Source organism: Agilicoccus flavus (genome assembly GCF_014857905.1).
In the GTDB taxonomy this organism is placed as follows: domain Bacteria; phylum Actinomycetota; class Actinomycetes; order Actinomycetales; family Dermatophilaceae; genus Agilicoccus; species Agilicoccus flavus.
This window is the reverse complement of sequence record NZ_JACYXE010000001.1, coordinates 455,300-509,700: the sequence shown is the minus strand read 5'-3', so window position 1 is coordinate 509,700 and position 54,401 is coordinate 455,300. Positions and strand designations below refer to the sequence as shown.

At 72.2% G+C, this 54,401-nt stretch carries 57 protein-coding genes, 5 pseudogenes and 2 other annotated features (2 of these 64 running past the window's edge); of the genes and pseudogenes, 39 read left to right on the top strand and 23 right to left on the bottom strand.

What is annotated here, in order from left to right:
* A protein-coding gene (locus ICW24_RS02320; protein ID WP_226344088.1) for an App1 family protein phosphatidate phosphatase crosses the window boundary here: on the top strand, positions 1 to 525 show its end. It extends 549 nt beyond the left edge of the window; 525 of the gene's 1,074 nt are visible here — the last part of the coding sequence; its start codon lies beyond the left edge, outside the window; the stop codon is at positions 523 to 525.
* Positions 526 to 575: 50 nt separating this feature from the next.
* Here ICW24_RS02320 and ICW24_RS02315 read toward each other — a convergent pair whose 3' ends face one another.
* Positions 576 to 1,490: a LysR family transcriptional regulator gene (locus tag ICW24_RS02315; RefSeq protein WP_226344087.1), complete on the bottom strand. Its 915-nt coding sequence runs from the start codon at positions 1,488 to 1,490 to the stop codon at positions 576 to 578.
* Positions 1,491 to 1,743: 253 nt separating this feature from the next.
* On the opposite strand from ICW24_RS02315, the gene ICW24_RS02310 reads away from it, so the two are divergent.
* The 7 genes from ICW24_RS02310 (at position 1,744) to ICW24_RS02280 (ending at position 9,176) form a co-directional block, all read left to right on the top strand.
* Complete coding sequence (locus tag ICW24_RS02310; protein ID WP_307781273.1) at positions 1,744 to 2,889, top strand: PrpF domain-containing protein; 1,146 nt, start codon at positions 1,744 to 1,746, stop codon at positions 2,887 to 2,889.
* Positions 2,882 to 4,060: a type 2 periplasmic-binding domain-containing protein gene (locus tag ICW24_RS02305; RefSeq protein WP_226344086.1), complete on the top strand. Its 1,179-nt coding sequence runs from the start codon at positions 2,882 to 2,884 to the stop codon at positions 4,058 to 4,060. Before ICW24_RS02310 ends, ICW24_RS02305 begins: the two co-directional genes overlap by 8 nt.
* Positions 4,061 to 4,070: 10 nt before the next feature.
* Entirely contained in the window at positions 4,071 to 6,056 is a 1,986-nt protein-coding gene (locus ICW24_RS02300; RefSeq protein ID WP_226344085.1) for a tripartite tricarboxylate transporter permease, read from the top strand.
* A gap of 26 nt (positions 6,057 to 6,082) precedes the next feature.
* The gene (locus ICW24_RS02295) at positions 6,083 to 6,448 is read left to right on the top strand and encodes a universal stress protein (RefSeq protein ID WP_226344084.1); all 366 of its coding nucleotides are present in this window, start codon (positions 6,083 to 6,085) and stop codon (positions 6,446 to 6,448) included.
* Between the two features lie 213 nt (positions 6,449 to 6,661).
* Positions 6,662 to 7,759: a GTP-binding protein gene (locus ICW24_RS02290; protein ID WP_226344083.1), complete on the top strand. Its 1,098-nt coding sequence runs from the start codon at positions 6,662 to 6,664 to the stop codon at positions 7,757 to 7,759.
* A gap of 134 nt (positions 7,760 to 7,893) precedes the next feature.
* Positions 7,894 to 8,754 (top strand): DNA-formamidopyrimidine glycosylase family protein, encoded by an 861-nt coding sequence (locus ICW24_RS02285; protein ID WP_226344082.1) that lies wholly within the window; start codon positions 7,894 to 7,896, stop codon positions 8,752 to 8,754.
* Positions 8,755 to 8,852: 98 nt separating this feature from the next.
* Positions 8,853 to 9,176, top strand: coding sequence for a rhodanese-like domain-containing protein (locus ICW24_RS02280; protein ID WP_226344081.1), 324 nt, complete (start codon positions 8,853 to 8,855; stop codon positions 9,174 to 9,176).
* Between the two features lie 9 nt (positions 9,177 to 9,185).
* Here ICW24_RS02280 and ICW24_RS02275 read toward each other — a convergent pair whose 3' ends face one another.
* The 3 genes from ICW24_RS02275 to ICW24_RS02265 are packed head-to-tail and all read right to left on the bottom strand — an operon-like array spanning position 9,186 to position 11,742.
* A complete protein-coding gene (locus ICW24_RS02275; RefSeq protein ID WP_226344080.1) occupies positions 9,186 to 9,980 on the bottom strand; it encodes an amino acid ABC transporter ATP-binding protein in 795 nt (264 codons plus the stop codon).
* Positions 9,977 to 10,876 carry an amino acid ABC transporter permease gene (locus tag ICW24_RS02270; RefSeq protein WP_226344079.1) on the bottom strand — a complete coding sequence of 300 codons (900 nt, stop codon included), beginning with the start codon at positions 10,874 to 10,876 and terminating at the stop codon, positions 9,977 to 9,979. The genes ICW24_RS02275 and ICW24_RS02270 overlap by 4 nt, the downstream gene beginning before the upstream one ends.
* The gene (locus ICW24_RS02265; protein ID WP_226344078.1) at positions 10,873 to 11,742 is read right to left on the bottom strand and encodes an ABC transporter substrate-binding protein; all 870 of its coding nucleotides are present in this window, start codon (positions 11,740 to 11,742) and stop codon (positions 10,873 to 10,875) included. Before ICW24_RS02265 ends, ICW24_RS02270 begins: the two co-directional genes overlap by 4 nt.
* A 208-nt stretch (positions 11,743 to 11,950) precedes the next feature.
* Between ICW24_RS02265 and ICW24_RS02260 the strand changes: the two genes are divergently transcribed.
* The 9 genes and pseudogenes from ICW24_RS02260 to ICW24_RS02220 all read left to right on the top strand — a co-directional run bounded on the left by ICW24_RS02260 (position 11,951) and on the right by ICW24_RS02220 (position 18,404).
* Complete coding sequence (locus ICW24_RS02260) at positions 11,951 to 12,598, top strand: cobalamin B12-binding domain-containing protein (protein ID WP_226344077.1); 648 nt, start codon at positions 11,951 to 11,953, stop codon at positions 12,596 to 12,598.
* Positions 12,531 to 13,742, top strand: coding sequence for an ATP-binding protein (locus tag ICW24_RS02255; protein WP_226344076.1), 1,212 nt, complete (start codon positions 12,531 to 12,533; stop codon positions 13,740 to 13,742). Before ICW24_RS02260 ends, ICW24_RS02255 begins: the two co-directional genes overlap by 68 nt.
* Before the next feature lie 350 nt (positions 13,743 to 14,092).
* Positions 14,093 to 14,725 (top strand): annotated as a pseudogene (locus ICW24_RS19855) (sensor domain-containing protein); the annotation flags it as partial.
* Between the two features lie 76 nt (positions 14,726 to 14,801).
* On the top strand, positions 14,802 to 15,389 hold the full coding sequence (locus tag ICW24_RS02245; RefSeq protein WP_226344075.1) for a sensor histidine kinase: 588 nt from the start codon (positions 14,802 to 14,804) through the stop codon (positions 15,387 to 15,389).
* Positions 15,377 to 16,021 (top strand): response regulator, encoded by a 645-nt coding sequence (locus ICW24_RS02240; RefSeq protein WP_226344335.1) that lies wholly within the window; start codon positions 15,377 to 15,379, stop codon positions 16,019 to 16,021. The genes ICW24_RS02245 and ICW24_RS02240 overlap by 13 nt, the downstream gene beginning before the upstream one ends.
* Positions 16,022 to 16,083: 62 nt before the next feature.
* Positions 16,084 to 16,314, top strand: a complete 231-nt coding sequence (locus tag ICW24_RS02235) for a ribbon-helix-helix domain-containing protein (protein WP_226344074.1) — start codon at positions 16,084 to 16,086, stop codon at positions 16,312 to 16,314.
* Entirely contained in the window at positions 16,311 to 16,739 is a 429-nt protein-coding gene (locus ICW24_RS02230) for a TA system VapC family ribonuclease toxin (protein WP_226344073.1), read from the top strand. The genes ICW24_RS02235 and ICW24_RS02230 overlap by 4 nt, the downstream gene beginning before the upstream one ends.
* Positions 16,740 to 16,864: 125 nt before the next feature.
* Complete coding sequence (locus tag ICW24_RS02225; RefSeq protein ID WP_226344072.1) at positions 16,865 to 17,848, top strand: RNA polymerase subunit sigma-70; 984 nt, start codon at positions 16,865 to 16,867, stop codon at positions 17,846 to 17,848.
* 109 nt (positions 17,849 to 17,957) lie between these two features.
* A complete protein-coding gene (locus ICW24_RS02220) occupies positions 17,958 to 18,404 on the top strand; it encodes a hypothetical protein (protein WP_226344071.1) in 447 nt (148 codons plus the stop codon).
* Positions 18,405 to 18,480: 76 nt separating this feature from the next.
* On the opposite strand, the gene ICW24_RS02215 is transcribed toward ICW24_RS02220, so the two are convergent.
* A complete protein-coding gene (locus ICW24_RS02215) occupies positions 18,481 to 19,119 on the bottom strand; it encodes a formylglycine-generating enzyme family protein (RefSeq protein ID WP_226344070.1) in 639 nt (212 codons plus the stop codon).
* 215 nt (positions 19,120 to 19,334) lie between these two features.
* On the opposite strand from ICW24_RS02215, the gene ICW24_RS02210 reads away from it, so the two are divergent.
* From ICW24_RS02210 to ICW24_RS02200, 3 genes are all read left to right on the top strand, one after another.
* Positions 19,335 to 20,219, top strand: coding sequence for a sigma-70 family RNA polymerase sigma factor (locus tag ICW24_RS02210; protein WP_226344069.1), 885 nt, complete (start codon positions 19,335 to 19,337; stop codon positions 20,217 to 20,219).
* 63 nt (positions 20,220 to 20,282) lie between these two features.
* Entirely contained in the window at positions 20,283 to 20,750 is a 468-nt protein-coding gene (locus ICW24_RS02205; RefSeq protein ID WP_226344068.1) for a carboxymuconolactone decarboxylase family protein, read from the top strand.
* 290 nt (positions 20,751 to 21,040) lie between these two features.
* A complete protein-coding gene (locus tag ICW24_RS02200) occupies positions 21,041 to 21,334 on the top strand; it encodes a transposase (RefSeq protein WP_226344067.1) in 294 nt (97 codons plus the stop codon).
* A gap of 158 nt (positions 21,335 to 21,492) precedes the next feature.
* Here the strand turns inward: ICW24_RS02200 and ICW24_RS02195 are convergent.
* Positions 21,493 to 22,071: pseudogene (locus ICW24_RS02195) on the bottom strand (IS3 family transposase); the annotation flags it as partial.
* A gap of 190 nt (positions 22,072 to 22,261) precedes the next feature.
* Between ICW24_RS02195 and ICW24_RS02190 the strand changes: the two are divergent.
* Positions 22,262 to 23,559, top strand: a protein-coding gene (locus tag ICW24_RS02190; protein WP_372360462.1) for an IS3 family transposase whose coding sequence is annotated in 2 segments (ribosomal slippage) — positions 22,262 to 22,541 and positions 22,541 to 23,559 — 1,299 coding nt in all. Because the reading frame shifts where the segments join, the coding sequence is not laid out codon by codon here.
* Positions 22,540 to 22,689: a sequence feature (AL1L pseudoknot), on the top strand. (Overlaps the previous gene by 150 nt.)
* Before the next feature lie 29 nt (positions 23,560 to 23,588).
* Here the strand turns inward: ICW24_RS02190 and ICW24_RS02185 are convergent.
* From ICW24_RS02185 to eat, 10 genes and pseudogenes are all read right to left on the bottom strand, one after another.
* A pseudogene (locus tag ICW24_RS02185) lies at positions 23,589 to 25,109 on the bottom strand (IS1634 family transposase); the annotation flags it as partial.
* A 106-nt stretch (positions 25,110 to 25,215) separates the two neighbouring features.
* Entirely contained in the window at positions 25,216 to 25,614 is a 399-nt protein-coding gene (locus ICW24_RS02180; protein WP_226344334.1) for an IS3 family transposase, read from the bottom strand.
* Positions 25,600 to 25,731: a sequence feature (AL1L pseudoknot), on the bottom strand. It overlaps the preceding gene by 15 nt.
* On the bottom strand, positions 25,695 to 26,015 hold the full coding sequence (locus ICW24_RS02175) for a transposase (protein ID WP_226344065.1): 321 nt from the start codon (positions 26,013 to 26,015) through the stop codon (positions 25,695 to 25,697). It overlaps the preceding feature by 37 nt.
* A 210-nt stretch (positions 26,016 to 26,225) precedes the next feature.
* Complete coding sequence (locus tag ICW24_RS02170) at positions 26,226 to 26,801, bottom strand: putative immunity protein (RefSeq protein ID WP_226344064.1); 576 nt, start codon at positions 26,799 to 26,801, stop codon at positions 26,226 to 26,228.
* Positions 26,798 to 27,382 carry a putative immunity protein gene (locus ICW24_RS02165; protein ID WP_226344063.1) on the bottom strand — a complete coding sequence of 195 codons (585 nt, stop codon included), beginning with the start codon at positions 27,380 to 27,382 and terminating at the stop codon, positions 26,798 to 26,800. Before ICW24_RS02165 ends, ICW24_RS02170 begins: the two co-directional genes overlap by 4 nt.
* A 120-nt stretch (positions 27,383 to 27,502) precedes the next feature.
* On the bottom strand, positions 27,503 to 27,793 hold the full coding sequence (locus ICW24_RS02160) for a hypothetical protein (protein WP_226344062.1): 291 nt from the start codon (positions 27,791 to 27,793) through the stop codon (positions 27,503 to 27,505).
* A 296-nt stretch (positions 27,794 to 28,089) separates the two neighbouring features.
* Positions 28,090 to 29,076, bottom strand: a complete 987-nt coding sequence (locus ICW24_RS02155) for an IS481 family transposase (protein ID WP_226344061.1) — start codon at positions 29,074 to 29,076, stop codon at positions 28,090 to 28,092.
* Between the two features lie 63 nt (positions 29,077 to 29,139).
* The gene (locus tag ICW24_RS02150) at positions 29,140 to 30,036 is read right to left on the bottom strand and encodes an alpha/beta fold hydrolase (protein ID WP_226344060.1); all 897 of its coding nucleotides are present in this window, start codon (positions 30,034 to 30,036) and stop codon (positions 29,140 to 29,142) included.
* Positions 30,033 to 30,713, bottom strand: coding sequence for a TetR/AcrR family transcriptional regulator (locus ICW24_RS02145; protein WP_226344059.1), 681 nt, complete (start codon positions 30,711 to 30,713; stop codon positions 30,033 to 30,035). The genes ICW24_RS02150 and ICW24_RS02145 overlap by 4 nt, the downstream gene beginning before the upstream one ends.
* 54 nt (positions 30,714 to 30,767) lie before the next feature.
* On the bottom strand, positions 30,768 to 32,195 hold the full coding sequence (gene eat / locus ICW24_RS02140; RefSeq protein WP_226344058.1) for an ethanolamine permease: 1,428 nt from the start codon (positions 32,193 to 32,195) through the stop codon (positions 30,768 to 30,770).
* A gap of 556 nt (positions 32,196 to 32,751) precedes the next feature.
* On the opposite strand from eat, the gene ICW24_RS02135 reads away from it, so the two are divergent.
* The 3 genes and pseudogenes from ICW24_RS02135 to ICW24_RS02125 all read left to right on the top strand — a co-directional run bounded on the left by ICW24_RS02135 (position 32,752) and on the right by ICW24_RS02125 (position 35,710).
* Positions 32,752 to 34,215: a peptide MFS transporter gene (locus ICW24_RS02135; protein ID WP_226344057.1), complete on the top strand. Its 1,464-nt coding sequence runs from the start codon at positions 32,752 to 32,754 to the stop codon at positions 34,213 to 34,215.
* 47 nt (positions 34,216 to 34,262) lie between these two features.
* Positions 34,263 to 34,946: pseudogene (locus ICW24_RS02130) on the top strand (dihydrofolate reductase family protein).
* Positions 34,943 to 35,710, top strand: coding sequence for an SGNH/GDSL hydrolase family protein (locus tag ICW24_RS02125; protein ID WP_226344056.1), 768 nt, complete (start codon positions 34,943 to 34,945; stop codon positions 35,708 to 35,710). Before ICW24_RS02130 ends, ICW24_RS02125 begins: the two are co-directional and overlap by 4 nt.
* Before the next feature lie 98 nt (positions 35,711 to 35,808).
* Here the strand turns inward: ICW24_RS02125 and ICW24_RS02120 are convergent, their stop codons facing one another.
* Together ICW24_RS02120 and ICW24_RS02115 are read right to left on the bottom strand one after the other, a co-directional pair.
* Positions 35,809 to 36,420 carry a LysE family translocator gene (locus ICW24_RS02120; protein ID WP_226344055.1) on the bottom strand — a complete coding sequence of 204 codons (612 nt, stop codon included), beginning with the start codon at positions 36,418 to 36,420 and terminating at the stop codon, positions 35,809 to 35,811.
* 35 nt (positions 36,421 to 36,455) lie between these two features.
* Positions 36,456 to 37,187: a dienelactone hydrolase family protein gene (locus ICW24_RS02115; protein WP_226344054.1), complete on the bottom strand. Its 732-nt coding sequence runs from the start codon at positions 37,185 to 37,187 to the stop codon at positions 36,456 to 36,458.
* 120 nt (positions 37,188 to 37,307) lie between these two features.
* Here ICW24_RS02115 and ICW24_RS02110 point away from each other — a divergent pair, with 120 nt between their 5' ends.
* The 3 genes from ICW24_RS02110 (at position 37,308) to ICW24_RS02100 (ending at position 38,434) form a co-directional block, all read left to right on the top strand.
* Positions 37,308 to 37,586, top strand: a complete 279-nt coding sequence (locus ICW24_RS02110) for a CopG family transcriptional regulator (RefSeq protein ID WP_226344053.1) — start codon at positions 37,308 to 37,310, stop codon at positions 37,584 to 37,586.
* Positions 37,583 to 38,008 (top strand): TA system VapC family ribonuclease toxin, encoded by a 426-nt coding sequence (locus tag ICW24_RS02105; protein WP_226344052.1) that lies wholly within the window; start codon positions 37,583 to 37,585, stop codon positions 38,006 to 38,008. The genes ICW24_RS02110 and ICW24_RS02105 overlap by 4 nt, the downstream gene beginning before the upstream one ends.
* Positions 38,009 to 38,182: 174 nt before the next feature.
* Positions 38,183 to 38,434 carry a hypothetical protein gene (locus ICW24_RS02100; RefSeq protein ID WP_226344051.1) on the top strand — a complete coding sequence of 84 codons (252 nt, stop codon included), beginning with the start codon at positions 38,183 to 38,185 and terminating at the stop codon, positions 38,432 to 38,434.
* A gap of 132 nt (positions 38,435 to 38,566) precedes the next feature.
* On the opposite strand, the gene ICW24_RS02095 is transcribed toward ICW24_RS02100, so the two are convergent.
* Positions 38,567 to 39,355, bottom strand: a complete 789-nt coding sequence (locus tag ICW24_RS02095) for an isocitrate lyase/PEP mutase family protein (RefSeq protein WP_226344050.1) — start codon at positions 39,353 to 39,355, stop codon at positions 38,567 to 38,569.
* A gap of 78 nt (positions 39,356 to 39,433) precedes the next feature.
* Here ICW24_RS02095 and ICW24_RS02090 point away from each other — a divergent pair, with 78 nt between their 5' ends.
* The 3 genes and pseudogenes from ICW24_RS02090 to ICW24_RS02080 all read left to right on the top strand — a co-directional run bounded on the left by ICW24_RS02090 (position 39,434) and on the right by ICW24_RS02080 (position 41,770).
* Positions 39,434 to 40,201: an ABC transporter ATP-binding protein gene (locus tag ICW24_RS02090; RefSeq protein ID WP_226344049.1), complete on the top strand. Its 768-nt coding sequence runs from the start codon at positions 39,434 to 39,436 to the stop codon at positions 40,199 to 40,201.
* A gap of 8 nt (positions 40,202 to 40,209) precedes the next feature.
* Positions 40,210 to 40,973: pseudogene (locus ICW24_RS02085) on the top strand (ABC transporter permease).
* Entirely contained in the window at positions 40,970 to 41,770 is an 801-nt protein-coding gene (locus tag ICW24_RS02080; protein ID WP_226344048.1) for a MerR family transcriptional regulator, read from the top strand. The pseudogene ICW24_RS02085 and the gene ICW24_RS02080 overlap by 4 nt, the downstream one beginning before the upstream one ends.
* A 447-nt stretch (positions 41,771 to 42,217) precedes the next feature.
* Here the strand turns inward: ICW24_RS02080 and ICW24_RS02075 are convergent, their stop codons facing one another.
* On the bottom strand, positions 42,218 to 42,919 hold the full coding sequence (locus tag ICW24_RS02075; protein WP_226344047.1) for a GntR family transcriptional regulator: 702 nt from the start codon (positions 42,917 to 42,919) through the stop codon (positions 42,218 to 42,220).
* Positions 42,920 to 43,037: 118 nt separating this feature from the next.
* Between ICW24_RS02075 and ICW24_RS02070 the strand changes: the two genes are divergently transcribed.
* Positions 43,038 to 44,204: a mandelate racemase/muconate lactonizing enzyme family protein gene (locus ICW24_RS02070; protein WP_226344046.1), complete on the top strand. Its 1,167-nt coding sequence runs from the start codon at positions 43,038 to 43,040 to the stop codon at positions 44,202 to 44,204.
* A 52-nt stretch (positions 44,205 to 44,256) separates the two neighbouring features.
* On the opposite strand, the gene ICW24_RS02065 is transcribed toward ICW24_RS02070, so the two are convergent.
* Positions 44,257 to 44,499, bottom strand: a complete 243-nt coding sequence (locus ICW24_RS02065) for a hypothetical protein (protein WP_226344045.1) — start codon at positions 44,497 to 44,499, stop codon at positions 44,257 to 44,259.
* Between the two features lie 69 nt (positions 44,500 to 44,568).
* Between ICW24_RS02065 and ICW24_RS02060 the strand changes: the two genes are divergently transcribed.
* Positions 44,569 to 45,261: a TetR/AcrR family transcriptional regulator gene (locus tag ICW24_RS02060; protein ID WP_226344044.1), complete on the top strand. Its 693-nt coding sequence runs from the start codon at positions 44,569 to 44,571 to the stop codon at positions 45,259 to 45,261.
* Here the strand turns inward: ICW24_RS02060 and ICW24_RS02055 are convergent.
* Positions 45,168 to 45,662, bottom strand: a complete 495-nt coding sequence (locus ICW24_RS02055; RefSeq protein ID WP_226344043.1) for a DUF2784 domain-containing protein — start codon at positions 45,660 to 45,662, stop codon at positions 45,168 to 45,170. The two genes, ICW24_RS02060 and ICW24_RS02055, sit on opposite strands and share 94 nt — an antisense overlap.
* Before the next feature lie 152 nt (positions 45,663 to 45,814).
* Here ICW24_RS02055 and ICW24_RS02050 point away from each other — a divergent pair, with 152 nt between their 5' ends.
* Genes ICW24_RS02050 through ICW24_RS02030 form a run of 5 tightly spaced genes read left to right on the top strand, consistent with a single transcriptional unit; the run spans position 45,815 to position 50,812 of the window.
* On the top strand, positions 45,815 to 46,666 hold the full coding sequence (locus ICW24_RS02050) for an ABC transporter ATP-binding protein (RefSeq protein WP_226344042.1): 852 nt from the start codon (positions 45,815 to 45,817) through the stop codon (positions 46,664 to 46,666).
* The gene (locus ICW24_RS02045; RefSeq protein ID WP_226344041.1) at positions 46,663 to 47,499 is read left to right on the top strand and encodes an ABC transporter permease; all 837 of its coding nucleotides are present in this window, start codon (positions 46,663 to 46,665) and stop codon (positions 47,497 to 47,499) included. The genes ICW24_RS02050 and ICW24_RS02045 overlap by 4 nt, the downstream gene beginning before the upstream one ends.
* 31 nt (positions 47,500 to 47,530) lie before the next feature.
* On the top strand, positions 47,531 to 48,595 hold the full coding sequence (locus ICW24_RS02040) for an ABC transporter substrate-binding protein (RefSeq protein WP_226344040.1): 1,065 nt from the start codon (positions 47,531 to 47,533) through the stop codon (positions 48,593 to 48,595).
* A gap of 10 nt (positions 48,596 to 48,605) precedes the next feature.
* On the top strand, positions 48,606 to 49,883 hold the full coding sequence (locus ICW24_RS02035; RefSeq protein WP_226344039.1) for a CaiB/BaiF CoA transferase family protein: 1,278 nt from the start codon (positions 48,606 to 48,608) through the stop codon (positions 49,881 to 49,883).
* Entirely contained in the window at positions 49,880 to 50,812 is a 933-nt protein-coding gene (locus tag ICW24_RS02030; protein WP_226344038.1) for a hydroxymethylglutaryl-CoA lyase-like TIM-barrel protein, read from the top strand. The genes ICW24_RS02035 and ICW24_RS02030 overlap by 4 nt, the downstream gene beginning before the upstream one ends.
* 8 nt (positions 50,813 to 50,820) lie before the next feature.
* Here ICW24_RS02030 and ICW24_RS02025 read toward each other — a convergent pair whose 3' ends face one another.
* Entirely contained in the window at positions 50,821 to 51,600 is a 780-nt protein-coding gene (locus ICW24_RS02025; protein WP_226344037.1) for an IclR family transcriptional regulator, read from the bottom strand.
* A 223-nt stretch (positions 51,601 to 51,823) separates the two neighbouring features.
* Here ICW24_RS02025 and ICW24_RS02020 point away from each other — a divergent pair, with 223 nt between their 5' ends.
* Together ICW24_RS02020 and ICW24_RS19540 are read left to right on the top strand one after the other, a co-directional pair.
* Complete coding sequence (locus ICW24_RS02020) at positions 51,824 to 52,021, top strand: hypothetical protein (protein WP_226344036.1); 198 nt, start codon at positions 51,824 to 51,826, stop codon at positions 52,019 to 52,021.
* A 56-nt stretch (positions 52,022 to 52,077) separates the two neighbouring features.
* Positions 52,078 to 54,401, top strand: the 5' portion of a protein-coding gene (locus ICW24_RS19540) for a helix-turn-helix transcriptional regulator (RefSeq protein ID WP_307781272.1). The gene runs 583 nt beyond the window's last position; the window shows 2,324 of its 2,907 coding nt (coding positions 1-2,324); its start codon is at positions 52,078 to 52,080; its stop codon lies off the right edge, out of view.

Below are 54,401 nucleotides of genomic sequence, written 5' to 3'. Positions count from 1 at the left end.
CAGGCGCGCAGCGTCGTGCCCGGCATGGCGCCGATGTACCGCGACCTGCTCGCCGACCATCCCGGGGCGCCGATCTTCTACCTCTCGACCGGAGCGTGGAACACGTGCGGCAACCTCACGCGCTTCCTGCGCCGGCACGGGTACCCCGCCGGGCCGTTGCTGCTCACCGACTGGGGCCCCACGAACACCGGCTGGTTCCGGTCGGGCCAGGACCACAAGCGCGAGAGCCTGCACCGGCTGACCCGCGAGTTCCCTCACATCCAGTGGGTGCTCGTCGGCGACGACGGCCAGCACGACCCGAAGATCTACGGCGACTTCGCCCGCGACCGCGCCGACGTCGTGCGCGCCATCGGGATCCGCGAGCTCACCCCGGCCGAGCAGGTGCTCTCGCACGGCATCCCCGTGTCGAACGAGGGCTTCGCGCCGCGCGTGGCCCGGCCGGCGCCGGCGGTCAGGGCCCCCGACGGCTACGGGCTGCTGCCCAAGCTCAAGGCGATCCTCTCGGGGGCCGAGCCGCTGGCCTGAGGCCTCCACGCGCGGCGGGACGGCGCGAAGGACGGCCGGGTCGGAGCGGGTCACATGTCGCCCGGCTCGTAGGTCTGGGCCGTCTCGACGAGCACCTCGTGGAACCCCATCTCGGCCGGCGCCCGCACCCGGTCGTGCCGGTGGGCGAGGAGGATGCGGCGCGCCGGGGCGCTCTGCCCGAGCGAGACGATCCGGACGCGGGGGTGCTTGTTGACGACCGCGGTGCGCGGGGCCAGCGCCACCCCCAGGCCGACGCTGACCATCGCCTGCGCCTCCTGGTAGTCGTTGGCCTCGAACGAGATCCGCGGCTCGAAGCCCGCGGCCACGGCGCTGCGGCGCAACACCTCGACGACCGGGTGGTCGTTGGAGCGGATGATCCACGCCTCGGACGCCAGCTCCCGGAGGGTGACCTCCCGGCGCCGGGCCATGGGGTGGTCGGCGGCGACGACGAGTGCGGTGGGGTCCTGGAAGAGGGGGGTCAGGGCGAAGCGGGCGGCGTCGAGCCGCGCCCACTCGTAGTCCCAGAGCAGCGAGAGGCCGATGCGGCCGTCCTCCAACATCGCGACGAGCGCGTTCTCGCGTTCGCTGCGGATCGTCAGGGTCACCGACGGGTGGAGCTCGCGGAAGCGGCGGACGGCGATGGGCACGAACGAGCTGCCGACCGTCGGGAAGGTCCCGAACTCGAGGTGTCCGCGCCGCAGGCCGGCGATCTCGCGCAGGTCGGCCTCGGCGGCGGAGAGCTGCCGGACGACGCGCCGCGCGTGGGCGGCGAGGACCGTTCCCGCGTCGGTGGGGGCCATGCCCCGGGCGTTCCGCTGCAGGAGCGGTTGCCCGACCTCGCGCTCGAGGCGGCGGAGCTGCTGCGACACCGCGGAGGGGGAGTAGGACAGGAGATCGGCGGCGCCGGTCACCGATCCGGACTCGACGACGGCGAGCAGGATGCGCAGTCGGGTGACGTCCAGCACGTCGTCTCACCTCGTGGACGGTTGTCGGAGAATCGGATGAAGCTTTGCTTCACCTTACGGCGCATGTGCTGAATCTACTTCACGAACTGCGACCCGGCGTCGCTGCGGGAGGCGTGACGCGCCGGTCGGGAGCGCCCTCGGCGGGGGTTCCACGTCGCCAATGAAGTGATGCTTCACCCCGGTGCAGCTGTTGCACCTGGCGCTTCAGGCGCGGTGGCGACACAGTGGCGCTCACCCGATGAAAGGAGTGGGCGTGATCGCGATTCCGGCCACGTGGATGCGTGGCGGCACCAGCAAGTGTTGGGTCTTCCGCCGCGACGACCTCGACGTCCCCGGCCGCACCGTCGACGAGGTCCTGCTGGGCCTGTACGGCAGCCCGGATGCCCGCCAGGTGGACGGTGTGGGCGGCGGCACCTCGACGACGAGCAAGGCCGTCATCCTGTCCCCGTCCGACCGCCCCGACATCGACGTGGACTACACGTTCGCCCAGGTCGGCATCGACGAGGCCGTCGTCGACTGGGGCAGCAACTGCGGCAACTGCTCCGCCGTCGTCGCCGCGTTCGCGGTGTACTCCGGCTGGGTCGAGCCCGACCCCTCCGGTGAGACGACCGTGCGCGTGCTCAACACGAACACCGACCAGGTCATCGTCCAGCACCTGCCGACCCCCGGCGGACGGCTCCTCGACACCCCGAGCGTGGCGATCCCCGGCGTTCCGGGCCTCGGCGCCCCCGTGCGGATGGGCTTTGTCGACCCCGCCGGGCGCAGCACCGGCACCCTGCTCCCCACGGGACGGGCCACGGACGAGCTGGCCGCCCCCGCGGGGACCTACGCCGTGAGCATGGTCGACGCGGGCGCGCCCGTCGTCGTCGTCGACGTGACGGCCCTCGGATACCCGGCCGACCAGGACCCGCACTCCATCGACCTCGGGGCGCAGACCCTCGCCACGCTCGACGGGATCCGCCGGGCGGGCGCCGTCGCGATGGGGCTCGCGCCCTCGCCCGAGGCGGCCGCCCGCGCCGTGCCGAAGCTCGCCGTCGTCGGCGCCCCCACCGCTGAGGGCGGGCAGCTCGGGATCCAGATGCTGTCGATGGGCACCCCCCACCCGGCGGTCCCGATCACCGGCAGCGTCGCGCTGACGCTCGCCGCCCGCACCCCGGGCACCGTCGTCTCCGACCGCGTGGGCGCGCTCCCCGAACCGGCCGGCGGCCTGCGCCTCGACACCCCGGCGGGGTTGGTCGAGACCTTCGCCGAGCGGGACGGCGACGTCGACGTCGTCGGCGCCGTCCGCACCTACCGGCGGCTGGCCGAGGGCGTCGCCTATCTGTCCGCCGACCCCGCCGACACCCCGCCGTCCCACCACGTCACCGACGACGTCGACACGGAGGCCCGCGATGCCTGAACGCCTCGATCCCGCCGAGCCCGCGCAGCTGATCACCCATCCCACCGACCCGCCCCCGCCGTCCCGGCGCACCGCGCTCGGCATCATGGGCGGCTTCGCGGTCCTGGCCGGCCTCGGCACCGTCTTCGGTGGCGACCTGCTCAACCCGCCCTCCTCCACCGAGGACGGCGACTACGAGGGGGAGACCCTCGAGTTCCTCATCCCCATCGCCGAGGGCGGCGGCACCGACACGTGGGCCCGCTTCGTCGGGACCGAGCTCGTCAAGATCGTCCCCGGCCACCCGGGGTTCGCGCCGATCAACGAAGCCGGCGGCGAGGGCATCACGGGCACGAACCACTTCGCCCTCTCGGCTCGCCCCGACGGCACCGAGGTGCTCGTCAGCACCGCGACGACCGTCGTGCCCTACCTGCTGAAGAAGCACGCGGTGAAGTACGACTACACGCAGATGCAGCCCATCGTCGCCAACGGCACCGGCGCGGTCGTCTACGCCCGCGCCGCGGCCGGCGTCAAGGGACTGCGCGACCTCGTCGGCCGCAGCACGCCCCTGCGCTTCGGCGGCATCACCGCGACCGGGCTGGACCTGACGACGCTGCTCGCCTTCGACCTGCTCGAGATGGACGTCGAGGCGATCTTCGGCTTCGAGGGCCGCGGCCCCGTCAACCTCGCGCTGCAGCGCGGCGAGATCGACATCGACTACGCGACGACCTCGGCCTACCCGGCGGCGGTCGGCGGGCTCGTCAAGGACAAGTCGGCGGTGGCGCTCTTCAGCCTCGGCCAGGTCGACGAGGCCGGGAACGTCGTGCGCGACCCGAACTTCGAGGACCTGCCGACCGTGGTCGAGGCGTACACCCAGCTCCACGGGGGCGCGCCCGACCCGCAGAAGCTCGCGGCCTACCGCACCGTGCTCGGGGTCACCTACACCTACCAGAAGGCGCTCTGGGTGCCCGGCGCGACGCCGACCGCCGCCGTCGAGCTCCTGCGGACGAGCGCCGAGAAGCTCGGCGCCGACGCGGGCTTCGTCAAGGCCGCCAAGAAGGTCCTCGGCGGCTACCCGCTCGACGCCGCCGGCGACCTGCGCGCCCGGATGCAGAAGGCGTACACGGTCGACGACGCCCTGCGGGAGCGCATCGTCACCTTCCTGAAGTCCACCTACAACGTCGCGATCGACTGAGGAGCCCACGATGCTCGATGCTGCGCTCGCCGCGCTCCAATCCCTGGCCCAACCCTCCCTGCTGCTCATGCTGTTCGCCGGGGTCGTCGCGGGTCTCGTCATGGGTCTCATCCCCGGTCTCGGCGGGACCGGGGCGGTCGCGATCCTCCTGCCGATCACGTTCGGCATGGACCCCTCCCAGGCGTTCGCCCTGCTCATCGGTGCCCTGGCCGTCGTGCACACCTCCGACACCGTCTCGGCCGTCCTCCTCGGGGCGCCCGGCTCGGCGTCGGCGAGCGTGACGATGCTCGACGGCTATTCGATGGCGAAGAAGGGGCAGGCCAAACGCGCGCTGTCGCTGGCCTTCCTCTCCTCGATGGCCGGCGGTCTCATCGGCGCGCTCGGCCTCACCCTGGCCGTGCCGCTGGCCCGGCCGCTCGTGCTGTCCTTCGCCAGCCCCGAGCTGTTCATGCTCACCGTCCTCGGCGTCGCGCTGGCCGCCGTGCTCTCCCGCGGCAACGTCGCCAAGGGCCTCGCCACCGGCTTCCTCGGCCTGCTCCTCGGGCTCGTCGGGATGTCGCCGACGACCGCCGAGGAGCGCTTCACCTTCGGCTCGCTGTTCCTCGGCGACGGGCTCTCGCTCGTCGCGGTGGCCCTCGGCATCTTCGGCCTCGCCGAGATCGCCACCCGCGTCAACCAGCGGGTCGTCGACCGCGACATGGTCACCCTCGGCGGTGCCGGTTGGGGCGCCGGCATCCGCGAGTGGCTCACCCACTGGACGCAGGTCATCCGCGGCGCGCTCATCGGCATCTGGGCCGGTGTGCTGCCCGGCGTCGGCGCCACCGCCGGCACCTGGCTCGCGTACGGCCAGGCCGTCGCGACCGCGAAGGACAAGCGCAACTTCGGCAAGGGCGACCCGCGCGGCATCGTCGGCCCCGAGAGCGCGAACAACTCCGTCGAGGCGGGCGACCTCATCCCCACGCTGCTCTTCGGCATCCCCGGCGGCGTCCCGTCGGCCATGCTGCTCGGGATGCTGCTGACCTACGGCATCCAGCCGGGGCCGTCGATCGTCAGCGAGCACCTCGACCTCATGTACCTCATCATCTGGTGCTTCGCGATCGCCTCGGTCGTCGGTGCGTTCTTCTGCTTCCTCGCCACGCCGGCGCTGGCCAAGCTGACGAAGGTCCCCTTCGCCGTCCTCGCCCCCGGGCTGCTCGCCATCATGCTGCTCGGCGCCTTCCAGGAGGGCGGCCAGATCGGCGACCTGTGGATCATGATCGTGCTCGGCGCCGTCGGCTGGCTCTTCAAGGCGACCGACTTCCCGCGCGCGCCGTTCCTCATCGGCTTCGTCCTCGCGATTCCGATGGAGCGCTACTACTACCTCACCGAGAGCCTGTACGACGGCCTCGGCTGGATGGCCCGTCCCGGGGTGCTCGTCTTCCTCGCGATCCTCATCGGGCCGGCGCTCTGGGCGCTGTTCAAGGCGATCCGCGCCCGCCGCAAGGTCTCGGCCGACGACGGCCATCGTCTCGGCGACGACCTGCGGCACGACGACGACGAGGAGGAGGGCGAGGGCTACCTGTCCGACTCGCCCTGGTCGCTCGCGGCCAGCGTCGGGATGGCGGCGATCTTCGTCGCCGCGCTCGTCGCCGCGCAGTCGTTCTCGTCCGGGGCCCAGCTCATGCCGCGGCTCGTCGCCGTCGGCGGGTTGCTCGTCTGCCTCGTGCGGATCGTGCAGGAACTCCGGGCCCGACGCGCCCGGACCACTCCGGCCCCCGGGTGGCGCCCCGAGGTGGGGGTGGCGCTCGTGACCTTCGTCGGCATGGCGTTCTTCCTCGCGCTCGTCATGCTCACCGGGTACCTGGCCGCAGTCCTGCTCTTCGTGCCCGGGGTCCTGCTCTACGTGGCGCGGGCCCGGCCCAAGACCGTCGTCATCTACGGCGTCGTCTTCGCCCTCGTCGTCCTCGCCCTCCCCACGCTGCTCCCGGTGGACCTGCCGCGCAGCATCTTCGGCTGACCCGCACCTCGAGAAAGGAACTCCCCATGACCATCGTCGTGGCCTTCGCCGACACCCCGCCCGGGCACGCCGCCCTCCGTTACGCCGCCCAGATGTCCCGGAACGGGGGCGGGCCGATCGTGCTCGCCGCCGCCGAGCACAAGGGCGGCGCCACCGTCGAGCGCGCCCTCGAGATCCTCGACGGGGCGGACGACCTGCCGATCTCGGTGAGCGACACCGAGCTGCACGACCCGAGCGACCGGGTCATCCAGACCGCGCAGGCGGTGGACGCCGATCACATCGTCGTCGGGCTGCGGCAGCGGTCCCCGGTGGGCAAGCTGCTGCTCGGCAGCACGGCCCAGCGGATCCTGCTCGAGGCCACGTGCCCCGTCGTGGCGGTCAAGGCGACCTGACGCGGCACCCCACGCGACAACGGGCCCGGGGACAGCAGTCCCCGGGCCCGTCTGCCCGTCAGCACCGGTCGGACGGTGTGGCGACGCGTCCCACCGGAGCCATCTGGAGGGGGCGAACCCGGCCGACCTGAGGATTACGTTAGGTATGCCTTGCCTTGGTGTCAAGCGCCCTATCGGGTTAGGCTCGCCTCACCCGATCAGGAGGCCGCCCCGATGCCCTCACCGATACCCGTCGTCGTCCTCGCCGGCACCGACGCGGTCGACCTCGACGTCGCCGCGAGCGGGATCCTCTGCGACGTCGAGGGGTTCGTCGCGCTTCGGCTCGAGCTCGACCGGGGGGCCGGGCCGGGGGAGCCCGCCGACGTCGACACGTTGTCCTGGGCCGCGGCCGACCTCGCCGGCCTCGTCGCCCGCGGCGGCGGCTCCGTGCGGCGTGACTGCACCGCCTGCTGCGTCCGGGAGAGCGTCACCGACCTCCTCGAGCAGCTCCACGCGGCCGGCCGGTGGCGCGGGTGCGTCGTCGCTCTGCCGCCCGGGGTCGAGCCGCTCTCGCTCGCGCTGCGGCTGAGCCGGGGATGCTCGGCCGACGGGCCGCTGCCGGACCGGTTCGCGCTGCGCCACGTCGTGGCCGTCGTCAGCGACGACCCCACGGCCCGGCTCCTGGAGGGCGGGCCCGAGGAGGAGGGCGGGCCGCGGACCCGCTCCGAGATCCTCGCCGCCCAGGTCGAGAGCTCCGACACGGTCGTGCTCGCCCGCGACGCGACGCCCACCGACGAGTCCCTGCTGCGCCACCTCGCCCGCCACGACGCCGGCCTCGTCCGGGGCCTTTCCCACCTCGACGGGCGGGAGCTGTTCCGCCGCGGCCACGACATCACCCGCACGCTCGCGCACGCCGACCCGCGCACGTGCCGGGCCTCGGGGGCGCTGGACGTCGCCGACGTCGTCACCGTCGAGGTCGCCACCTGGAAACCGTTCCACCCCGACCGGCTGCTCGCCCGCCTCGAACACCTCGCGATGAGCCGGGCCCGGTGCCGCGGCGCGTTCTGGCTGCCCGGGCGGCCCGACGTCACGCTCGTCCTCGACGCCACCGGCGGATCGATCTCCATCGGCTCCGGGGGCGACTGGCGCGGGCGCGCCCGGTGCTCCCGCCTCGTGGTCACGTGCCACGCGGCGTGGGCCCAGGAGCTGCGCTCCGTGCTCGAGGCGGCCGTGATGACCGACGCCGAGCTGGTCCACGGCCTCGACGCGTGGGCCGACCGGTCCGACGGGTTCGAGGCGTGGGTCGGCCGGCGGGCCGGCGACCGCGGCTGAGGGCGGACCCGTGCGCGGCGAGGCCGTGCCGCCGTGAATCGTCGTGCGCCTTCGTGGCCCGCCGTGAATCGTCGTGAGCCCCAGCGGGCCGCCGAGGGCGGACCCCGGGCCGGGTGCTGCGGCACAATGGCGCCATGCCCGAGCTTCCGCAGGTGCAGGCGCTCGCCGACTTCCTCACCGCCCGGCTCGACGGGCTCGCGGTGACGGGGGTGGAGTGCGGGTCCATCGCGGTGTTGAAGACGTACGACCCGCCCCCGCAGGCCCTCGCCGGGCTGCTCGTCGCGGGCGTGAGCCGGCACGGCAAGTTCATCGACCTCGACTGCGACGGCCTGCACCTCGTGTTCCACCTCGCCCGGGCGGGGTGGCTGCGCTGGTCCGAGGCGATCCCGGCGACGACGATCCGCCCCGGCAAGTCGCCCATCGCGCTGCGGGTGCGCTTCAGCGACGACAGCGGCTTCGACCTCACGGAAGCGGGCACGAAGAAGGGCCTCGCCGCCTACCTCGTCACCGACCCGGCGCAGGTGCCGGGCATCTCGACGCTCGGGCCCGACCCGCTCGCGGCCGACTTCGACCGGGCGGCGTTCGCAGGGATCCTCGGGGAGCGCAAGAAGCAGATCAAGGGCCTCCTGCGGGACCAGAGCGTCATCGCCGGCGTCGGGAACGCCTACTCCGACGAGATCCTCCACGTGGCCAGGCTGTCGCCGTTCGCCCTCGCCGGGTCTCTCGACGAGGCCGAGGTGGAGCGCCTGTACGTCGCGCTGCGCGAGACCCTCGCCGACGCCGTGGCGCAGGCCGCGGGCAAGCCCGCGAAGGACCTCAAGGACGCGAAGCGGGCGGGGATGCGCGTGCACGGGCGGACGGGGGAGGCGTGCCCGGTGTGCGGGGACGTCGTGCGGGAGGTGTCGTTCGCCGATTCCTCGCTGCAGTACTGCGCCGCGTGCCAGACGGGCGGCAAACCCCTCGCGGACCGGCGGATGTCGCGGCTGCTCCGGTAGCGCGCCCTCCGTGGGCGCGTCGACAGCTCGGACGGCGCCCGGCCTGTGGGTGCGAGACGAGGTGAGCGCGACCGCGGGGGCGGTGCGAGGATTCACGCATGGACATCCGTGAGACACATCACACCGAGGTCGCCGACAACGCCGTCCTCCTCGACGTGCGCGAGCCGGACGAGTGGGCGCGCGGGCACGCCCCCGACGCCGTGCTCATCCCGCTCGGCGAGCTGCCGACCCGCCTGAACGAGGTGCCGCAGGGCAGCCCGCTCGTCGTCACCTGCCGCAGCGGCGGCCGGTCCGCGCGGGCGGTCGCGTTCCTCAACGCGAACGGCATCGACGCGGTCAACCTCTCCGGCGGCATGCTCGAGTGGCATCGGTCGGGGCGGCCCATGACGCACGACGGGCCCGGATGCCCCGAGGTCCACTGACCTTGCGCCTCAGACGTGCAGCCGGGAGAGGAAGCGGCGGGTCCGCTCGTGCTCGGGGTGGTCGAGGACCTGCGCGGGCGCACCGCGCTCGATGATGCGTCCACCGTCGAGGACGCAGACCGTGTCGGCGACCTGGCGGGCGAAACCCATCTCGTGGGTGTTGAGGATCATCGTCATGCCCTCGTCCTTGAGGGAGCGCAGCAGGTCGAGCACCTCGCCGACGAGCTCGGGGTCGAGGGCCGAGGTCACCTCGTCGAGCAGCATGAGCGCGGGCCGGTTGACCAGGGCCCGCGCGATGGCGACCCGCTGCTGCTGGCCCCCGGACAGCTCGTCGGGGCGCGCGGCCGCCTTGTCGGCCAGCCCGACCCGCTCGAGCATCGACATCGCCCGTTCGCGCGCCTGCGCCCGGGGCACGCGGTGGACGCGGACCGGCGCGAGCGTCACGTTGTCGAGGACGCTCATGTGGGGGAAGAGGTTGTAGCTCTGGAAGACGACGCCCATGCGGGCCCGGACGGCGTCGACGCGGACGCGGGGATCGGCGATGTCGTCGCCCTGCAGTTCGAGGAGGCCGTCGTCGATGCGTTCGAGGAGATTGACGCACCGCAGCACCGTCGACTTGCCCGACCCCGAGGCGCCGATGAGGACGACGCACTCGCCGGCATGCACGTCGAGGTCGACGTCGGCCAGGACCACGTGATCGCCGAACGCCTTGCGCAGGCCGCGCGCCCGCAGGACCGGGGTGTCGGCGGGGGAGGCCGCGGCAGGCGTGTCGGGAGCGGCGGCGCGGTCGTCGCGGCGGGTCATACGACGCCTCCCGGTCCGTGGTGGCCGGCCCGGCGCGCGACGCGGTCGGCGATCCGGGCCATGGGGATCGTCAGGGCGACGAAGACGAGGCCGGCGACGACGTACGGGGTGTAGTTGAAGTCGTCGGCGGTGGCGATCTGGGCGGCGCGGATCGCGTCGATGACGCCGAGGACGGCGACGAGCCCGGAGTCCTTCTGGAGCGAGACGAGGTCGTTCATCAGCGGCGGCAGGACGCGTCGGATCGCCTGGGGGAGGACGACGAACCGCAGGGTCTGAGCGTGGCTCAGCCCGAGGGAGCGGGCGGCCGCCCGTTGCGACGGGTGGATCGACTCGATGCCCGCGCGGAACACCTCGGCCACGAACGACGAGTAGGACAGGACGAGCGCGACGCAGCCCCAGAAGAGGAGCGAGTCGGGCAGGCCCTGGAGCTGCAGGGCGGGCACGCCGAACCCGAGCAGGTAGATGAGCAGGAGCAGCGGCAGGCCCCGGAACACGTCGGTGTAGACGGTGGCGGCGATCCGCAGCGGGAACGCGACCGGCCCGGTCAGGGTCCGCAGGATCGCGACGGTGAGCCCGAGGATCGCGATGGTCACGCCGCAGCCGACCATGATGCGGACGTTGAGCCACAGGCCCTCGAGGATCGAGGGCAGGGCCCGGGCCGCGTGCTCGGCGCTGAAGAACGTCTCCTGCACGCGCGGCCAGCCGGGTGACGTCGTCAGCGCGACGACCGCCGCGGTGGCCACGATCGCCGTACTCGCCGCCGCGACGAGGCGGGACCGCCGCGCCCGGGCCCGGCGCACGGCCTCCCGCTCGAGCTGGCGCTCCGAGGGGCGCCACGCCTCGGCCGGGGCGGCGGCGCCCGGCCCGGGGGCCGGGGTGGGGCCCGCGCTCGTCACGACAGCTCGGGGGCGCCTGCCCCCGTGAGGTACTGCTTCGCGAGGCGGTCGAGGGTGCCGTCGGTGCGGAGGCCGTTGACGGCCTGGCTCACGCACGAGGTGAGGGGCGAGCCCTTGGCGAGGACAGCGCCGAACTGCTCGGTCGCGCCCCCGGAGGCCGGGAGTTGGCCGACGATGACGCCGTCGTCGAGCTGCGCCGCGGTCATGTAGAACGCGGTGGGCAGGTCGACGACGAGACCGTCGATCTGCTTGTTCTTCAGCGCCTGTACGGCGGCGTCGTTGGAGTCGAACACGGCGGGCGCCGCGCTCGCGCCGATGACGTCGCCGATGGCCTTGAGCGAGGTCGTGCCCACCTGGGCCCCGAGCTTGGCGGGCTTGAGATCGGCGATCTTCGTCGTGCCGGCGATCTTGCTCCCCTTCGTCGTGATGACGGTCTGGCGCACGTCGTAGTACCCGCTGGAGAAGTCGACGGCCTTCTTGCGCTGGTCGCTGATGGACACCTGGTTGAGGTCGAGGTCGAAGGTCTTCGTCCCGGGCGCGTAGGCGGAGTTGAACGGCACGACGGCCCAGGCGACCTCGTTCTTCGCGTAGCCGAGCTTCTCGGCGAGGGCGTAGGCGACGGCCGACTCGTAGCCCTGTCCGTTGCTCGGGTCGTTCTTCGCGAACCACGGCTCGTAGGCGGGCTTGTCGGTGCCCACGGTGAGCGTCCCCGGCTTCAGGGTCTGCAGCGAGTCCTTCGTGCAGGAGGCCGAGGTCGCCGGGGCCGAGGAGGCGCCGCCGGCCTGGTCCTTCGGCGCCGCGCAGCCGGCGAGACCGATCGCGGCGATCAGCGCCGACGTGAACAGGGCGGGGCGGAGCAGGCGCATGGGGACTCCCGGTGGGGACTGGGGCTGCCGAGGCGGGGCGGGCCGCGGGCGGGCTGGGCGTGGACGACGACAGGCTAGCGGCCCGTCCGTGGACCACCGCCCGTCGTCTCTGCAGGTGGGGCGGGGAACGTCGTCCGTGGGTGCGGGCGCTCGCCTAAACTGGAGCCTCCGCCGCGGCCGTGCCCGCGTCGTGGGCGAGGGGTCGAGGATGAGTGTGCAGGTGGCGGAGCGTGACGCCCGGGTCGAGGCGGTGGGGGACGCCTTCTTCGACGCCGCGTCCCGGCTCGACAGCAACGGGATGCGCGAGGCGCTCGTCGAATGCAGCGCCGTGCACGGCGTCGACGTCGTGGTGGCCGACGTCATCGTCCCCGCGCTGCGTCGCATCGGGGACCTGTGGGAGGAAGGCCGGCTCAGCGTGCTCCACGAGCACGTCGCCTCCCAGGTGATCCGGTCCGTCGTCGACGACTTCGGTCAGTCAGCCGACCGGGAGGGGCGCCCCGCCGTCGTCCTCGCCTGCCCGCCGGGTGAACTGCACGAACTCCCGTCGCACCTGTTCGCCGCGATGCTCCGGGTCCGGGGGTGGGTGCCCATCGTGCTCGGCGCGAACACGCCGTGGCGGGCCACGGTACGGTCGCTGAGCTCGTTCCGGGCGCAGGCCTGCCTCATCTCGGGGATCCGCGCCGGGAGCCTCGCGTCCCGCGGCGCCGGCCTGAGCCGGATGGCGCGCTCGGTGTGCGTTCTCTGCGTGTCTCTGTCGAGTCGGCTAGATCCGCGGATAGTTTTCTCGCGTGGATCCCATTCGCAACCCCTACGCGCCCGGGGCCGGGCAGCGTCCTCCGGAGCTCGCCGGCCGTGACGAGCAGCTGAAGACCTTCGAGGTCGTGCTCGAGCGCATCGCCCGCGGGCGGCCCGAGCGCTCGATCCTGCTGACCGGTCTGCGCGGCGTCGGCAAGACGGTCCTGCTCAACGCGCTGCGGGGCGCCGCCGTGCGGGCCGGGTGGGGCAGCGGCAAGTTCGAGGCGCGCCCCGAGCAGGGGTTGCGGCGCCCGATGAGCGCGGCGCTGCACGTGGCCGTCCGCGAGCTGGGTCACCCGCAGGGCGACGACGTCGACCAGGTGCTCGGCGTCATCAAGGCGTTCGCGCTGCGCGACGCCCCCGCCAACGCGAAGCTGCGCGAGAAGTGGCAGCCCGGTATCGACGCCCCCGCCCAGACGGGGCGCGCCGACTCCGGCGACATCGAGATCGACCTCGTCGAGCTGCTCACGGACGTGGGCGGGCTCGCGGCCGACGTCGGCAAGGGCGTGGCGATCTTCATCGACGAGATGCAGGACCTCGGCAGCGACGACATCTCGGCGCTGTGCGCCGCCTGCCACGAGATCAGCCAGAACGGGCTGCCGGTCATCGTCGTCGGCGCCGGCCTGCCGCACCTGCCGGCGGTGCTGTCGGCGAGCAAGTCGTACTCGGAGCGACTGTTCCGCTACACCCGCATCGACCGTCTCGACCGGGAGGCCGCCGAGTTCGCGCTGCAGTCGCCGGCGCGGGACGAGGAGTCGGAGTGGGGCGCGGACGCGCTCGAGGCGATGTACGTCGCCACCGGCGGGTATCCGTACTTCATCCAGGCGTACGGGAAGGTCGCGTGGGACGTGGCGCCCCGGTCGCCGATCACCGCCGAGGACGTGACGGTCGCCGGCCCCGAGGCGGAGGAAGAACTCGGGGTCGGGTTCTTCGGGTCGCGGTTCGAGCGGGCGACGCCCGGGGAGCGGGAGTACCTGCGCGCCATGGCCGACGTCGCCGCCGAGCTGTTCGCCGCCGGCGAGGAGCTCGACGAGTCGGAGTCCGTGCCGACCGCCGCCGTGGCCAAGCACCTCGACCGCAAGCCGCAGTCGCTCTCGCCCGCCCGCGACGGGTTGCTCAAGAAGGGCCTCATCTACTCCGGCGAGCGCGGCCGCATCGCCTTCACCGTGCCGCACTTCGGGAAGTACCTGCGCAACTCGGCGTGAGGTGAGGGCCTCGTCGGGTGGCGAGGCCTTGCCCAGGGCGTCGGTGAGCGCCGGGGACTCGGCGTCGCGGCGCTCACGCGAGAGGTCACGCAGTTTCGACGATGTCGCGACGACGCCGTTGACGCGTCGTGTGAGCCGGGCCGAGCGCAGGAATCGCCGCGCGGTCGAGGCGGCATGCGAGGGATGATCGAGGTGGGCGCCTCGCGCCTCGGCCTCTCGGGCACCGCCGCCGTCCTCGACGGCTCCCCGGCGTGCCGGGCCCGGCGGTGCCCGACGTCGGGCCAGCCCGACACATCGCACGCCAGGCAGCGGGATGGGCTTCTGACCAGGGGGTTCGTAGCGTGGACGACATGACCACAGACACCGCTCCAGCCCGCCGGCAGACGACCGCAGCCACGATGTCGTGGTCTCCGTCCCGCGTGATCGCCGACAGCGCGTACGTGCTCGTCGGGTTCCCGCTCTTCCTCACCGCGTTCGTCCCCGTCGTGGTCCTGATGACGGTCGGCGGCGCGACCATCATCCTGTGGGTCGGGGTGCCGCTGGCGATGGCCGGCCTCGTGCTGGCCCGCGGCACGGCGGCCGCTGAACGGGCGCTCCAACGCTCACTGCTCGCACGGACCCTGCCCGACCCCGTCCCCGCAGCACCACCGCCGTCCGGTCGGGGCGTCGTCGGCCAGGTGAGCTCGCTGTTCCGCGACCGGCAGCGGTGGGGGGACGCGGTCTTCGCGCTCCTCGCCTGGGTGCCCGGCCTCGCCTTCTGGTCGATCGCGATCTGCTGGTGGGTGACGATCCTCGCCGGGCTGTCCTATCCCGCCTGGCAGCGCTACCTGCCCGACGGCGAGCTGGGCGAGGGCATGGCCACCTGGCTGCACCTGCCGGACACGTTCGCGGCGCACGCCGTGTCCAACGTCGCGCTCGCCCTGATGCTCCTGGTGCTCGCACCACCCGTCATGCGTGGCCTGGCCGTGGCCCAGGCGGGGGTCAACGCCTGGCTGATGGACGCGCCGACCCGGACTCTGCGGCTCGAGGAGGCGCACCGCCGGCAGCTCGCCGACACCCGTGAGGCCGAGCTGGGCTCGCTGCAGCGGCTCGAGCGCGACATCCACGACGGCGCAGCAGCGGCTCGTCCGGCTGCAGATGGACCTCGCCCGGGCCGAGCGGCAGTGGGACCGCGACCCCGAGGCCGCTCGCGGCCTGCTCGCCTCCGCCACCGATCAGGCGCACGGCGCCCTCGACGACCTGCGGGCCGCCACCCGGGGCATCGCGCCGCCCGTCCTGCTCGACCGCGGTCTCGCCGCCGCCCTGGACGAGCTCGCCGGCCGCGCCGCCATCCTCACGCGCCTCAGCGTGGACGTGCCGCGGGTCAACCTCGGCTACGAGACCGCGCTCTACTTCTGCGTCACCGAGGCCCTCGCCAACGCCGCGAAGCACGCGCGCGCCAGCCGCGTCGACGTCCGCGTCCACGTGGACGGCCCCTGGGTCGTGGCGGAGGTCGAGGACGACGGCGTCGGGGGTGCGCACCTCGGCAAGGGCACCGGCCTCGCGGGCCTGGACCGGCGCCTGGCAGGTCTCGGGGGCCACCTGACGGTGACCTCGCCGCAGGGCGGGCCCACCGTCATCCGGGCGGAGGTGCCGTGCGTGTCGTGATCGGAGACGACTCCGTGCTGCTGCGCGAGGGTCTGCAGCTCCTGCTCGCCGACGACGGCCACGAGGTGGTGGCCGCCGTCGGCGACGGTCCGTCGTGGGTCGCGGCCATGCACGAGCACCGGCCCGACCTGGGGATCGTCGACGTCCGGATGCCGCCGAGCCACACCGACGAAGGGCTGCGCGCGGCGGTCGAGGTGCGACGGTCCTGGCCCGGTGCGGCCGTGCTCGTCCTGTCGCAGTACGTCGAGCGGTCCTACGCCGACGACCTGCTCGCGAGCGGGACCGGAGGGGTCGGTTACCTGCTCAAGGACCGGGTCAGCGACATCGATGGCTTCCTCGGGGCCCTCGACCAGGTGCGGGCCGGCTCCACGGTCATCGATCCGCAGGTGGTGAGGCAGCTCATGGCCCGACCCGGTGGACCCGGCCCCCTCCAGCAGCTGACGCCGCGCGAGCGCGAGGTGCTGGGCCTGATGGCGCAGGGCTGCACCAACGCCGCCATCGCGGCACGGCTCGTCGTGACGGAGGGGGCCGTCGAGAAGCACACGCAGCGGATCTTCGCCAAGCTCGGGCTCGGCCCGGGCGACGGCCAGCACCGTCGGGTCACCGCGGTCCTGACCTTCCTGCGGGGCTGACACGCATGGGCCTTGGTCGGGGACCGGGACCCAGGTGCATGAGATGCAGTAACATCACGTGCATGCGGACCACGATGAGCATCGACGACGACGTTCTGGAGGTCGTCAAAGAGCGAGCACGCGACGAGGGTCGTACAGCAGGCGAAGTGCTGTCCGAGCTGGCGCGACAGGCCCTGACCAGGACGTCCCGTCCCACGACCGGGCGCCGCAACGGATTCCCCCTACTCCCCGCACGCGGCACGCCGGTGTCGGATGGTCTGGTCGACCGCATCCGCGACGAGGAGGGCGTGTGAGGCGGGCACTCCTCGACGTGAACGTCCTCATCGCGCTGATGGACCCCGACCACGCCGCTCACGAGCGCGTACATGCGTGGGCCGACGAGGGGTTGGTCGGGGGGTGGGCCACCTGTGCGCTCACGCAGAACGGGTTCGTCCGGGTCATCAGTCAGCCGCGCTACCCCAGCCCTCTTCCCGTCGGTGCCGCGATCGGCCTCCTCGGCGAGGCGACCGCGGACTCGCGGCACACCTTCTGGTCCTGCGAGCTGTCGCTGACCGATCCCTCGATCGTGTCGTCCCGTCTCCTGGGGCACCGCCAGATCACCGACACCTACCTCCTGGCCCTCGCCGTCTCGAACGACGGCGCTGTGGTGACGCTCGACGCGAACATCGACCCCACCACCGTCGCCGGAGCGAGCCGCGAGCATCTCGTCGTCGTGTGAGTCGTGAGTCGGACCCGGCCCAGGGAACCGGACGTCCGCAGCCGCAGCGCCCGGCAGTGATGACTTCTCGCGCCCGCATCCGTCATACGAGCGACAGCAGGTGATCGCGACGGAAGGATGGCGCCATGAGCACGGACACGTGGGCGGCGGAGCCGGGCACGGTGGACGAACGGAGCTTCTCGGGCCTGGCGGCACGGCATCGGCGGGAGCTGCACGTGCACTGCTACCGGATGCTCGGGTCGTTCGAGGACGCCGAGGACACCGTGCAGGAGACGTATCTGCGCGCCTGGCGCCGACGGGAGACCTTCGACGCTCGATCGACCGTGCGGGCCTGGCTGTATCGCATCGCCACGAACGCCTGCCTCGACCTTCTCGTGAAGCGCCGGCCGGCGCCCGCGACCGGCGGCGAGGTGCCTTGGTTGCAGCCGTATCCCGACCACCTCCTCGACGAGGTGCCCGCCGGGGATGAGGGCGAGCCGGAGGCACGGGCCGTTGCCCGGGAGACGATCGAGTTGGCGTTCCTCGTCGCGGTGCAGCATCTCGCGCCCCGTCCGCGGGCCGTGCTCATCCTGCGGGACGTGGTGGGGTGGCCGGCGAAGGACGTCGGTGAGCTCCTCGGGGACTCCGTCCACTCCGTCAACAGCGCCCTGCAGCGCGCCCGGGCGGGTATGCGGGAGCACCTGCCCGCCGAGCGAGCGGACTGGAGCGGCGTCGAGGACGACGCCGGGACCCGTGAGCTGGTGCGTCGGTTCACCGAGGCCAGCGTGGCCACGGACATCGACGCCCTCGCCGCGATGCTGCGTGACGACGTCCGCTGCTCGATGCCGCCCACGCCGGGTCTGGTGGTCGGTCGGGACGCGGTCGTGGCGGACTGGGCCGCGGACGGGTTTGCCGAGCTCGGGCCCCTGCGCGCCGTTCCCACCTCGGCGAACCGGCAGCCCGCCGTCGGCTTCTACCTGTGGCGCGAGAGCGACAGCGCCTATCTGCCGCTGACGGTCGACGTCCTGGGCGTCGCCGACGGGGCGATCGCCGAGATCACGACGTTCCACGCGGACCGGTTCGCCCGCTTGGGACTCCCGGAACGGCTCCCGGCCGACGCCGCCCGATAGTCCCGGCCTCACCCGTCGGGGTCTCGACCTCGGCTCGTCGCACGCGCGCCCCACGCGCGCATGTCCCACCCGCCGCTCTTGCGCGTCGCCATGCCCCGAAGGAGTTCCGATGACCGCGTCCATACCCACCCGCGCCCCCACGCGTCACGAGGAGGTGCCCCTGTCCACGGCGCTCGAGGCCGGCGCCGCCGCCGCCGTGGCGGCTGCCGTCGTGAACGTCCTGATCTCGGCGCTCGCCCGCGCCATGCTCGGCATCGGCGAGGAGTTCGTCCCGCTCACCCCCGGGCCCATCGTCCTGTGGACCACGATCGGCGCCGTCGTCGGCGCCCTGGGCTGGCGCCGGGTCGTCACGCACTCCGCGCGCGCCGGTGCCCTGCTCAGGGTGCTCGTCCCGACCGTCCTCGTCCTCTCGTTCGCCCCAGACCTCGCCCTGCTCGTCGACGACTCGACGCCGGGGCAGACGACCGCGGGTGTCGTGATCCTCATGGTCCTGCACGTCGTGACGGCCACGGTCGTCGTGCTGACCCTCCGCTGGACGATGCCCTACCGGTGCTGAGCGCGGCTGCGGGGCGAGGCCATGTGGTGGCCCGCCCCGGCCTCGACCCCGGCCGACCGAGTATGCGGACCGCGACTCACGCGTGACGGGTCCGGGCCAGTCGGAAGCCCAGGTCGTCGAAGGCGGCCTGCGGGTTGGTCTTGCGCCGGACGCCGACCCGGCAGCTCCAGCGGGGGTCGTTCCAGCCGCCGCCGCGGATGATGCGATACGGACCGTAGACGGCCTCGTCGTACAGGTCCCAGCACCACTCCCATACCCCGCCGAGAGTGTCGTACAGGCCCCACGCGTTCGGCGTCTTGCGGGCGACCGGCGGCAGGGCCCCCGCCGAGTTCGCCTCGTACCAGCCCGCCGCGTCGAGGTCGGCGTACCGGGGCCCGGTCGTCCCGGCGCGGCACGCGACCTGCCACTCCGCCTCGGTCGGGAGTCGGTACCCGTCGGCCGTCTCGTCCCAGGCGACGTGCCGGTCGTCGGGCGCGGGCTCGTCGTGGGGCGTCCACGTCGTCGTCGAGGGCGCCGCCGGCACGGGGGTGATCGTGTAGACGGGCGTCAGGCCGTCCCGGCGGGAGAGGTCGTTGCAGAAGGTGATCGCCTGCCGCCAACTGACCTCGACCCGTGGCCGGTCCGCGACGGCCGGCGGCGTGGGGTCCCCGCGGACGGCGTTCCACTGCGCGACGGTCACGACGGTGGGCGCGATCTCGAAGGGCCGGACCGTCACCGTCCAGGATCGTCCGGTCCGGCGGTCCGTCACCGTCTCGGCCGTCGGTCCGTCCGGGGGGGACGCGGAGCAGGTCGACGGGCACACGTCATTGTCGCCGGGGCGCGATCCGGCGACCACCCCTCGTCAGCACGGTCCGCGGCCCCGGTGACCTTTCGCCCGCCCGATCCGTCATCCCCGTGACGAGAACCGACCGACGGAGGAGGGTGGCCACCATGGTGAGTCCGGCGTCAGGCACCGACGACCTCGTCGCGGCCTTCGAGGAGCAGCGCGGCCGGTTGGAGGGTGTCGCCGTGCGGATGCTCGGGTCGCGCGCCGACGCGCAGGACGCGCTGCAGGAGGCGTGGCTGCGGCTCTCCCGCCAGGACCCGGACGGCATCGACAACCTCGCGGGCTGGCTAACGACGGTCGTCGGACGGGTCTGCATCGACGTGTTGCGCTCCCGCAGGAGCCGGAGCGCGACGCCGTTCGACGAGCTCCCGGAGCTGGTCGTGGTCGAGGGCGAGGCCCAGGCGCCCGAGGACGAGGCGGTGCTCGCGGAGTCCGTCGGGCTGGCGATGCTCGTCGTCCTGCAGACCCTCACCCCGGCCGAGCGGCTGGCGTTCGTGCTGCACGACGTGTTCGCGGTGCCGTTCGCCGAGATCGGGCAGATCCTCGGCCGGTCGAGCGACGCCACGAAGATGCTGGCGAGCCGGGCCCGGAGCAAGGTCCGGGGGACGGAGCCGCCGGGCCACGGCCGGGCCGAGCGGGCCGTCGTGACGGCGTTCCTCGCGGCGGCGCGGGAGGGTGACTTCGAGGGGTTGCTCGCGGTCCTCGACCCCGACGTGACCCTGCGCATCGACACCCCGCGCGGCTCGAGCGTGCGCCTCGGCGCGACGGAGGTGGCGACCGTCGCCGAGCGGGGTGCCCGCGGCGGGGCGATGGGCCGGCCGGCGATCGTCGACGGGGTTCCCGGCGTCGTGTTCCGGAGCAAGGACGGTCGGGCGTTCGGCGTCATGGGGTGCACCGTCGTCGACGGGCGGATCGTGGCGATCGTCTCGGTCAACGACCGCGCCCGGGTGCTGGCGGCCGGCGTGCGGGATCGTCCTCCGGCGCGGTGACGGTGTGACGTCTGCGGGCGGCACCCGTCATACGGGTATCAGCACACACCAAGGAGAACCGTGATGGAAGCCCGACTCGACCCGTTCGCCCACGACACCCTCAAGCGCATCCTCCCGCACGTCATCTCGGCCGGCCGGGCCGCGAGCGGCGCGCTGCCCGAGCGCATCGCCGAGCTGGTCAACCTCCGCGCCAGCCAGATCAACGGCTGCGGTGCCTGCCTCGACATGCACGTCAAGGAGGCCCTGCACGCCGGCGAGACGTCGCTACGCACCACCCTCGTGGGGGCCTGGCGCGAGACGACCGTCTTCACCGACCAGGAGCGGGCCGCGCTCGCGCTGACCGAGGAGGGCACCCGCCTCGCCGACAGCACCGGTGTCAGCGACGAGACCTGGTCGGACGCCGCGCGTCACTTCGACGAGTCCGAGCTGGGTGCCCTTGTCGCCCAGGTCGCCCTCATCAACACCTTCAACCGGTTCAACGTCATGACCCGGCAGCAGGGCGGCCACTACGAGGTGGGCCAGTTCGCCTGATGTGGCCTGCCGTGCCGCCACCCCCGACGTCCTCCGGATGCCGGGGGTGCGGCGCGCTCGCCCGTGGAGGCAAAGTCAGCGCCAGGCGCCGATGCGGTACGACGACGGGATCGCCCCGATGGGCCTCGTCGTACTCCTCGTGCGCCGCCCCGACCGAGTGTCGGACGGTTGTCAGAGCCAGTCATGCTCCCGCGCGTAGCGAGCGGCCTCGTGGCGCGTTCGGGACTGCTGCACGAACGGGTGACATCTGATCTGTGGTGCTGAGAGGTGCCGCTGGAAGGATGTAGACCGTGCCGAAGCCCTATCCCCGAGAGTTCCGCGACGACGTCGTGCGTGTCGCGAGGAACCGTGAACCGGGTGCCCACCTGAAGCAGGTCGCTGCCGATTTCGGCATCAGCGAGTCGTGCCTGACGAACTGGATGAAGACCGCTGACGTCGAGGACGGCACCAAGCCGGACAGGAGCGCCACGCAGTCGGCGACTGAGCGGGAGCTACGTAAGCGTGTCCGGCTCCTTGAGCAGGAGAACGAGGTCCTGCGCCGCGCGGCCGCCTATCTCTCGCAGGCGAACCTGCCGGGAAAATGATGTACCCGCTCGTCCGCGAGCTGGCCGCCAAGGACGCCCCGTTGCGGGTGCCCGTTGCGGTGACGTGTCGGGTGCTGAAGATCGCTCGCCAGCCCTGCTACCGCTGGCTCACCTCGCCGGCCACGGCGGCCGAGCTCAAGGAGTGGATCGCCCCGGGTTCAGTGGAGAGCGGGTTCTGCCGGGCTGGCTGTTGCCGGCGCGGTGGTCAGTTCAGCGTAGTAGGCGTGCTCGGACTCGGTGGGCGTGATGTCGCCGCAGTAGGAGTGCAGGCGGGTGTTGTTGTACCAGTCGACCCACTCAAGAGTGGCGAGTTCGACGGCGTCCAGGCCACTCCAGGGTCCGCGTCGCCAGATGAGTTCTTTCTTGTACAGCTTGTTGAGGGCTTCGGCGGCAGCGTTGTCGTAGGAATCACCGACTGACCCGACCGAGGCTTCGATACCGGCCTCGGCGAGGCGGTCGGTGTAGCGAATGGATACGTATTGACAGCCCTTGTCTGAATGGTGAACGAGTTAAGACAGGTCGCGGTTCTCTCGGGATCGATTCCACAGGCCGTGTTCGAGAGCATCCAGGGCAAGGTCGGTTCGCAGGGATGTCGATACCCGCCATCCGACAATTCTCCTGGAAAACAAGTCCATGACGAACGCGACGTACACGAAGCCGGTCCACGTCGACACGTAGGTGATGTCGGCGACCCAGCGTCGATCCGGGGCCGGGGCGGTGAAGTCGCGCTCCAACCTGAGTTGGTTCAAACGGTTTAGTGCCTTGGATCGGGTTGTTGCAGGGCGTGGAGGATGGCTTCGACCTCGGTGTTGATCTCGGGTGGGAACGTGGCGATGAGGCCGTTGATCTCGATGGTCGCGGACCGCAGCGGTTGAATGGCCCCGGGTCTGATGGAGGCTCTCAATCCTGGGAAGGATGATGAGAGTCATGGCAGCACCGAGGAAGTACAGCGTCGAGCTCCAGCAGCGCGCGACGCGGATGGCGATGGACGCTCGGAAGGACGCCGAGTCAGCTCGTGGGGCGATCAAGCGGGTCGCCGACCAGCTCGGCGTTCACCCCGAAGCGCTTCGGACCTGGGTACGCCAGGCCGAGATCGACGGCGGCGTTCGACCGGGTACGACGACCGACGACGCGCAGCGACTGGCCGAGCTCGAGCGTGAGGTCCGCGAGCTGCGCCGTGCCAATGAGATCTTGAAGACGTCCGCGGCTTTTTTCGCAGCGGCGGAGCTCGACCGCAAGATCAGGTAGAGGTGCCCACCGCGGTGCTGGTCGACTACATCGACGAGTACCGCGACCGGTTCGGGGTCGAGCCGATCTGTGCCGTGCTGAAGAACGCCGGCGTGCAGATCGCCCCAAGCACTTACTACGCCGCCAAGAAGCGGCCGCCCTCGGCACGCAGGGTGCGGGACGCGGAGCTGGTCGAGGACATCCGGACCGCGCACAAGGTCAACCTCGGTGTCTACGGCGCCCGTAAGATCCACGCTGAGCTCAACCGTGAGGGTGTCACGGTGGCCCGCTGCACCGTGGAGCGGCTGATGCGGGCCGAGGGCTTGCGGGGGATCGCGCGGGAGAAGACTCGCAAGACCACGATCGGTGACGGCGCTGAGACCGAGCGGCCTGAGGACAAGGTCAAGCGACAGTTCGTCGCGACCGCGCCGAACCAGCTGTGGGTGGCCGATCTGACCTACGTCCGCACCCACGCGGGCTGGACCTACGTGGCGTTCGTCCTGGACGTCTTCAGCCGGATGATCGTGGGCTGGCAGGTGTCCACTTCGCTGCGCACCGACCTCGCACTCGATGCCCTCGACATGGGGCTGTGGTCCAGGCGGCGGACCGGCCAGGACGTCACCGGTCTGATCCACCACTCGGATAGGGGCGTTCAGTATCGAGCGATTCGCTACGCCGAGCGGCTCGCCGAGGCAGAGGCCGTCGCGTCGGTGGGCTCGAAGGGCGACAGCTACGACAACGCCATGGCCGAGGCGCTGAACTCGCTGTTCAAGGCCGAGTGCATCCGCAACCCGGTGATGCGACCGAAGGGCGGCTGGAAGAACGTCGGCGACGTCGAGATCGCCGTCGCCGAATACGTCGACTGGTTCAACCACAGGCGACTTCACGGCGAGATCGGACTCGTTCCGCCCGCCGAGCTCGAGGCCAACCACTGGGCACCCCAGCCCACGAAGCACTACCGTGAGAACCCGGTCCTCACCGAGGGCGGGTCCAACTAACCGAGCCTCCACGAAACCCGGGGCGATTCAGGTGCCAGTAGGCGTAGGAACCTGCGTATGGACAGGCCGGTTCGGTTCTGGATGGTGCGGGACAGGGCGAGTGCGGTGAACACGATGGTCAGGTGGGCCTCGATGGCGTCGCGGGTGCGGGCGAAGATGGGCCTGGCCGCGAGGTCGGTTTTGGACATGCGGAAGGACTGCTCGACGTGCCACAGGTCGTGGTAGCTGGCGATCACTTCGGCTGCGGGCATGAGCGTGGCGTCGATGTTGGTGACGTAGCCCTTCAATCCGACGAGGGCGCGGGCCCGGGTGAGTGAGGCTTCGTCGATCTCGGTCGCACCGTTGCGGGTCTTGACGAACCGTGGTGTTCGAGCGGTCTTTTCTCCGGCCACGACGGATCGGGCCTTGTTCTCCTGCAGAGTCAGTGTCTTGTTGTCGCGCGCCGCTCTCTTGGTCGAGTACGCCCATACCGCCCGCCAGGACTTTGTGTGCGTGACCGGGTCCCAGACGGGTTCGGCGCGCTTCCTCGGATCGCTGGCCTTTACGGCGGTGCCGCGATGATCCCGGGGGGTGATCGTGTCGATGACCTGACCGTCGCTGAATGCGGTGCCGTGCCAGCGGAAGTGAGACTCCAGGTCTTGCGGCGCCTTCGTCACTCGGGAGCCGACGATGAACCGCAAACCGGCCGCGTCCAGCTCGCGCAGGTTCGACGACGACAGCATCCCGGCGTCGGCCACGACGACCATGTCGGCGATGGCGTGCCGGGCTTGGAACGCTTTCACGAGGGGCACGATCGTCAGCGTCTCGGCCTTGTTGCCCTCGAAGCAGCCGATCTCGAGGGGGAATCCGTGTCGGTCCACCAGTAGCCCGACCACGATCTGCGGGTCGACCCGTCGTTCCTTGCTGTAGCCGACCTTGCGGAGCTCGTCTTCCTTTTCTGCCTCGAAGTAGAGCGTGGTCACGTCGTACAGGACCAGACTGACGTCCCCGTGGGTGGCGGCGTGGGTGAAGCACGCGGCCGCGATGGTGTCGCGGTAGCCGCCCGCGTGAGCGCGCCGCAAGGTCCGCTTACGGGTCGAGTGCGACGCCGACACTCGACCCATCCCGGCGAGGACCCGATCGATATCGAGCAGGCTGGTCGGCTCCACGACCCGCGCGATCACCAGGTCCCGAAACACGTCATCACCCACGGCATCGAACCCGAGGACGCCATACACCTGCGCCAGGGTCTCGTACAGCAACCCCGAGCTGGTCTTCAGCACGCGCGGGCGACGCACCAACTGCCGACCCGCCGGCTCGTCAGGGATCAACGCCTCGGCGGGCGCGGGGACCAACACCGCTTTCGGCACCGACGGGGTCAGCCCCAGATCGAGTTCGCGCTGCGTGTCGTCGGCCAGCAGACGGTGGGCCTCAGCGATCAACACACCCAGTTCGGCCTCGTCGCGCGCCGAGCCGACGTGCCGCACGATCCTGCGCTGACCGCCCACGGACTCAGCGATCTGCACCGCCGTAGCACCCGACGCCGTACGCACCCGCCGGACCCACGCCATCGACCGATCCTAGCCACAGTCTTAGTGCCTCAACCACACACTCCGACCACCCATCACCGCAGCTCAGCAACCCGCGGACCACGGGACGTGACACGAGTGACCCAAGTCAGGCCATGACGAACGCGACGTACACGAAGCCGGTCCACGTCGACACGTAGGTGATGTCGGCGACCCAGCGTCGATCCGGGGCCGGGGCGGTGAAGTCGCGCTCCAACCGGTCGCCTGGGGTGGCGTGCGCCGGCGCAGGCCTGGTGGTCCTGACCGTGCGGGCGTTCGGGACGCCGGCCAGGCCCAGGACCCGCATCCGCCGCTCGATGGTGCATCTGGCGACCGGCTCCTGGGGCCAGGCCCGGTTATAGGCCTTCCATGATTTGCGTGCGCCGTACACGCCAAGATTATCCGCATGCAGAGCCTGCAAGCGCTCATCGAGGCGTGCATCGTTGAGAGAACGAGCCGATGGCGGGCGCTTCTTGCGCGCGTAGTATGCGCTCGGGGCGACCTTGATGCCGGACTCGGAGAGTTCGGTACAGATCGGCTCGACCCCGCGCTCCTGCCGGTGCGCGTCGATGAACCCATCGATATCGCTCAGCGGCGGTCGAGCTCCGCCTGCGCGAAATACGCACTCGCTTGCCGCAGAATCGTGTTCGCCCGGCGAAGCTCACGATTCTCCTTTTCCAATTCAGCAATCCGGGCTGCGTCCGAGCTGGTCACGCCTGGGACCTCTCCGGCATCGACACGCTCGCGTTTGACCCAGTTCCGCAGCGAGTCGCCGTTGACGCCCAGCTGCTCACCGACCAGGCGACACGCCCTGGAGACCGGCAGGCCCGGCTCAGTGGCGATGCGATCTCGAACCAGCCGGATCGCACGCTCACGCAACTCCTCGGGATACTTCTTCGGTGCAGGCATGACTCCATCCTCCAAGGGACATCAAGCCCTCCACGCCTCCCGGGGCGATCCAACGAGCGGCAGCGCAGGGCCACGCCGCGTCCAGCCCCACCGCCGCGTCTCGGAAGGCCGTCCGCTGCGGCTCGTCGAAGATCTCCCACGCCGGATGCAGGTCCGACGCGGATCGCCGACCACCTCCTCCCGATGTCGATCAGCCCGCTCGGCCGTCGGTCACGGTCCCGTGCCCCACGACCGACCGTGCGGCCCCCGTTCTCCCGCCGTCGTTCGACGTCCGCCGGGCTCAGAGAAGACCCACCAGCAGATGTCGTCGCGGCGGGCCTGGTCGGCCAGGACGAGCTCTCGAACGGCCGGTGGAAGCTGGTCGCGCTGCCAGTCCCGCTCGGCGCGGGCCGCGTCCGGGTCGTGCGACTCCGCCGCGCGTACGGCCTTGATCGCGTAGGCCGCCGCGCCGAGGTCGTGCTCCGCGACGTGGCCCACGCAGGCCGCCTGGCCCGCGGCGTAGGCCGCGAAGCGGGCGGCGCCGGCGAGGGGGCGGGCGGCCCCCATCGCGTGCCCCCCGAGGGCGCGGGCCCGCATCATGGGCAGCTCGCCGCGCGCCCAGGCGCGGGCCGCCTCGATCGCCTCCCGTGGCCGAGGGTCGTCGGGGCACTCCGTCTCGACGTGGCGCAGGACGTGCTTGGCGCAGGTCGCCGCCCACAGCGCGAGCAGCCGGTGGTGCTCGTCGGTCAGGGTGCCGCCGCGACGGACCGTGACCATGCGGGGGTCGCGGACGCGGGGGAGGATCACCGCGCCTCACCCCCGACGGCGCCGCGCAGCGCCACGTCCAGCTCGTGCACGAGCCGGGTGACCGGCCGGGCGCCCGGCGCGGTCGCGGGGTAGCGGCGCAGGATCTCGACGAGCAGCGGTGTGGCGGTGCGGGCGACGGTCTCGACCGTCAGGGGCTCGAACGTCCCCGCGGCGTCGTCGCTTCGCTGCACGGCGAGGATCGCGTGCACCGGCGCGCGCAGGATGTGCCCCACCTGCGCCCGGTCGGCGAGGGGATGCAGAAAGGCCGAGGCGGCGGCGTCGCCGGCCGCCATGGCCGCGTGGAACGCCGGCGGTGAGACGCACTCCTTGGCGGCGCGGTGCGCGCCGGGCCCGGTCACGCGCTGGGGCCGGGAGCGAGGCCCGCCCCGGGCGAAGGCCCAGGCCGCGTCGAGCGCCTCGCGGGGGCGCGGGTCGTCGGGCCGATCCGCCTCGAAGAACGGCAACACCCGCGCCGCGGCCGACGCCGCGAACGTGGTGACCTCGCGCAGCTCCGCCAGGGTGAGCGAGACGTCGGCGGCGCGCGCCGGAGTGCCGGCGCGGTCGCGTGGCGTGGCACTCACGGCTTGCTCCTCATGGCGTCAGCGTGGCGTCGGTCCGGCGCCCGAGCTCCGCTGGTTTGGGGTGCCCCTTGTGGCCGATGCTCACGACGGGCTTCTCGCTCCGTGCCTGCGGCCGGGTGATCAGGCGTCGATGCGACGGCCGAAGTACTGCTGGGCCTGCTGTTTCGAGGTCCCGAGCTGCTCACCGATAGCCTGCCACGACAGGTGATTCCGACGAGCCACGGCAACACTCTCGATCAATTCCTTCTCAGCCCGGTCACGGGCCAGGTGGGCCTGGCGGATCCCGGTCAGGACATCCCCATCCAGCACCGTGGCCTTCGCCAGCAGGTGGTCGACTGCCTCGTCGGTAGCCAGCCAGTCGGCCAACTCCTCGTTGCTCATCCGTCCGATGTCGGGGGTGTGATCTGTCATGAAATCCTTCTCAGCTTGTCCAGTAGTGGCTTCCGCGCGATCATCGCATGGACGGCCTCGCCTCGATCGTTGACGCCCACCTCCAGGATTCGCAGACCGTCCCGAGTCGGGCCGAAGTACATCCGGAGACTCTTGATGTCCACGCTCCGATCGGATAGGCCAGAGCGTGTTCGATGTCAGCGCGGGACTCCTCATGGTTGAACGCGCTCCAGACGATCTCCACGATCTACTCTCCTCTGCCGAAGACCGGACGTCAACGTTCCTTGACCCCGCTGGCCGGGGCCGTCGGACCGGGCCTAGGTGTACTGACCGGGGACGTTGATCAACCGTGAGAATGGTGGCTTGTTCCCGCACGCGCTGTGGGGACGGTGATGGTTGTACCGGTGCAGCCATCCGGGAAGGGCGTCTCGGCGTTCTTGCTCGCTGGTGTAGCAGCGGGCGTAGGCCCACCCGTCAGCCATGGTCCGGTGGAAGCGCTCGACCTTCCCATTGGTCTGCGGCCGGTACGGTCGCGTCCGCTTCGGGGTGATCGATAGGGCTTCGCAGGTGTCGCGCCACAGGTGCGACCGGTACGCGCCGCCGTTGTCCGACAACACCCGCTCGATCGTGACGCCGCGGTCGGCGAACCATTCGACGGCTCGGTGCAGGACGGCGACTGCGGTGACGGCGGTCTCGTCGTCGTGGACCTCGGTGTATGCGACGCGGGAGTGGTCGTCGATGACGGTGTGGACGTAGGCGTAGCCGAGCCTGGGGTTGTGCCACTTGTTCTTCGGCTTCCCGGGGGTCGCGGCCCGATTCCGTTCGCCTTGGAGCCGGCCGACGTAGCGCCAGCCGCCGCCGTCGGGGATGTTCCCGAGCTTCTTCACGTCCACGTGCACCAGCGACCCGGGGTGGGAGTGCTCGTACCGGCGGACGGGTTCACCCGTGGCCCGGTCGACGTACGACAGCCGGTTCAGGCGCGCCGTCGACAGGATGCGATGCACCGTCGAAGGGGCGATGTCGAGTCGGGCAGCGAGCTGAACAGGACCCTCCCGCAACCGCATTCTCAGACTCACACACCGCTTCGTCACCTGCTTCGGGGTCTTGTTCGGGGACGTCCTCGGGCGCGAGGAGCGGTCCTGCATCGACTCGCCGGCCAGGTAGCGGTCGACCCAGCGCTTCACCGTCGGCCAGGAGACCTGGAACCGGGCGGCGACCTCGCTGATCGGGCACCCGAAGTCGACGACCAAGCGGGCGACCTTCAAGCGGTGGCGTGGGGTCAGAGCGGCATTTCGATGCGACATTCGTGTCCTTGCGTACAGCGAGGGGCCCATCCGGCGCGGATGGGCCCCTCGAAGGTGGGTGGTTCAGGGCTGATGCTGGGCGCGTCGCGCGAGGTTCTCGATAAAGTCGGCGATCTCGTCGGGGTTCTCCTCGGCCATGAAGTGGCCGCTGGCCGTGGCCTGGTAAGTGAAGTCGGGCGCCCACGCGCGCCAGAGGGCCGCGGCGTCGAAGCCGAGCTGTGCGCCCCAGTCCTGAGAGATGGCGGCCGTGGGCATGGCCAGTTGGGCGCCGCGTTCGCGGTCGGAGGCGTCCATGTCGAGGTCGATCCCCGCGGTGGCGCGGTAGTCGGCGACGATCGAGTCGGTGGACGTGATCGAGCTCTGGACGTAGTGGTCCCGTTCTTGCGGGGTGAAGGTGGTGCCGGTCGGGTCCCACGCGTCGAGGAAGGAGCCGTAGAACTCGGGCGCGACTGCGGCGATCATCTTCTCGGGCAGCCCGGCGGGCTGCGCCATGAGATAGAGGTGCCAGGCGACCTTGGCGTCCACGCCGTGCAGGACTGACCAGGTGTCGAGGGTGGGCAAGACATCGAGAATGCCGAGGAAGGACACCGTGTCAGGGTGATCGAGGCCGGCGCGCACGGCGACCAAGGCCCCGCGGTCATGGCCCACCAGCCCGAAGCGATCGAAGCCGAGCTCGTGGGCAACAGCGACGATGTCGTTGCCCATCGTGCGCTTGGAGTATGTGTCGGGGCTGTTTGCGGCAGGCTTGTCGCTGTCGCCGTAACCGCGCAGGTCCGGGACGATCACGGTGAACTGCGCGGCGAGCCGACGGGCGACATGTCGCCACATGTAGTGCGTTTGAGGGAACCCGTGGAGCAGGACCACGGCCGGGCCCTGACCACCGACGGCGACGTTGAGGCGGACTCCGTCGCTGCCCGCGACGGAGCGATAGCTGAAGTCTTCGATCGTGAGGTTTGTCATGAGGTCTCCTGGGACGGGTTAGCAGTGGTCGAGGGGTGGCCAGAGAAGATGCCGGCGGGCAGCCCGACGCGGACGGGCGAAGCGGTCAGGGCGGGGATGACTACGGCGTCAACGAGCGAGTGCAAGTAGTCGTCGGTGATGGCGAGACCGTTTGCGCGACGCAGCAACAGGACCGCGCCCACGACTTCCTCGTATGCGAAGGGATCAACACCGAGGGGCAGCTCACCGCGGGCGACGGCAGCGTCGATCACCGGTTGTGGCAGCCGGGCCCCCGTGGGGCCAACGGCCTCCTCGATGGCGTCGCACAGGTCTGGGTCTTCTAGCCCGGCCTGCAACAACATAAGCGCCGTGCCGGTGTCCGCCGTGCTCATCGTCTGCGCCAGCCGCCGAACAAGTGCCAGGAGGTCGTCACGCAGGCACGACCCGGGTTCGAGGGGTTCGGATGTTTCCCGCGCGGGCCCGTCCTTCACCGCGGCCAACACCATGTCTCGCTTGCTGGGCCAGCGGCGATACAGCGACGCTTTGGAGGCCTTGCTGCGGCGCGCGACCGCTTCGAATGTCAGGCCTTCGAAGCCTTCCTCGCCGAGTACCTCAAGGACCGCCGACGTAAGCCGGCGATCGAGCTCTACGTCACGAGGGCGACCGCGCGAAACAACACCATCCTTTTGATACGACACGTCTCGTATTGTATATCCCCGACGCGCGTTGATCAACGTGCCCGGTCAGTACACCTAGGTCAGGTCCGACTCCGCGGTGTCGAGCATCGCGAACTCCTCGTCGGGACTGGCCGCCACGAGGTGGTGGCGGCTGTGGATCGCGAAGTAGGCGAGGAACGCGAGGAACACCGCGAAGGTCCACCCGGCCGCGACGGGGTCGACGAGGAAGGTGCCGACGACGGCGATCGACGCGACGACCAGGGCGAACGACGTCGTCCACACCCCGCACGGCGTGCGGTAGGGGCGGCGCATCTCCGGGGCGCGCCGCCGCAGGACGATGTGGCTGACCATCATGAGGACGTAGCTGACGGCGGCCCCGAACACGGCCATGTTGAGCAGCATCGCGCCCTGGCCGGTCAGGGAGAGGGCGAAGCCGATGAGGCCGGGCACGACGAGCGCGAGGGTCGGGGTCTTCCGCCGGTTGACGACGCTGAGCGACGTGGGGAGGTACCCGGCCCGTGAGAGCGCAAACGTCTGGCGCGAGTAGGCGTACATGATCGAGAAGAAGCTCGCCACGAGGCCGGCCAGGCCGATGTAGTTGACGGCCGTGGCCGCCGGGCCGGATCCGAGCGCCTCGACGAGCGGGTTGCCCGACCCCGCGAGGCTGTTGGCGCCGGCCGCGCCGGTGGCGAGGACGAGCACCGCGGCGCCGGTGACGACCAGCACCGCCATGCTCGCGATGATGCCGCGCGGCACGTCCCGCTCCGGGTCGGTGGCCTCCTCGGCCGCGAGGGGGACGCCCTCGATGGCGAGGAAGAACCAGATCGCGAACGGCAGCGCCGACCACACGCCGAGCCAGCCGTGGGGGAGCCACGGCGACGCGCCGGCGGCCGCCTCGACGGGGATGTCGGTGAGGTTGGCCGGGTCGAACATCCCGATCGCCGCGACGGCGAAGACGATCAGCCCGATGAGCGCGACGACGGTGATGGCCGCCATCAGCTTGAGCGCCTCACCCGCCCCCGACAGGTGCACGGCGATGAACAGGGCGTAGGTGGCGAGGTAGACGGGCCAGCCGTCGGTGATGCCGAACAGGCCGAGCGACTCGACGTAGGCGCCGATGAACGTGGCGATGGCGGCCGGCGCGATCGTGTACTCGATGAGGATCGCGGTCCCGGTGGCGAACCCGCCCCACGTGCCGAGCGCGCGCCGCGCGAACGTGTACCCGCCGCCCGCGGCCGGGAGCGCCGAGCTCAGCTCGGCCATGCCGAGCACCATCGCGAGGTACATGCAGGCCACGACGACGAACGCGATGGCGAGCCCACCGAACCCGCCCTCGCCGAGGCCGCCGTTCCACCCGGCGTAGTCCCCGGAGATGACGTAGCTGACCCCGAGCCCGGCGAGCAGGAGCCATCCGGCGGCCCCCTTTCGGAGGGTCCGACGCTCGAGGTAGTCGGAGGTGGCGTCGCCCCCAGGGGCGGCGGGAGTGTCGTCCGTGCTGGACATGGGGCGCCTCGCTGGGGATCGATCGCCCGGGGTGGGGCCCGGGCGAGGTCGGGAACGGCTCCGCCCACAGTAGGCAGACCCGGTGTCGTGACCGTGGCACGAGCGTGTCGCGTCTGCGCGCCGGGGGATCCGAGTGTCGGCCCCGGCCTTTCCGCGCCGGACTCGGACCGTCGGCACGCCTGCTCGAGGGATCGAAGAACCATTCGGGCCGGGTCGATGGCGCGCCCAGGGCGGCGTTTCTGCGAAGGTGCAGGTCAGAGAGTTGGGGCCGGCGCTGTGGTCGGGTCGACCCGGCCCGAATGGTTCTTCGCCGCCGCTTCCGGCGGTATGGCGGGAGGCGATGAACTCGGACAGAAGGGCCGCGACGGCGTCCCGGCCGCCTGCTCCTCGGACGCCGCCCGCGCACTCCTCGACCGGATGAGCACCGACGCCGAATTCTCGTTCGACGAGGGTCGAGGCGGGTCGAGGCGGTCCGGCGCGAGCCGGGCGGTCTCGATGCGGTTGCGGATCCTTGGAGCCGTTGTGGCCGTGCGTCGTTCGCTGCGAGACTCACGTGATGAGCCGCGCCGACACGGAAGAGACCGACACCCGACACACGTTCTTCGGCCACCCCCGGATGCTGGCGAACCTCTTCAGCGTCGAGCTGTGGGAGCGCTTCTCCTTCTACGGCATGCAGGGGATCCTGCTCTATTACATGTACTTCGCCGCCGCCGAAGGTGGGCTCGGCATCGACCAGGGCGTGGCCACCGGCCTCGTCGGCGCGTACGGCGGCGGGGTGTATCTCTCGACGATCCTCGGAGCGTGGCTGGCCGACCGGGTGCTCGGGTCGGAGCGGGTGCTCTTCTTCTCGGCGGCCATCATCATGCTCGGCCACATCTGCCTGGCAGTACTGCCCGGCGCGCTCGGGCTCGCCGCCGGCCTCATCCTCGTCGGCGTCGGCTCGGGTGGCCTCAAGGCGAACGCGACCTCTCTCGTGGGCACGCTCTACGCCGAGAAGGACGAGCGCCGCGACGCCGGCTTCTCGATCTTCTACATGGGCATCAACCTGGGCGCCCTCGTCGGCCCGCTCATCACGGGATGGCTGCAGCAGTCGTGGGGCTTCCACGTCGGGTTCGGCGCCGCCGCGGTCGGCATGGCCGTCGGTCTGACGCAGTACGCGCTGACCCGGAAGAACCTCCCGGCCGAGGCCCACCATGTGACGAACCCGCTGCCGCGCTCGCAGGCCGGGCGGTGGGTCGGCATCGCCGTGGCCGCCCTCGTCGTCGTCGTGATCCTCCTCGTGACGGGCCTGCTCGACGCCGGGAACCTCGACACGGTGATGGCGGCGGCCGCCATCGTCGCGTCGATCGCCTACTTCGCGCTGCTCCTGACCAGCTCCCGCGTCACCGAGATCGAGCGCAGCCGCGTGCGGTCGTTCATCCCGCTGTTCCTCGCCTCCGTCGTCTTCTGGGCGCTCTTCCAGCAGCAGTTCACGGTGGTGGCCATCTACGCGGAGCAGAGCCTCGACCGCAGCCTCTTGGGCTGGACGATGCCGCCGAGCTGGGTGCAGTCCATCAACCCGGTGTTCATCATCGTGTTCGCGGGCGTCTTCGCCGCGCTCTGGACGAAGCTCGGCTCGCGACAGCCCAGCTCCCCGCTGAAGTTCGCCGTCGGTCTCGTCGTCATGGGCCTCGCGTTCCTCGCGTTCATCCCGTTCTCGGGGGGCGGTCCCAACGCCACCCCGCTGCTCGCGCTCGTGGGGATCCTCTTCCTCTTCACCTGCGCCGAGCTCTTCCTGTCGCCCATCGGTCTGTCGATCGCGACGAAGCTCGCCCCCGAGCGGTTCCGCACCCAGATGGTCGCCCTGTTCTTCCTGTCCATCTCGCTCGGCACGACGTTCGCGGGCATCCTCGCCGGCTACTACGACCCCGCGACCGAGGTCACGTACTTCTCGTGGATCGGCCTCACCGCGATCGTCGCCGGCATCCTGCTCGCCCTGCTCGTGCCCACCCTGAAAAAGTCGATGCGCGGAGTGCACTGAGCGGCTCCCCGGCACCGACCCCGCCGCACCGTCGAAGGACACCAGACATGACCCGCGTGCGCATCGACCTCAACCTCTCGCTCGACGGCGTCGCGTCGCCGGCGGGCAAGACCCCCGAGAATCCGATGGGCGAGGACTGACAGCGGCTCACCGCCGCCTATGCCGCGACGCGCACGTTCCGCGAGCGCGTCCTCGGTGACACGAGCGGGGGCGGCACGACCGGCGTCGACGATTCGTACGCCGCCGCCTACTTCGAGGGGGTCGGCGCCGAGATCATGGGCGCCGGGATGTTCGGCCTCCACTCCTTCCCCGACGACCCGGACTGGCGGGGCTGGTGGGGTGACGAGCCCCCGTTCCGGGCCCCCGTCTACGTCCTCACCCACACGGCGCCGCGGCCGCCGATGCCGATGCAGGGCGGCACGACCTTCCACTTCCGCGACGCCGCCATCGAGGACGTGCTCGCCGAGGCGGTCGAGGCCGCCGCAGGTCAGGACGTCCGCATCGGCGGCGGCCTCGGCACCGCTCGCGCGTTCCTGCGCGCCGGCCTGGTCGACCACCTGCACGTCTCGATCGCCCCGATCGTCCTGGGCCGGGGCGACCGGCTGTGGGACGACCTGCACGGCCTCGACCTCACCCACGAGGTGACGACGGAGGTCGCCGAGAGCGGCACGATGCACGTCACCTTCGAACGGCCGGGCGACGCCGAACCCACGCGCCGGAGGACGTCATGACCGGCCCGCTGTCCGCAGGTGACCACTACGTCGCGCTCGGCAGTTCCTTCGCCGCCGGGCCCGGCATCCGACCGCACGACAGATCCGCACCACGTCGGGCCATGCGTTCGCGGGGCAACTACCCCCACCTGGTGGCCCAGGCGTGGGGGCTGCGCCTCACCGACATGACCTTCTCGGGGGCGACCGCGGACGGGATCGCCGGGGCCGACGGCCGGCCCTGCCAGCTCGACGCGGTGACGGCGCAGACCCGGCTCGTCACCGTCACGTGCGGCGGGAACGACGTCGGCTACATCGGCGGCCTCACCCTCGGCGCGGTGCCGGGTTCGTCCTGGGTGCCGCCCCTGCGCCGCGGGCTGTCGGACGTCATGACGGCGGCGGACGCCCGGTTCGCGGTGCTCCCCGAGACCTTCGATCGCCTCTTCGGCCGGGTCCGCGAGCGCGCTCCCCAGGCCAGGCTCGTCGTCGTGGACTACCTCACCATTCTCCCGCCGCCGGGGCAGCCCGTCCGCGGGGTGAGCCGTGCGGTGGCCGACTGGGGGCGGGAGACCGCCCAGCGGCTCGCCAGGACCACCGGTGAGGCCGCTGCGCGCGCCGGTGCGACGCTCGTCCCCGCGTCGGAACGGAGCGTGGACCATCACGCCTGGTCCGCGGCGCCGTGGACCAGCGGACGGACGCTCAGGATGGGGTCGGGTTCCCCCTTCCACCCCAACCGCGCCGGGATGGCCGCCGCGGCGGACCTCGTCACCGCTGCGCTCGGGCGGTGAGGTCCCGCCCCTGCCGACGAGGTCGGCGGACGTCTGCGGGCCGTCGTGGCGGAGGTCGGCCGCAACGAGCCGTCACCCCCTGCGTCGGGACGCCGGCCTCAGGCGCGTGACGTCGCCAGTCGGGCCCCGAAACCGAGCAGGGCCACCCCCGAGACGGCGTCGATGGTCCGCCGCACGACCGGTCGCAGCAGGCGGTCCCGGAGGGCGCCGGCGAGAACCGCGAGGACGATCAGGTAGGCGGTGCCCAGGGCCGGGAGCACCCAGGCGTGCACGAGCCACTGCCAGACCGGGGCCGTGACGCCGACGAACTGCGGCAGCAGCGACAGGTAGAACACGAACATCTTCGGGTTGGTGATGTTGGTGAGGAATCCCTGCCGCAGCCCCTTCGCCCGCTCGCCCGGGCCACCGGTCTGCGGGTCCGTCTCGTACCTCCCGCGCCAGGCGGAGCGCAGCGCCTGGACGGCCAGGTAGAAGAGGTAGGCGATGCCCAGCCAGCGCAGCGTCGTGAACAGCACCTGGGACCGCACGATGACGGCCCCCAGACCGACGGAGACCAACGTTCCCTGGATCACCGACGCCGCGCCGACCCCGAGGGCCGTCGCCGCTCCGGCCGAGCGCCCGTGCATCACCGTGTTGCGCAGGGTCACGATGAAATCGGCGCCGGGCACGAGCACGACTACCAGGACCACGACAACGAACTCGATGCTCATGGCGTCTTCCCCTCCGTAGCCGCGACCTCGCCAGGCTAGCCCGCGCGAGGGGTGGGGAGGTGCTCTTCCAGCCACTGCTGCGTCACGGCCCAGGCCTGCGCCGACGCCTCCGGGTGGTGCAGGGGCAGGTCGCCGTTGTCGAAGGCGTGATCGGCGCCCTCGTAGGTGAGGAACGTCGTGCCCGCCTGGGCGGTGAGGACGGCCTCGAGCCGGTGCACCGTCTCGTCGTCGATGTACTGGTCGGCGAGCCCGAAGTGGTGCAGGCTCGGCGCGGTGACCGTCCTCGTGTCGACGAGGCCGGGCAGCGCCGACCCGTAGAAGCTGACGAACGCGTCGACGCCCCGGCCGCCGCCCTCGGGCGACTCGAGGTGGGCGGCGACGTCGAAGCCCAGGCCGCCCCCGAAGCAGAAGCCGATGAGGCCCACGCCCCCGGTGACGTCGTCCAGGCTGCGCAGATGCCGGACGGCGCAGGCTCCGTCGAGGACCGCGGACTGCCAGTCGATCGACGACATCGCGGCGAGGCCCCGGTCCATCGCGTCGGGCCCCTCGAACGGGCCGACGTCGCCCATGCGCCAGTAGATCTCGGGCGCCAGCACGACGTAGCCGAGGTCGGCCAGGTCCTGCGCCCGCCGCCGGACGTAGCCGCTGATGCCGAAGATCTCCTGCAAGAACACGAGCCCCGGGCCCGTGCCCGACGCGGGCAGCCAGAGGTGCGCCGGCATCCGCAGACCGTCATCGGTGGGCAGGCTCATCGTCGCGGGCGTCACGACCCCGACGATAGCGCTCGGCGCCGAGGTCGCGCCCTGTCCCGGCGGGCGCCGCTGTCCCGCGGACGCCGTGGGAGTCTACTCGAAGCAGCAGCAGCATCATGATGCTAGCTTTGGCGCATGAGGACGACGATCACGGTGGCTGACGACGTCGCCGCCGAGATGGACCGCCTGCGTCGGGTGGAGGGGCTCGGCCCCAGCGAGGCACTCAACCTGCTCGCGCGGCGGGGGATGGCCGGCGGGACGACCCGGCCCGCGCCGTACCGACATCACACGGCCGACGTGGGGGTGCGGATCGACGTGAGCAACATCGGGGAGGTCCTGGACCTGCTCGACGACGAGCCCAGCGGCACAGCCGACGGCGACGTACGTGACCGGCAGGGTTCCTCGGCCGGATGATCCTCGACGCCAACCTCCTCATCTACGCCGTCGACACCCGGTCACCGCACCACGCGGCGGCCGCGGCCTGGCTCACCGAGGCATTGAACGGCGACCGCCGCGTCGGCCTGCCCTGGCAGACCATCGGGGCATTCCTGCGCATCATCACGCACCCTCGCATCACGGCCGGCCCCCTGTCGGCCGCGCAGGCCCAGCAGCACGTGGACGGTTGGCTCGCGGCCGGCCCCGCGTGGGTGCCCCCGGCGAGCGAGCGCACCGCGGCCGTCTACGCGCAGATCGCCCGCCGGCACCACGTCACCGGCAACCTCGTGCCGGACGCCCAGCTCGCCGCCCTGGCCGTGGAGTTCGGGGTGGCGGTCGTCTCGGCCGACAGCGACTTCGCTCGCTTCCCCGAGGCGCGCTGGGTCAACCCGCTCGGTTGAGCTGGGTCACCTGCTCTCACCGGTGGACGCGTCGGCGGCGCCGCCGATGGCGTGGTGGATCCGCCGGTCGCAGGGTGGGATCAGGGCTGGTGCGCCGAGCGGGTGCCCCCCGCCCGACGAAGGGCCGGGTCCTTCGGTCTGGGCAGCGGCATCGTCGCGCACTATTATGCCTTCATGCGCACCACGGTCGATCTTCGCGATCCGCTCATGCGCGCGGCCAAGGCCCGCGCGGCCGAGGCGGGGGAGTCGCTCAAGACGTTCTTCGAGCGGGCCGTCACCCGCGAGCTGGGTGCAGCTCCGGGCGGGGCGGGCAAGGGCGGCGTCGACTACCCGCTCGTCCCGTCGTCTCGAAGGGGCATCGACCTCACGAACGAGCAGGTGGAGGAGATGCTCGCCGACGACGAGGTCGAGCACTACGCGCGATGATCCTCATGGACGTCGCGTCTCGGTATCCGTTCGTTCGGGTCCTCACCATCGCCTGATCAGGGGACCTCGGCCCGCCGCGCCTGCCGACGTCGTCGACCGGTGGCAGGTGTCGCCGCGCCCGGTCAAGCGGTCTCACGGAGCCAGCGCTCGGGCGGTGAGATCCCGCCCCGTGCCGACCTGGTCGAAGAAGGTCTGGCGGCCGTCGTGGCGTAGGTCGGCGGCCAGCGCGGTCAAGGTGCCGTAGGCGGCATAGGTGAACGCCGCGCCGACGGAGACGCGGGCGACGCCGAGGTCGGCGAGCTCGCGGACGCTCGGTCCGTCGGGGCGCAGCAGCGCGTTGAGGGGAGCCTCGATGCTCGCAAGGATCGCGCGCAGGTCGTCCGGGCTCGTGACGAACGGCGCGTAGAGGACGTCGGCCCCCGCCTCCTGGTAGGCGACGAGCCGCGCGATCGTGTCGTCGAGGTCGGGCCGGCCGCGCAGGTAGTTCTCCGCGCGCGCCACGAGGGCGACCTCCTCGCCGAGGGCCTCGCGCGCCGCCCGCACGCGCTCGACCGCCAACGGCGTCTCGAGGATCGCGTCGCCGCTCCAGTCCTCGAGCGAGCAGCCCGCGACGCCGGTGGCCGGCACGAGGCGCATCGTCGCGGCGACCTCCTCCGGCGAGCGTCCGAAGCCGTCCTCGAGGTCGGCGTTGACCGGCACCGGCACCGCCGCGGCGACGGCCGCGCTGTGCGCCAACGCCTCCTCCCGGCTCACCTGCCCGTCGTCGCGGCCCAGCGTCAGCGCGAACCCGCCGCTCGTCGTCGCCAGCGCCTCGAAGCCGAGCGCGACGAGGCATTTCGCGGACCCACCGTCCCGCGGGTTCGGCATGAGGAGCGGGTCGCCGGGGCGGTGCAGGGCGAGGAACTCGGCGGCGCGGGTCATGCCCCGATCGTGGCACCGCCCGGCGTCCGCGGCCAGGGGCTTGACCCTGACGCACGGTCAACCCCGCACGCTCGGGTCATGACCACGACACACGCCATCGACGTCGCCGGACTGACCAAGTCCTACGGCGACCACGCGGTCCTCCGGGGCGTCGACCTGCGCATCCCGGCGGGCACGATCTGCGCGCTCCTCGGCTCCAACGGGGCCGGCAAGACGACCGCCGTGAAGATCCTCTCGACCCTGCTCGGCGCCGACGCGGGGAGCGCGACGGTCCACGGGTTCGACGTGGCGACGCAGGCCGCCGACGTCCGCGCCTCGATCAGCCTGACGGGCCAGTTCGCCGCCGTCGACGAGATCCTCACCGGCCGCGAGAACCTCGCCCTCGTCGCCCGCCTGCGCCGCCTGCCCGGGCCGGGCCGGATCGCCGACGATCTCCTGCGCCGGTTCGACCTCACCGACGCGGGCCGGCGCCGGGTCGCGACGTACTCCGGGGGGATGCGCCGCCGCCTCGACATCGCGATGAGCCTCGTCGGCGACCCGCCCGTCCTCTTCCTCGACGAACCGACGACGGGCCTCGACCCGCAGTCCCGACAGGAGGTCTGGGCGACGGTCCGGGCCCTCGCCGGAGCCGGCACGACCGTCCTGCTCACGACGCAGTACCTCGAGGAGGCCGAGCGCCTCGCCGACGGGATCGCCATCCTCCACGAGGGCCGGATCATCGCCGCGGGCACTCTCGCCGAGCTCACGGCGCGCCTGCCCGCACCCCACGTCGACGACGTCGAGAAGCAACCGAGCCTGGAGGACGTCTTCCTCGCGCTCGTCTCCCCCACCGGCTCCGAGCACTGAGGATCACCATGCGCACGCACGCCGTCCACGACACGACGACCCTCTTCTCGCGGTCGCTGCGCCACATCCTGCGCAGCCCCGACACGATCCTCACGACGGCGATCACGCCGGTCGCCATGCTGCTGCTCTTCGTCTACGTCTTCGGCGGCGCGATCGACGTCGGCGGCGGGAGCTACGTCGACTACCTCCTGCCCGGGATCCTGCTCGTCACCGTCGCCTCGGGCATCGCCTACACGGCGTTCCGGCTGTTCACCGACGTGTCGAGCGGCATGTTCGAGCGGTTGCGGTCGATGCCGATCAGCCGGTCCGCGCTCCTGTGGAGCCACGTGCTCACCTCGCTCGTCGCGAACCTCGCCGCCCTCGTCCTCGTCGTGCTCGTCGCCCTCGCCATGGGCTTCCGCACCGGCGCCGGCCCGGTGGCCTGGCTCACCGTCGCCGGGATCCTCGCGCTCTTCACGCTGGCGCTGACGTGGCTCGCGGTGACCCCCGGGCTGACGGCGACGTCGGTCGACGGCGTCTCGGGTTCTCCTACCCGCTGATCTTCCTGCCCTTCGTCAGCTCGGCGTTCGTCCCCACCGGGGGCATGCCGGCGCCGGTGCGCTGGTTCGCCGAGCACCAGCCGGTCACCGCGATCGTCGACACGCTGCGACGCCTCTTCGCGCAGCAGCCGGTCGGCGCGCAGGGGTGGATCGCCGTCGCCTGGTGCCTCGGCATCCTCGCGGTCGCCTACCTCCTCGCGATGCGCACCTATCACCGCAAGGTCGCCGGATGACGGTCGCGAGCGCGCACACTGGCGCCATGCTGACGATCGGGCGGCTCGCCGCGTACGCCGGCGTGACGGTCCGCGCGGTGCGGCACTACCACCGGATCGGCCTGCTGCCGGAGCCGGAGCGCGACCACTCCGACTACCGGACGTACGACGCGGCCGCCGTCGTGCGGCTCATCCGGATCCGCACGCTCGCCGAGGCGGGCGTGCCGCTGGCCCGGGTCCGTGAGCTGCTCGACGCCGACCCGGCGACCTTCGCCGCGGGGGCGCACGAGATCGATCGCCGGCTGCGCGCCCAGATCCGCACCCTGCAGGAGCACCGAGCGAGCATCGCCCGGCTCGGCTCGAGCGAGACGCTCGCCCTGCCGCCCGAGGTGCTCGACTACCTCGATCGACTGCGCGCCATCGGCGCCCCGGAGGAGATGATCGCGCCGGAGCGGGAGGCCTGGATCCTCATGGCGGCGCGCTGGCCCGAGCAGATCCCCGCGATGATGGCCGACAAGGTCGCCCAGCTCGAGGACCCCGAGGTCGTCCGGCTCTACCGCCTGCTCGGCCGGCTCGCGCAGGACTGGCAGGACGAGGCGCTGCTCGCCGAGACCGCCGACCTGCTCTGCGACCTCTTCGCGCAGGCCGACGCGAGCGGCGCCCTCGACCGGCAGGACGACAGCACCCCCGACCCCGCCTTCGTCGGGCTCGTCGACGCCCTCGCCGACAGCGCCCACCCCGTCGTCGGGCGCCTACGGGAGCTCATCGAACAGCGCGGCTGGAGCGGGTGGACCCGCGTCGAGAAGAGCGACCCGTGACCGTCGGGGGGTCGGATCGGCGAGCGCCTCACGGGCGGTGGATGCGCCCCCACGGGATCCCCACCCGGACGGGACCGTTGAGGGCGTCGGTCAGCCGGTCGCGGGTGCGTTCGGGACGGGGGGCGACTCCTCCACCCCATCAAGCAGGATGTCGGCGTCGAGCAGCATTAGCGCGCGTCCGCCCCCTCGAGGACCTTGAGGGCGTCGGCGAGTTGGACACGTCGCCCCGCACGCCCAGGGCCCGGGTGCGCTGCCGGAACGGGCGCCGCGGCACGGCCTCGACCGTCAGGCCACGCCGCATGCGGTCGTCGACCGCCTCGCTCACGCCTCGACCATGCTCACGGCGCAACTGCTCCACCGCCGCGGCGGTGTCGAGTTCCACCGTGGTGCGCATGGCTCCGGCCTGGCGAGCGCATGCGCCACTTGGCACGTCGATGTGAACGAGCGTCATCGGCGATGCGCGCGAGAGTCCCCGCGCTGGATGTCGCCCTCCTCGAGGGCGTCGATGGAGGTCGCGGGGAGGCTGCGCTCGACGTGGGCGTGCATGAGGTCGCGGGCGCCGTCGGCGTCGCCGGCCGCGACGAGGTCGAGCAGCTCGTGGTGTTCGCGGTGGTCGCGGGTGCGGGGCCCCTCGCCCTGGGGGAGAGCGAGCCCGAGGCGCCGGTAGCGGTCGGACTTGTCCCACAGGTCGTCGAGCCGGCGGGCGAGCACGTCGTTGTGGGAGGCGAGGGAGAGCGCCCGGTGGAAGTCGCGGTGCGCACCCAGCGCCTCCTCGCCCCACTCGCGGGTCACCGGTCGCAGCCGCGTGGCCGCCGCCCGCAGCGCCGCCAGGTCGGCGTCGGTGCGGCGCTGCGCCGCCAGCGCCGCGGCGCCGGGCTCCAGCAGGAGCCGCACCTCGAACAGGTCGCGCGCCTCGGCGGCGCTCATGCCGGCGATGCGCGCGTTGCGGTGATGGCCGAGCTCGATGAGCCCCTCGCTGCTGAGCCGGCGGATCGCCTCGCGCAGCGGGGTGATGCTCATCCCCATCGCGTCGGCGAGCTCGTACTGATCGAGTCGCGTCCCCGCCTGCAGGGCCCCGGTGAGGATCCGATGGCGCAGCTCGGCGTAGGCGACGTCGCTCTTGCTCGAGAAGACGTGCGCGGTGCTCATGGGGCCTCCCTGATCCGTCGTCGTCGATGCTACCGCCGTCTCATAAGACCGCCTTGCGCGCCGGAGGGGCTGGTGGCTAGGGCTCTCATATCTTATAAGTGACCCGAGAGGCCGCCCGATGAAGATCGTCTCCGTCCACGAGGGCGTCGTCCCGATCAGCTCCTCGATCCGCAACGCGTGGATCGACTTCAGCACGATGGACTGCTCGATCTTCGCCGTCGTCTCCGACGTCGTCCGCGACGGCAGGCCGGTCGTCGGCTACGGCTTCAACTCCAACGGGCGCTACAGCGCCGGCGAGATCCTGCACCGCCGGATCGTCCCGCGCCTACTCGCCGCCGACCCCGACGCCCTCCTCGCCGAAGACGGCCGGCTCGACCCGACCCGCGCGTGGGACGTCGTCATGACGAACGAGAAGCCCGGCGGCCACGGCGAGCGCTCGGTCGCGGTCGGCGTCGTCGACATGGCGCTCTTCGACCTCGCCGCCAAGCTCGCCGAGCAGCCGCTCTACCGCTGGCTCTCGGACCGGTACGGCGACGGCGAGCCCGACGACCAGGTCTTCGTCTACGCCGCGGGCGGCTACTACGCGCCGGGCAAGACCCTGACCGACCTGCAGGAGGAGATGCGGCGCTTCCTCGACTCCGGCTACCGCGTCGTCAAGATGAAGATCGGGGGCGCGGATCTCGCGGAGGACCTCGAGCGCATCGAGGCCGTCCTCGACGTGCTCGACGGCGAAGGTTCGCGCCTCATGGTCGACGTCAACGGCCGCTTCGACCTCGACACGGCGCTGGCCTACGGCAGGGCCATCGAGCCGTACGGCCTGTTCTGGTACGAGGAGGTCGGGGACCCGCTGGACTATCGGCTCAACGCCACCCTGAGCGAGCACTACCGCGGCCCGATCGCGACGGGCGAGAACCTCTTCTCGCTGCAGGACGCGCGCAACCTCATCCGCTACGGCGGGATGCGCCCCGACCGCGACTTCATCCAGGTCGACCCCGCGCTGAGCTACGGCCTCACCGAATACCTGCGCATCCAGGACATGCTCGCCCAGCACGGCTGGTCCTCCCGGCGGTGCATCCCGCACGGCGGGCACCAGTTCTCGCTGCACATCGCCGCGGCCCTCAAGCTCGGCGGCAACGAGTCCTACCCCGGGGAGTTCCAGCCGACCGGCGGCTTCGCCGACGACGCCGTCGTGCGCGACGGCTACGTGGGGCTCACCCAGACCCCCGGCATCGGCTTCGAGGGCAAGGCCGCCTTCTACGAGGTGCTGCGCGAGCTGCACGACTGAGCCGCGACGGCTCGGCCCGGCGCGCGAGGGTACGGCCGGGCCGTCGGACGCGTCAGGCCGGGTCGTCGGGGAGGGCCGCGAAGGCCTTCTTCGCGTCCGTGTACCAGCCGAGCGACTTCTTCGGGTGCTTCCAGCGCCCGCGCATGTCGGCGTTCGCGGCCTCGTGCGCCGCGTCGCCGGCGGCCACCGCGTCCTTGAGGTGCTGGTCCTGGGCCTTGATGACGTCGTCGGCGCTCTCGCCGCGGTGCCCCAGGTCGCACGGGCCGCCGAGCTGGCGGCAGGTCATGGTCTTCATGGTCCGACTCCTTCGTCGAAATGAGAGTTGTACTCTCGATATGAGAGAGCGTGTCCTAGGATCGGGGGCATGTCAAGGGACGACGGGCGGGCGGCGTCACCCGCCGCGGGGCGCGGGCAGGCGCGCACCCGGCTGGCGCGGGCGGCGGTGATCGGCGCGGCGCGGCGCGAGTTCGTCGAGCGCGGCTACGGCGCGACGACGGTCGAGGCGATCAGCGCCGCCTCGGACGTGCCGGCGGCGACCGTCTACCGGCTGTTCTCCTCAAAGCTCGGCATCCTCAAGGCCCTGCTCGACACCTCCATCGCGGGGGACGACGCGGCCGTCCCGGTGGGGGACCGGCCCGCCGTGCGCGCCGCGCTCGCCGACCCCGACCCGCGTCGCCGCCTCGCCGGCTTCGCCGCGGTGGCCGCCGGCATCAACGCGCGCACGCAGCCGGTCCATCGCGTGCTCACCTCGGCCGCGGACGCCGACCCGGCCGCCCGGGAATTGCTCGCCGACCTCGACGCGCAACGCGGCCGCGGCCAGGGGGAGGTCGTGCGCTCGCTCGCGCGCAGCGGTGCCCTCGCGCCCGGCGTGCGGCCGCGCGCCGCCGCCGACGTCGTGCACGCGCTCATGTCACCGGAGGTGTACCGACTGCTCGTCGTGGAGCGAGGGTGGTCGCCGGCGCGCTACGAGCGCTGGCTCGCGGCGACCCTCGCCGCACAGCTGCTCGCCGACACCACCGCCGCACCGCCCGAGGGGGACGCCCCCGACCCTGCCTGAGGGGTCGGCTCACCCGGGCCGGGCGGCGAGCGGCGGCGGCGACGTCGCCAGGCCGCGACCGCCGCCCCCAGCCACGACGCGAGCACGACCGTCGCGACGACGCCGAGCACCTGCGTGTTGAGCTCGGCGGGGTACATGACGCCCTGGATGTAGGTGTCGATGAATCCGGTCGGCGCGAGTCCGCGCATCCCGGCGCCGTGGCGGGCCCAGTTCTCGAGCAGCGTGAGCGGGCAGACCCAGTGCCACGCCTCGATCCCGAAGGCCCACACGGCCGTGGCCAGGTGCGGCCACGCGACCCAGGGGTGGCGCCAGGCCACGAACCCGCCGCCGATGAGGAACACGAGGAAGGCGAAATGGGCCAGCATCGCGACGTTGGCGATGACGAGAAGGACCCAGATCATGCGTCTCAGGGTAGGGGCGCGGACGGCGCCGGACCGGACGCCGCGCCCGCCCCTGTGGACTCACCGCGGCCTTGTGCCCCGCGGTGACGGAGGACTAGGGTCGAGGCCACTTCGTGGTGGACAGCTCACGATGTGAACCCCTGGAGGACTCTGTGTCGACGACGACACCGCCCGATCGGCGTGGCGACGCCGCGCCCGAACCGGCCCTCGTGTGGCGAGGGTGCACCAAGACGTTCGAGACCCCGGGCGGCGGCTCCTACGACGCGGTCCGCGACATCGACCTCGTCGTGCCCGCCGGGAGGTTCGTGTCGATCGTCGGCCCGACCGGGTCGGGCAAGTCGACGATCCTCAACATGGCCGCCGGCCTGCTCGAGGCCTCCAGCGGGGAGGTCGAGAGCTTCGGCGCCCCCGTGCGCGGCGTCAACCGGCGCGCGTCGTACATGTTCCAGCAGGATGCGCTCCTGCCGTGGAAGACGGTGCTCGACAACGTGGCCCTCGGGTTGACCTTCGCCGGCGTCGACACGCGGGAGGCGCACGACCGCGCCCGCGTCTGGCTCGAGCGCGTCGGCCTCAAGGCCTTCACCGACCGCTACCCGCACCAGCTCTCCGGCGGGATGCGCAAGCGCACGGCCATCGCGCAGGCGTGGATCGTCGACCCCGACATCCTGCTCATGGACGAACCCTTCTCGGCGCTCGACGTGCAGACCCGCCAGATCATGGAGAACGAGCTGCTCAACCTGTGGAGCGGGTCGGGCAAGGCCGCCGTCTTCATCACCCACGACCTCGACGAGGCGATCGCCCTCTCCGACGAGGTCGTCATCCTCGGCGCCGGCCCGGGCAGCACCGTCGTCGCGACCTACGAGATCGACATCCCCCGGCCGCGCGACCTCCTCGAGATCCGCGACGACCCGGCCTTCATCGACCTGCACCGCGAGATCTGGGGGCGGCTCAAGCAGGAGGTCGAACGCACCTACGCGGCCCAGAACGAGCGGGAGTCGGCATGAGTGCGCAGGGCGGGACGACCCGGGACGACACCGCGCTGCAGGCGGCGGGGGTGCGGCGCCGCCAAGGACGAGGCGTCTCGAACCTGGCCATGCGCGGGTTGCAGCTGCTCCTCGCGCTCGTCGTGCTCGGGCTCTGGGAGCTGGGGGGCCGCGCGGGCCTCATCGACCAGTTCTTCTTCCCGCTGCCGTCGGACATCTTCGCGACGGTCTGGACGTGGGTGTCGTCGGGCTACGTCTTCCCGCACCTGTGGGTGACGATGCAGGAGTCGGTGCTCGCCTTCGTCATCGGCGCGGCGCTCGGGCTCTTCCTCGGCTTCCTCCTGGCCCGGGTGCGCTTCCTCGACCGGCTGTTCGACCCGTTCCTGCAGATGTTCAACGCGCTGCCCCGCGTCGTGCTCGCGCCGATCTTCCTGCTGTGGTTCGGCCTCGGGATCTGGAGCAAGGTCGCGTTCGGCGTGACCCTCGTCTTCTTCATCGTCTTCTTCAACACGCTCGAGGGCGTCAAGGGCGTCGACCGGGTGCTCGTCGACAACGCGCGCATGCTCGGCGCGAAGGAGAGCCACCTGCTGCGGCACGTGTTCGTGCCGAGCGCGCTGACGTGGATCTTCTCGAGCCTGCACATCAGCGTCGGGTTCGCCATCACCGGCGCCGTCGTCGGCGAGTACCTCGGCGCCTCCGCCGGCGTCGGCTACGCCATCGCGCAGGCCCAGGGCGTCTTCGACACCCGCGGCGTCTTCGCCGGCATGTTCATCCTCATGGTCGTCGTCCTCGTCGTCGACGTCCTTGTCAACCGACTCGAGCGCTACCTGCTGCGCTGGCGTCCCGCTCGCTGATCCCCCTCCGCCGCTCGAAAGGTCGCCCGTCATGCGCACTCCCCACCGTCTCGTCGCCGTCGTCGCCGTGCCGCTGCTCGCGGTCGTGGCGGCCTGTGGATCACCCCAGTCCGCGCCGCCCGGGCAGGGAGGGGGCGGCGCGACCGGCGGCGGCGGGAACGCCGACACGAAGGTGACGATCGGGATCGGCGGTCAGACGCTGCTCACGTACCTGCCGACGACGCTGGCCCAGGAACTCGGCTACTACAAGGAGGCCGGGCTCGACGTCTCGCTGCAGGACCTGCAGGGCGGGTCCAAGGCGTTGACCGCCATGATCGGCGGCTCGACCGACGTCACGAGCGGCTACTACGAGCACACCATCCAGATGCAGGCCAAGAACCAGCAGGTCAAGGCCTTCGCCAACCTCAACCAGTCGCCGGGGGTCGTGCTCGTCGTCGCCCCGAAGAACAAGGATGCCGTCAGCAAGGTCGGCGATCTCCAGGGCAAGAACATCGGGGTGACCGCGCCCGGTTCCTCGACGGACATGTTCGTCAAGTACCTGCTCAACAAGAACGGGCTGCCCCTCGACGCCGCGTCCGTCTCGGGCATCGGGGCGGGGTCGTCCGCCGTCGCCGCCGTCGAGAAGGGGCAGGTCGACGCGGCGGTCATGCTCGAGCCCGACATCACCGTCCTCGCCAAGCGCATCGGCAGCGCGCCCAAGGTGCTCGCCGACACCCGGACCCACCAGCAGGTGCAGGCCCTCTACGGGACGCAGACGTGGCCGTCCTCCTCGTTCTACGCGAAGTCCGACTGGCTGCAGCAGAACCCCGAGAAGGCGAAGAAGCTCGCGAACGCCATGACGAAGACGCTGACGTGGATCCAGCAGCACTCCGGGGAGGAGATCGCGGCCAAGATGCCGGCGAACTTCAACGGCGGGGACGCGGCCCAGTACGCGAAGGTCGTCGGCGAGCTCAAGGAGACCCTGAGCAAGGACGGGAAGTTCACCGACGCCGGCGCCCAGGCCGTCCTCAAGACGCAGCAGCTCGCGAACCCCGAGGTCAAGGGGAAGACCATCGACCTGGCCACGACGTACACGAACGAGTTCGTCGGCGGCTGAGGCGGACCCCATGACGGCACCATCGCCCGAGCCCCCCGCCCCGCTGGCCGGGGTGCGGGTCCTCGAACTCGGCAACTACATCGCGGCCCCCACGGCCGGCCGGCTGCTCGCCGACTTCGGCGCCGACGTCGTCAAGGTCGAGCGACCGGGCCGGGGCGACGAGCTGCGCGGGTGGCGCCTGCACGGCGGCGACACGTCGATGCTCTTCCGCACCATCAACCGCAACAAGCGCTCCATCGTCATGGACCTGCGCAGCGAGGTGGGGCGGCGCACCGTCCTGTCCATGCTGCCCCGGGTCGACGTGCTCATCGAGAACTTCCGCCCCGGCACCCTCGAGCGGTGGGGCCTGGGGCCCGAGGTCCTCGACGAGGTGAACCCGCGGCTCGTGCTCGTGCGGGTGTCGGCGTTCGGGCAGACCGGCCCGCTGTCGCCGCGTCCGGGCTTCGCGGCGGTCGCGGAGGCGTACGGCGGGTTCCGCGAGCTCGTCGGCGAGCCGGACCGCGCGCCCGTCCGGGTGGGGGTGTCGATCGGCGACACGATCGCCGGGATCTACGCCGCCTTCGGGGCCGTGATGTCGCTGTTCGAGCAGGGCCGCGTGGCCGCGGTGCCGCTCGAGCGCCGCATCATCGACGTGGCCCTCAACGAGGCGATGTTCTCGGTGACGGAGTCGCTCGTGCCCGAATACTCCGCGTACGGCGTCGAGCGCACGCGCACCGGCGGCCGGATGGAGGGGATCGCTCCGAGCAACGCGTACGTGTGCGCCGACGGCGCGAGCATCGTCGTCGCGGGCAACGGCGACGGCATCTTCGCGCGGTACATGCGGGTCATCGAGCGCCCCGACCTCGCCGCCGACCCCGCTCTGGCCACGAACGAGGGCCGCTGGGCGCGCCGCGACGAGCTCGACGACGCCATCGGGCGATGGACGGCGGCGCGGCCGGCGCAGGAGGCGCTCACGCTGCTCGACGCGGAGGGCATCCCGGCCGGCCCCATCCTGCGGGCGAGCGAACTCGTGACCGACCCGCATTACGCGGCGCGCGACATGATCCAGCGCTTCGACGTCAGCGACGGCGCGCGGACGATGAGCGACGTCGCCTTCCCCGGTATCACGCCGGTCATCGGCGGTCGCTCGCTGCCGGTGCGCAACCTCGGCCCCGACCTCGGGGCGGACGGCGCCGCCGTGCTCGCCGACTACCTCGACCTCGACCCCGCCGAGGCCGGCCGGCTCGCCGAGCGCCTCGCCGGCGGGGACGCGGCGTCGGGCCCGGACGCCGGGGAGGTCGCGTCGTGACCGGGGCGATCCGCGACGTCACGCTGCGCGACGGGCTGCAGCTCGCCGGGGGGCGACTGCCGCTGGAGCGCAAGGTCGCCCTCGTGCGCGAGCTGCTGGAGCTGGGTGTCGAGCATCTGGAGATCGGGTCCATGGCCCGGCCGGACCTCGTGCCCGCGACGGCGGACACCCTGGACCTCGTCGCCGCGCTGGAGCCCGACGAACTGGAGCGGTGCTGGGTGTGGGTCGCGACCCCCGGCCACGTGCGGCGGGCGGTCGACGCCGGGGTCCGGCGCCTCCAGTACTGCCTCTCGGTCTCCGACGCCCACAACCGCGCCAACGTGGGGCGGGACGCGGAGACGAGCATGGCCGCGCTGCCCGAGGCCCTCGAGGTGGCCGCGCGCGTGGGCGCCGACGTGCAACTGTGTCTCGCGACGTCCTTCACCTGCCCGTTCGAGGGCCCGGTCGACCCGGACGCCGTCCTCGACCTCGTCCGCGACCCCCGTGCCCGCGGCTGCAGCGACGTCGTCGTCTGCGACACCCTCGGTCAGGCCCACCCGGGCGAGGTCGCCTCGCTGGTGGGGCGGGTGCGCGAGGCCGTCGAGGCGATGCCCGGCGAGATCGGGGTCGTCTTCCACGGCCACGACACGTGGGGGATGGGCGTGGCGAACGCCCTCGCGGCCGTCGAGGCCGGCGCCGACGTCGTCGACGGGGCCCTCGGCGGACTCGGCGGCTGCCCGTTCGCGCCCGGCGCCTCGGGCAACACGGCCACGGAGGACCTCGCGTTCGCGCTGCGACCCGGGTGGCTCGAGCCGGCGGTGCTCCGCCGGCTCGTCGAGCTGGGCGAGGGCGTGACCGCCGCGGTCGACGAGCCGGACCGGTCGCGGGCTGCGAGCGGGGCCCGGTCGCGCGCGACCGCCTTCCCGTGGACCTTCGGCCACGCGGGCTGACCGGCGGGTCAGCCAGAGATCGGCCGGCGCCCGCCGAGCATCCGCGTGACGCGCTCGGCGGCGCCGACGACGTGGTCGATCCAGCCGAGACACACGTCGGCGGGCATGCGCAGGGACGGACCCATGACCGTGATCGCGCCCACGACCTGGCGGTGCGGGTCGAAGACGGGGGCGGACAGGCCGCTGGCGCCCGACTCCCGCTCCCCGGTCGTGATGGCGAACCCGTCGGCCCGGGCCTGGCCCAGCACCTCCCGCAGGCGCGCGCGGTCGGTGATCGTCGCGTCGGTGAGGCTGGGAAGGTCGGCGGCGAGCACGCGGCGGGCGAGCGCGTCGTCCCAGGCGAGGATGACGCGGCCGGCGGACCCGACGTGGATCGGCATCGCCTGGCCGACCCGCATCGGCCGGCGCAGGGAGTGCCGGGTCTCCGCGACGGCCGTGCACACGCGCAGGTCCATCGAGGTCTGGTAGAGGCACGCCGTCTCGCCGGTGATGTCCCGGAGGTCCGCCAGGACCGGGCGGGTGACGTCGAGGATCTCGGCGCCGACCGACCCGGCGGCGGCCCAGTACGCCACGCGGACGCCGATCCGGTAGCCGCGCTCCGTCCGGTCGAGGAAGCCCTCGTCGACGAGGTTGGCGACGAGCCGTTGGACCGTCGAGGCCGGCAGCCCCGAGGCCTCCCGCAGCTCGGCCGCGCTCAGGACCGGGCGCTCGAGGGTGAAGGCGTCGAGCAGCGTGGTGATCTTGCGGAGCACGAGCAAGGGCGTGCCGCCGCGCTCGGAGGGCGCCATCCGCTCAGCCTACGGACGGACTCCTGATCGGCCTTCTCGGAGCGGCCCCGGAGCGGCGCCGGACGGCCCCCGGACGGCCCCTGAGCAGCCCGGTCGTGGTGCGCGGAGATCTGAGGTGGTCGAGGGCCTCGCGTAGGTCATTCGTCCGATGTGGCGGGGTACCTCAGGCGCCCAACGTGGAGGTGTCGGCACCCGCCGACGACACCACCGAAGGAGGCACGCCGTGAGCTGGTACGGAGACGAATACTTCATCGCCGCGGAGGTCGCGTACCGCCGCGAACGCGCGGGCGCGGGACGGGCAGGCCCGGGCGCGGGCGCGCGGGGGGTGCTGCGCGGCATCCGCTCGGACTTCCTCGTCCGCCGGCGCGAGCACCACGACGCCCTGGCCGCCCGGCCGCGCCCCGTCACCGGCGTCGGGTGACCCCGGCGCGCACGATCCCCGAGCCCGGGAGCGGGGGCGCTGCCATGCTGAGGAGCGTGACCCTGGCCCCGCGCCACCACCCGCTCGTCGGACGCGACCGCGAACTGGACGCCGCGTGTCGCCTCCTCGGCCTGGGCCCGACGGCGCCGTCGCGCGTGTCGGGCCTGGTGGTCGGCGGCGACGCGGGGATCGGGAAGTCCCGGTTCATCGCGGAACTCGCGCACCGGGCGGGCGAGGCCGGCCGGCTCGTCGCCGCCGGGCACTGCGTCGGAGCGGCGGGATCGGGCACGGCGTGGCTGCCGTTCGTCGAGCTCGTCGGCGCGCTGGTCGCCGCGGAACCGGACGCGTCGGAGGAGGTCCTCGAACGCCACCCGGCGCTCGCGTCCCTCGTCGCCGGTCGGGACGTCGACGCGCCCGCGGGAGTGTCCCCGGGGGCGGTGGGCGAGGCCGTGCAGGCCCTGCTCGTCGCGGTGGGTCGTCGGCGGCCCCTGCTCGCCGTCGTCGAGGACGTCCACTGGAGCGACCGGAGCTCTCGGGAGCTGCTGACCCTGCTGCTGACGCGCGGCTTCGACGGCGACGTCACTCTCGTCGTGAGCTACCGCAGCGACGACCTGCACCGGCAGCATCCGCTGTACGACACCCTCCCCCAGTGGACGAGGTTGCCCCTCGTCGGGCGGATCTCGTTGGGGCCGCTGCCGGCCGGCGCGATCCGCGAGCTGGTGGCCGGGCAGCCGGGCCCACCGCTCGACCCCGCCACGGTCGATCGGGTCGTGACGCGGTCGGAGGGCAACGCGTTCTTCGCCGAGGAGCTGGCCACCAACCCGGGGGACGAGGGGAAGCCGACCGAGGACCTCACCTCGGTGCTGGAACGCCGGCTGGACCGCCTCAGCGACGACGCCGGCGCGGTGGTGCGCGCCGCGGCCGTCGCCGGCCGGACCGTGCGGCACGACCTGCTCGCCCGGGTCGTGGGGCTGGACGACGACGCCCTCGACCGGGCCCTGGCCGAGGCGATCGAGCACCACGTCCTCGAGCGGGTGCCCCCGGGCGGTCACGCGCTCGGCGAGCTCGGGGCCGGCACGCCCACCTGGTCGTTCCGGCACGCGCTGCTCGGCGAGACCCTCGCGCTGGGGATCCTGCCCGGAGCCGCCCGTCGGCTCCACCAGGCCTGGATCGAGGCGCTGCTGGCGGACCCGCGGTCGTGCTCCGACGCGGCGGTCGCGGCCCACGCCGCGGCCATCGGCGACGCGGCCACCGCGGCGCGGGCCAGCGTCGCCGCGGGGCATGCCGCGATGCGGGTCGGCGGCGCGCGGGACGCCCTCGGGCACTACGAGGCCGCCCTGGGCTGGATCGACGACGACGTGACCAGGGCCGAGGTCGCGCTGTCGGCGGCGCAGGCCGCCGGCGCCACGGGCGACCACGTGCGCGCCCTCGGCCTCCTGCGTGAGGTCCTCGAGTCGATGCCCGCGGGTCGGCACCCCCGGCAGCGGGCTGCGCTCCTGGCCGAGCTGGCGTCCTGGCACAACATCCTCGACCTCCCCGGATCGCCCCTCGACCTGTCGGCGCAGGCGGTGGCCCTGCTCCCGCAGACCCGGGACGCGTTGCGCGCCCGGGTGCTGGGCGTGCGCGTGCACGTGATCCTCGGCGCCGGTAAGCACCGGGAGGAGGCCGAGGCGCTGGCGGACGAGCTCGCCGGTCTCGCCGACGAGCTCGGGGCCCCGGAGGTGGTGGCCGAGGTGAGGATGCTCCGCGCCCGGCTGCTCGAGGACACCGACCCCGCCCGTCAGCGGGACACGGTGGTCGCCGTGGTCGCCGCCCCCGAGACGCCCGACGAGATCCGGTTGCAGGGCCTGTTCCGGCTGGGGATGTCGAGCTACAACGCGGGCGAGATCGAGGCGGCGCACGACGACTTCGTCCGGGGCGCGGACGTCGCCGAGCGACTGCGGCGACCCTGGGGTCTCTACGGGTTCGACTGTCGGCTGCACGCGGGCCGGACTGCGTACCTGCTGGGCCGGTGGGAGGAGGCGGCCGACCGGCTCAGCGCCCCCGCCGACCTGCCCTACCCGGCCCGCGGGCTGCTCGACGGTTCGCTCGTCGAGCTGGCGCAGGCCCGGCGGGCGGACGTGGACCCGGCCCCCCTGCTGCGCGCCCGCGCCTGGTGGGAGGTGGACGCTCTCCTCGTCCTGTGCACGATGGGGCCCGCGGTCGAGCACTACGCCCGGCAGGCGCAGCACGAGACCGTGCTCGAGTGGATCGAGTCGGGCGTGGCGCTGCTGCGTCGGGTCTGGTCGCCGCGCTTCCAGGGCTGGTACCGCCTGGCCGCCCTTCTCGCGGGCCGGGCGGCCGACCTACCGCGCGACATCGACCCGGCTCTGCAGACGCG

Bases quoted from the DNA above. Each gene is read 5' to 3' on its own strand.
- ICW24_RS02260 (WP_226344077.1), top strand. From the start codon at position 11,951: ATGAGTGTGCAGGTGGCGGAGCGTGACGCCCGGGTCGAGGCGGTGGGG.
- ICW24_RS02070 (WP_226344046.1), top strand. From the start codon at position 43,038: ATGAAGATCGTCTCCGTCCACGAGGGCGTCGTCCCGATCAGCTCCTCG.
- ICW24_RS02205 (WP_226344068.1), top strand. From the start codon at position 20,283: ATGGAAGCCCGACTCGACCCGTTCGCCCACGACACCCTCAAGCGCATC.
- ICW24_RS02160 (WP_226344062.1), bottom strand. From the start codon at position 27,793: ATGACAGATCACACCCCCGACATCGGACGGATGAGCAACGAGGAGTTG.
- ICW24_RS02040 (WP_226344040.1), top strand. From the start codon at position 47,531: ATGCGCACTCCCCACCGTCTCGTCGCCGTCGTCGCCGTGCCGCTGCTC.
- ICW24_RS02080 (WP_226344048.1), top strand. From the start codon at position 40,970: ATGACGGTCGCGAGCGCGCACACTGGCGCCATGCTGACGATCGGGCGG.
- ICW24_RS02035 (WP_226344039.1), top strand. From the start codon at position 48,606: ATGACGGCACCATCGCCCGAGCCCCCCGCCCCGCTGGCCGGGGTGCGG.
- ICW24_RS02105 (WP_226344052.1), top strand. From the start codon at position 37,583: ATGATCCTCGACGCCAACCTCCTCATCTACGCCGTCGACACCCGGTCA.
- ICW24_RS02220 (WP_226344071.1), top strand. From the start codon at position 17,958: ATGACCGCGTCCATACCCACCCGCGCCCCCACGCGTCACGAGGAGGTG.
- ICW24_RS02305 (WP_226344086.1), top strand. From the start codon at position 2,882: ATGCCTGAACGCCTCGATCCCGCCGAGCCCGCGCAGCTGATCACCCAT.
- ICW24_RS02120 (WP_226344055.1), bottom strand. From the start codon at position 36,420: ATGAGCATCGAGTTCGTTGTCGTGGTCCTGGTAGTCGTGCTCGTGCCC.
- ICW24_RS02095 (WP_226344050.1), bottom strand. From the start codon at position 39,355: ATGACCCGCGCCGCCGAGTTCCTCGCCCTGCACCGCCCCGGCGACCCG.
- ICW24_RS02265 (WP_226344078.1), bottom strand. From the start codon at position 11,742: ATGCGCCTGCTCCGCCCCGCCCTGTTCACGTCGGCGCTGATCGCCGCG.
- ICW24_RS02100 (WP_226344051.1), top strand. From the start codon at position 38,183: ATGCGCACCACGGTCGATCTTCGCGATCCGCTCATGCGCGCGGCCAAG.
- ICW24_RS02295 (WP_226344084.1), top strand. From the start codon at position 6,083: ATGACCATCGTCGTGGCCTTCGCCGACACCCCGCCCGGGCACGCCGCC.
- ICW24_RS02075 (WP_226344047.1), bottom strand. From the start codon at position 42,919: ATGAGCACCGCGCACGTCTTCTCGAGCAAGAGCGACGTCGCCTACGCC.
- ICW24_RS02235 (WP_226344074.1), top strand. From the start codon at position 16,084: ATGCGGACCACGATGAGCATCGACGACGACGTTCTGGAGGTCGTCAAA.
- ICW24_RS02025 (WP_226344037.1), bottom strand. From the start codon at position 51,600: ATGGCGCCCTCCGAGCGCGGCGGCACGCCCTTGCTCGTGCTCCGCAAG.
- ICW24_RS02065 (WP_226344045.1), bottom strand. From the start codon at position 44,499: ATGAAGACCATGACCTGCCGCCAGCTCGGCGGCCCGTGCGACCTGGGG.
- ICW24_RS02285 (WP_226344082.1), top strand. From the start codon at position 7,894: ATGCCCGAGCTTCCGCAGGTGCAGGCGCTCGCCGACTTCCTCACCGCC.
- ICW24_RS02290 (WP_226344083.1), top strand. From the start codon at position 6,662: ATGCCCTCACCGATACCCGTCGTCGTCCTCGCCGGCACCGACGCGGTC.
- ICW24_RS02125 (WP_226344056.1), top strand. From the start codon at position 34,943: ATGACCGGCCCGCTGTCCGCAGGTGACCACTACGTCGCGCTCGGCAGT.
- ICW24_RS02280 (WP_226344081.1), top strand. From the start codon at position 8,853: ATGGACATCCGTGAGACACATCACACCGAGGTCGCCGACAACGCCGTC.
- ICW24_RS02150 (WP_226344060.1), bottom strand. From the start codon at position 30,036: ATGACAAACCTCACGATCGAAGACTTCAGCTATCGCTCCGTCGCGGGC.
- ICW24_RS02110 (WP_226344053.1), top strand. From the start codon at position 37,308: ATGAGGACGACGATCACGGTGGCTGACGACGTCGCCGCCGAGATGGAC.
- ICW24_RS02275 (WP_226344080.1), bottom strand. From the start codon at position 9,980: ATGACCCGCCGCGACGACCGCGCCGCCGCTCCCGACACGCCTGCCGCG.
- ICW24_RS02045 (WP_226344041.1), top strand. From the start codon at position 46,663: ATGAGTGCGCAGGGCGGGACGACCCGGGACGACACCGCGCTGCAGGCG.
- ICW24_RS02300 (WP_226344085.1), top strand. From the start codon at position 4,071: ATGCTCGATGCTGCGCTCGCCGCGCTCCAATCCCTGGCCCAACCCTCC.
- ICW24_RS02225 (WP_226344072.1), top strand. From the start codon at position 16,865: ATGAGCACGGACACGTGGGCGGCGGAGCCGGGCACGGTGGACGAACGG.
- ICW24_RS02090 (WP_226344049.1), top strand. From the start codon at position 39,434: ATGACCACGACACACGCCATCGACGTCGCCGGACTGACCAAGTCCTAC.
- ICW24_RS02060 (WP_226344044.1), top strand. From the start codon at position 44,569: ATGTCAAGGGACGACGGGCGGGCGGCGTCACCCGCCGCGGGGCGCGGG.
- ICW24_RS02055 (WP_226344043.1), bottom strand. From the start codon at position 45,662: ATGATCTGGGTCCTTCTCGTCATCGCCAACGTCGCGATGCTGGCCCAT.
- ICW24_RS02175 (WP_226344065.1), bottom strand. From the start codon at position 26,015: ATGCCTGCACCGAAGAAGTATCCCGAGGAGTTGCGTGAGCGTGCGATC.
- ICW24_RS02135 (WP_226344057.1), top strand. From the start codon at position 32,752: ATGAGCCGCGCCGACACGGAAGAGACCGACACCCGACACACGTTCTTC.
- ICW24_RS02210 (WP_226344069.1), top strand. From the start codon at position 19,335: ATGGTGAGTCCGGCGTCAGGCACCGACGACCTCGTCGCGGCCTTCGAG.
- ICW24_RS02155 (WP_226344061.1), bottom strand. From the start codon at position 29,076: ATGTCGCATCGAAATGCCGCTCTGACCCCACGCCACCGCTTGAAGGTC.
- eat (WP_226344058.1), bottom strand. From the start codon at position 32,195: ATGTCCAGCACGGACGACACTCCCGCCGCCCCTGGGGGCGACGCCACC.